Here is a 52,362-nt window from a genome sequence, read left to right on the forward strand (position 1 = left end):
ACTTGTTACGTCGTAAAGACAATTACCAAGTAGATATTTATGAACGTCGTAGCGATCCGCGAATTGTACCTTTCTCCAAATCTAGAACCTACCCCATAACTTTGAGCCAGAGGGGTATGAAAGCTCTACGCAACATAGAAGGATTAGAAGAAGCAGTAAAAGCTATCAGCTTGGAAGTTACGGGAACAATCATTCATCAAAAAAACGGTAAGACAAGCTTAATAACTAGACAAAAACCTTTAATTAGCCTCGATCGCACTCGGTTAGCGATCGCTTTATTAGAAAAGTTAACCCAAAAGTACGACGACAGCAGGCTTAAGGTTCACTTCGACTGTGAATGCACTCAGGTTGATTTCGCTAAAAAACAGGCAAAGCTTCAAAACCCAGAAACCAAAGTAGATTTCACCGTTGATTATAACTTGTTAGTGGGTGCCGATGGAGCGCGTTCTGTGGTTCGAGAAAGTTTTTTATCTACAGAAAATTTTGAGTGCCAGCAGAAGTACGTTCCCTCTGCCTACAAATCGATTTTCCTTCCTTCTGACAACAACTTAGAAAGAAACTTACAACCAGGTAAAATCCACTCTTGGAGGTTGGATGACACCACATCAGTATTATTGCTTTATCAGTTAGATGGAACGATGAGTGGCGTAGTCACCTTTCCTTACAAGCAAAATCAGGTAGCCAGTCTTTCTCATGCCCAAGAGGTACTCAAATTTTTTAATGAAAATTTCCCTGAGGTTGGTTATCTGATGCCAACATCAGAAGCAGAAGCTTTTGTCGCCAGAACTGTATCTAGGGTTTCAACAATTCGCTGTAACCGTTTTCACCAAGGTGCTAGTGCGCTGTTGATAGGAGATGCAGCTCATGCAGTATCGCCTGCTCTCGGACAAGGTTGCAATGCAGCGCTAGAAGATGTTGTTATTTTTGACAAAATTTTAGATGAAAATTCTGACAATTTAGCTCAGGCTGTCGAACAATTTAGCGTGCGTAGATTACCAGATGCTCACGCCTTAGTTGAGATGAGCGATTATGCTTTTCCTTTATCTAAAAGATTATTTATTGAATTTATTTTGCGGCAGAGAATTGCCAAAATTTTACACCGCTTGTTTCCGCAAAAATTTCTGCCTTCATTGTTTGAAGTGATTTCTGAAGACACAAATTCCTATTCTCAGGTTTTAGATTACTACAAAGACTGGATAGCGAAAGTGAAAAAATCAAATGAAAAGCTCACAGTTAGGGCGTAAGCAATTTTTAATTCAATCCAGTTCATTCAACAGCAGTCGTCATTTCTTCCCATATTTTAAAGAGACATATACTTGCCTTGTCCTTGCTACCTCAGTTAAAGTAGCGATCGCTTCCTCTGCAAATGTCACCAAGTTAACCGGTTGACACTGTATTGCCCCAGTTTACAAATAAGCAAACACATACTCTGGCAGTATTAAGTATTCTAGCGCTATAACTACAGCAAAGAGAAAAGCTATTAGCCAGTAGGCACTTTTTCTTTGATTGCGATTAATTTGTGCTATCTAATTTCAGGAGTCAGAAGCCAGTCGATGCAGAGCGGATAAGCGAAATTAGCCAGAATAATTCTAGATTCTTCTTCAAACATCCTCTTATATATACATACTTTGATAAAAGATTAGTTAAAAAATCCAGATATAAAATAATTATTTTCTAAGAATTTATAACTCCAGTTAAATGAAAATGCCAGACTTTTCATGTATATATTATTTATGTGTTTTAAAAGTTAATAAGTTCTGACTTCCTTTGTATTTATCTAAAAAATACTGACTAATGCAACTATCTTGTTCATTAATTAAATCACTACTATAAAAACATAAATTGAATTATTCAAAAAGTCCTAGAGATACAATATAATCTTGTCTACACTTCTTTAGCTGGTTATAAGTTACTAATTCCTAATCAAAAGCTTGAGCTTTGCAAGTATCGCAGCCTCCTAATCTAGATAAGTTTAATTATGTAACTACCAAACAATTCAAAAGGTATATTTATGTATAAACCTATACTTACACTTTAGTGCTTCTGGTAGGATAATCTGTAAGGCTAGACTCTGCCTGCAGTAAGCATAGATAATAGATTGCCATCAAAAACAATAAATATAGGGTTCAGGAGAAATGAATGAAATGCAAATAAAAGTACATTAGGCTTTTATTCTCAGCTATTTACTTATTAGAATTATCTGCAATTTATATAAGATAAATCATTACTTTAGTTTGAGAGAATGAGGCAAGACGAGATATTAACAAGTGGCAGGAAATAAACTTACTTAGAAACAATAAAGTTTTATTTCTAAATAAGTGCAATTCTGGCAATAAAGCTAAACAAAAGAAAATTCTATAATTCATCTAAGATATATGGGACAAGGCTTTTTGCAAATTGGTTTAACGCTTTGTATTTTAATAGCGATCGCTCCGCTTTTCGGCAGATACATAGCGCGCGTTTTCTTGGGCGCAAGAACGTTGCTTGACCCGATCATGAATCCGGTTGAGCGAATTATCTACGTAGTAGCAGGTGTACGTGAGAAACAAGAAATGACAGGTTGGCAGTATGCGCGAGCTGTGCTTTTGAGCAATTTAATTATGGGCGGTGCTGTTTACTTAATTTTTGAGTTTCAGGGAACTCTGCCTCTCAATCCTAATAACTTTAATGCCCTTAGTTGGGATTTAGCATTGCACACGACAATTTCATTTCTCACGAATACCGATCAACAGCACTACGTTCCCGAAACGACTCTGAGTTATTTCAGTCAAACAGCAGCTTTAGGGTTTTTAATGTTCACCTCAGCTGCAACTGGCTTGGCAGTAGGTATTGCTTTTCTTCGTGGTTTAACAGGTAGAGCACTGGGAAATTTTTACGTAGATCTCACCCGTGCCATTACGCGTATCTTGTTACCTATATCTATAGTTGGGGCGATCGCCTTAATTATCTTAGGTGTACCGCAAACATTACTAGGCACCGAAGTTGTCACAACATTAGAAGGATATACTCAGTATATTCCCAGAGGCCCGGTAGCGTCTTTTGAAATCATAAAGCAATTGGGTGAAAACGGTGGTGGCTTTTTTGCTACTAACTCTGCCCACCCCTTTGAAAATCCCAATGGTGCCTCTAATCTGCTCGAAATGCTTGCCATGATTTCAATTCCAGCAGCGTTGATTCACACCTACGGCATTTTTGCCAAAAATACTAAACAAGCATGGCTGTTGTTCTGGATGGTATTTGTAATTTTTGTGGTTTTAGTAGGCATTGCAGCTAACGGAGAATATCAAGGCAATCTTCTGGTTAATAGTGCTTTGGGAATTGAACAGCCAAATTTAGAGGGTAAAGAAGTCCGCTTTGGCTCTGTACTAACTGCATTTTGGGCAGTTATGACTACTAGTACTATGACTGGTGCTGTCAATGGTATGCACGATTCTCTGATGCCAACAGGAGGTTTCTGTGCCTTATTAAATATGTTTTTGCAGATCGTCTGGGGTGGACAAGGAACAGGAATCGCATACCTATTAATTTATGTAATTCTAACTGTATTCTTGACTGGTTTGATGGTAGGACGCACACCAGAGTTTATGGGGCGGAAAATCGAGAAGCGAGAAATTGTTCTCGCCAGTGTTGTGCTATTAATTCATCCAATAGCAGTTTTAATTCCCAGTGCCATCACTCTTTATCTGCCAGAAGCGATCGCTGGCATTACTAATCCTGTCTTTCATGGCGTCTCTCAAGTAGTTTATGAATACACTTCAGCTAGTGCAAACAATGGCTCTGGCTTTGAGGGTTTAGTGGATAATTCCCTCTGGTGGAATTTAAGTACAATCCCAAGCTTACTGCTAGGGCGTTACGTTCCCATTATTGCCATCTTGCTATTAGCTGACAGCATGACTAACAAACAAACAGTTCCTGAAACTCCAGCTACCCTCAAAACCGATACTCTTCTATTTACCAGCATTACAGCTGGAGTAATTCTGATTTTAGGGGTACTAACTTTCTTCCCCGTTTTAGCATTAGGCCCGATCGCCGAAGGTTTTAAAATTGCCACTGGCAGTTAAGGGGATAGGTGATAGGGGACAGGAGACAGGAATAAGGATTCTTTTTATCTCCCCCACTCCCCCACTCTCCCTCTCTCCCCCTCCTCCACTCTCTATTCACCTTTCCCTGTTCCCCATTCCCCCAACCCCGTTCCCTAAATAAATTATGAATCCAGTTGCAACTACCCCCAAACCACCTAAACCCCAACGTTTTCGCCCATACGATCGCCGTCACGCTCGCAAACAAGCAAAGGTAAACACTAAAGGAATTTATCAAAGAGCCATTAAGGATGCCTTTGTCAAGCTCAACCCTAAAGATGCAGTTAAAAACCCGGTTATGTTTTTAGTCTGGGTTGGCACGCTTGTCACCCTTGCAGCCACAATTGATCCCGAATTATTTGGTTCTGTTCCGGGTAATAACCCACGCTTAATTAACGGCTTGATTACGGTGATTTTATTCTTCACTGTTTGGTTTGCCAATTTTGCCGAAGCAGTAGCAGAAGGGCGTGGTAAAGCCCAAGCCGACGCTTTACGCTCAACCAAGTCAGAAACTATTGCTAAAAAACTTTCTCCTGATGGCACCATTACAGAAGTTCCTTCTACTAGCTTGCAACGAGGTGATACTGTCTACGTCGTCGCAGGTGATATTATTCCCGCCGATGGGGAAGTAATTATGGGTGCCGCCAGTGTTGATGAATCGGCAATAACAGGAGAATCAGCACCAGTATTAAAAGAAACTGGCTCAGATGTTGCTAGCTCTGTAACAGGCGGTACGCGGATTATTTCTGACGAGTTGATCGTTCGCATCACCGCCGATCCTGGCAGAGGCTTCATTGATCGGATGATTGCGCTGGTAGAAGGAGCAGATCGCAGCAAAACACCAAATGAAATTGCCTTAACAGTGTTATTGGCAATTCTCAGCTTAGTGTTTTTATTTGTCGTTGTTACCATACCGCCCATTGCCAATTATGTTGGCAGTCCAGTTAGCGTGTCAATTTTGGTAGCTCTATTAGTAGCACTGATCCCCACAACTATTGGCGGCTTATTGAGTGCCATTGGTATCGCTGGTATGGATCGGGTTGCCCAATTTAATGTCATTGCCACCTCAGGGCGAGCAGTAGAAGCTTGTGGTGATGTTAACACTCTGATTCTCGACAAAACCGGTACAATCACCTTGGGTAACCGTTTGGCAGAAGGGTTCATTCCGATCAACGGACACTCAATGGAGCAAGTTGCTTATGTAGCCTTGGCGGCGAGCGTATTTGATGAGACACCAGAGGGAAAATCAATTGTCCGATTGGCAGAAAAATTAGGAGCCAGGATTAATTTTGACGTTGATAGATCGGAAGGAATCGAGTTTTCAGCCAAAACTCGTATGAGCGGAACAAACTTACCCAATGGGCAACAGGTTCGTAAGGGAGCGGTAGATGCGATTAAGGGATTTGTGCGTTCCCGCAACGGTAACACCTCACCAGAATTGGATAGCGCTTACGAAATGGTTTCTCAACAGGGGGGTACACCCTTAGCAGTTTGCTTTGACAACGAAATTTTCGGTGTGATTTATCTCAAGGATATTGTCAAGCCAGGAATACGCGATCGCTTCGAGCAGTTGCGACGGATGGGAGTACGTACCATCATGTTGACTGGTGACAACCGCATCACCGCTTCTGTAATAGCCAAAGAAGCAGGAGTAGACGATTTTATTGCTGAAGCCAACCCAGAAGACAAAATTGCCGTAATTCAAAAAGAACAGAGAGAAGGCAAAATAGTGGCAATGACTGGAGATGGTACTAATGATGCTCCCGCCTTAGCACAAGCTAATGTAGGAGTAGCAATGAATACTGGTACTCAAGCGGCTAAAGAAGCAGCCAACATGGTGGATTTGGACTCAGATCCGACAAAACTAATCGATATAGTTAGTATTGGCAAGCAATTACTGATTACTCGCGGAGCATTAACAACATTTTCGATTGCCAATGATATCGCTAAATACTTTGCGATTATTCCAGTCTTATTTGCTTCTGCTAACCTGCAAGGTTTAAATATTATGAGGCTAACCAGCACTAATTCTGCCGTGCTGTCAGCACTTATTTATAATGCTTTGATTATTCCGGCTTTGATTCCCTTAGCACTTAAGGGTGTAAAGTTTAGACCACTGACATCTAATCAACTGCTACAACGCAATATTTTAATTTATGGCTTAGGTGGTGTAATCGCACCATTTATTGCAATTAAATTAATTGATTTAATTATTACGGTAGTGGGGTTGGCATAAGAAGGCAGAAACGAGAGACTAGAGACTAGAGACTAGGGCAGGCTAACACATAGAGGCTCGTAAGGCAATACGGTTCAGTTAGTGATGTAGATTTCTAGAAGATCCCCCCAACCCCCTTGGAAAGGGGGGCAAAACGCGGTTAATTTTCCCCCTTTTTAAGGGGAGACACTGCGTTGCGGGGGTTCTCCCCCAATCCCCACTCCGTGGGGGCCCCGAGTCCCCCGTTGTAGCAAGTGGCGTGGACTAAGGGGGATCTGACTTTCACTGAACGGTATTGACCTATAAGGATAGAACACAAGCACAAGAGAGGGTAAAAAGTTATGAAACAAATTAATTTATCGCGAAAATTTTTATCAACAGATGTCATTGAGGCAATTTCCTTTATTTGGTTGCAATGGCGCAAGCAAAAATTGCCACTAGCTATTTTTATTGGATTGTGTCTGAATTTAATTATTGCCCCAGTTGTTTATGCTACTGCTGAAGGCACATTAGAACGTCGTTCTGCTTGGGCGATCGGGATTTTAGGATTGGTAACGCTGGCACTGATAATCTACTTATTTTTTGTTGTTTTTCAGCCAGAACGCTTCTAAAGAAATTAATTAAAAGATAAACACCTTTATAGGTAAATCAGGCAATTAAGGACAGTTTTTATGTCTATTATTCGAGAAATAGCCAGAGCTATTCGCATTACTATAATTCTTTGGTTGGTAACCGCAATTATTTATCCTATTGTCATCTTGGGAGTAGGTCAAACTGCCTTCAAATTCCATGCTAATGGCAGCATTATGCAAAATATTCAAGGAGAAGCAATTGGCTCGGCTTTGATTGGGCAACAGTTCCGCTCCGATCGCTATTTCCAAGGACGTCCCAGTACTGTTAGATATAGCCAAGGAAAAATAGGTAAACCATACGGGATATCAGGTGCCAGCAACCTTGCTCCTAGCAGTCCAGATTTGCTAAACCGGATTGTAGAACGAGCTAATGAATTCACAGACGAGAATATTCAACCCTTTGCCGATCTCATTTACACCTCTGGTTCTGGCTTAGATCCTCATATTTCAGTCAGAACAGCCCAGGAGCAGTTAGAGAGGGTTGCTCGTGCACGTGGTATCAATCGAGAAGAAATATTGCCTTTATTAAGACAGTATACTGATGGCAGGTTTTTAGGAGTTTTTGGAGAGCCTGGAGTAAATATTTTGAAATTAAATTATGCTCTTGACCTTCAAGAAATTAACCGTAGAGAAAATCAATAATTGAGGATAACTAGGATAAATTATTTCTGGCGATAATATTAATATAGCAATCCTAAATCATTCATAAAACTCTTTCTTCTTTTTTTCTTTGTGTACTTTGTGTCCTACCCTGCGGTGAGACGTACCTAAGGTAGGCGCTCCGCGTCTAACGTGTCTATGTGGTTTGTTCTTCCAAACATTTTTTATAAAGTCAGATACAACTGCTATAAATAGTTAGTAAATATTCAATAATAAATAGTGGTTAATAAAAATTTCTCAACTTATAGCCACTAATAACAACATTGAATTTTTATGATTACTAAGGGTGAAACGTTGGGCGAAGATAACGTAAATTCAGCAAATTCTACACCATTAGTTGCTGCTAATCTCCCTATTTATCCAGCAAAACGGGGCAAACATAAAATCTTTATCGGTATGGCTCCAGGAGTTGGCAAAACCTACCGGATGCTAGAAGAAGCCCACGCACTCAAAGAAGAAGGTATTGATGTTGTAATTGGGTTGTTGGAAACCCACGGGCGCAAAGAAACAGCAGAAATGGCTGAAGGCTTGGAAATCATACCGCGTCAAAAAATTCCGCGCGGTAATTTGATGCTAATGGAAATGGACACAGACGCAATTTTAGCGCGATCGCCTCAGCTAGTCTTAATCGATGAACTAGCACATACCAATGCCCCTGATTTACCCCACGAAAAACGCTACCAAGATGTAGAAGTCATTTTGGAAAACGGCATTGATGTCTACTCCACTATGAATATTCAGCATTTGGAGAGCCTTAATGACTTAGTAGCAAGAATTACTGGGGTAGTAGTACGAGAACGCATACCTGACCGCATTCTGGATGAAGCAGATGAAGTTGTAGTAGTAGATGTTACGCCAGAAACGCTGCAAGAAAGGTTACTGGAGGGTAAAATTTATGCTCCGCAAAAAATCCAACAAGCACTTAATAACTTTTTCCAGCGTCGCAATTTGATTGCTTTACGAGAACTAGCCTTACGAGAAATAGCAGACAACGTTGAAGAAGACGCAAGAGAACTCAGCGCCAGCCTCCCTAACGGCAACCTTAATGGTCAAGTATGCAACATACACGAACGGGTATTGGTATGTATTTCCACTTATCCAAACTCCTTACAATTATTGCGTCGAGGAGCGAGGTTGGCTAGCTACATGAATGCTCCTCTTTTTGCTTTATTTGTCGCCGATCTGGATCGTTTTCTTACAAAAGAAGAAAGCCTGCACATAGATATGTGTGAGAAGCTCTGTCAAGAATTTGAAGGTACTTTTATTCGTGTTACCAGCAGTAATATCGCCAAAGCGATCGCCGAAGTTGCTCAGAAATACCACATTACCCAGATTATTATCGGCGAAAGTCAACGTTCTCGGTGGCAAATACTCCTCAAAGGCTCTTTAACTCAAAAATTAGTTAGGTTGCTCAAAAACATTGATTTGCATATAATCGCAACCGAGAAAAGAAGAGAGGAGTAAGGGACAAGGGGAGAAGGAGACAAGGAAACACGGGGACAAGGGGACACGGAGAATAATTAATGACCAATGACTAATGACTAATGACTAAACAAGTAATCGGTTTAATGAGCGGTACATCTGTAGATGGCATAGACGCCGCCTTGGTAGATATTTCCGGTACAGATTTTGATTTAAAAGTGGAATTAATAGCTGGGGCAACCTATCCTTACTCCAGGGAACTCAGAGAACGCATCTTAGCTGTTTGTAGTGGAGAAGCCATCTCCATGCAAGAATTAGCAGAGTTAGATGATGCGATCGCTCTAGCCTTTGCCCAAGCTGCACAAAATATTCAAAATAGTCACGAAACAGCGACTTTAATTGGCTCCCACGGTCAAACAGTTTACCATCGACCGCCAAGTAGGGGACAGGGAACAGGGGACAGGGGACAGGGTGAGACTTTTCCTAATCCCCGATTCCTTGGTTACAGCCTTCAACTTGGCCGTGGTGCCGTGATTGCCCATTTAACAGGCATCACAACCGTGAGTAACTTCCGTGTAGCAGATATTGCTGCTGGTGGGCACGGTGCACCCCTCGTACCTCGCGTAGATGCGGCTTTACTTAGTCATCCTCAAGAAGCGCGTTGTATACAAAATATTGGTGGAATTGGTAATGTTACTTATATACCAGCACGTCAAGACAACTGGCTAGAAAAGATTCGTGGTTGGGATACGGGGCCGGGCAATAGCCTATTGGATCTGGCAGTACAATATTTAACAAATAATGCTAAAACTTACGATGAAAACGGTGCTTGGGCAGCAAGTGGTACTCCCTGCCATGCACTGGTAGAACAGTGGCTTGAGCAAGATTATTTTCATCTGCCACCACCCAAATCTACTGGCCGGGAATTATTCGGTGTTACTTATCTGCAACAGTGTATAAAAGATGCTGAAGCATACCAACTAAGCCCTGCTGACTTACTCGCAACTCTTACAGAACTTACAGCAGCTTCGATTGTTCACAGTTACCGCACCTTTCTACCGCAAATGCCACAACAGGTATTTTTATGTGGTGGTGGTAGTCGCAATCTCTATTTAAAACATCGCCTTCAAGAACTTTTAGCACCTGCACCAGTTTTAACAACAGATGAAGCAGGATTGAGCGCGGATTTCAAAGAAGCGATCGCTTTTGCAGTCTTAGCTTACTGGCGAAAATTAGGTACTCCCGGCAACCTACCATCTGTCACCGGAGCACCTCAAGAAGTACTTTTGGGAGAAATTCACGAACCGTAATTAGTCATTCGTCAATAGTCATTGGTTATTGGTAGGGGCGGGTTTTATGGATTAACTTTGGGTTTAAACAGATAATTTATCTTTTAAACCCGCACGGCAGTCGCTACTGCCTCCCGTACAGTGGTTGGTGGTTTGTTTTCCCCTTGTCCCCCTGTCCCCTGTCCCCTATCCCCTATCCCCTGTCCCCCTCCCCAGCTAAGGGCTATACTGTTGGCGATACTCGATCAATAGCAGGGTGACAAGGTGGATCATACATTTTTACTGGAACCAGGACGCTGGACGTTGCAAGGAAGTTGGTTAGAACGTAATGGTATTCCAATCAGCGTTAAGGGTATGACCTTGGTGGCTTGGAATCGAGATAACTGGTTTACAATGGCAACAAAATTAATATTTCCAGGCAGCGATCTTGCAGATATTGCTTTGCAATACAAAGGGCGTATGGATCGGGGAAATAGACAGTATAATTTCCTACTTCAGCATAATCTTTTAGGACAGATTGAAGGAGAGGGTTGGATTGGTATAGATACTATTGTGCAGCGTTACTGGGTACTAAGCGATCGCGAACGTCGTAGTGGTTTTGAGACTTTGCACCGCATCAATGATGATAGCTATTACCTCACTAGCGGCATCATGCTTGGTCACTACCTAAGCAGCACAATGGAAGCCAACATAGAGCGTCAACGCGTCAACTAACTACTTGTACAGGTGGTTTTTGCCGATCATTTCTCTGTCAAACCGACAATTTATCTTCTAATCCCGCACGCCAGTTGCTACAACGGAAGAGCCAGTGCTACTTCACCTCTGCACTGGCTCCCCTACTAATGACAAATGACTAATGGCTAACTACTAACCATTTCCTTTTTGAAAGTTAATTAAACATGGAAAAAATGGGCAAAATAAATCAGAAACAAAGTTAGGAATGGTACAAACTCTCAGTTTAAATTAGCCATTCCCATTTATTAGGGCCAATTTTCCCACTCACACAATTATCACCATCCCCTTTCTTGAGGCTGGTGTAATTCGCTATTTTTGAATATTGAATTGGAGTCGAATTTTCTATGTCAGACCCCAATGTTGGTCGTTTACTCAGCAATCGCTACCAACTTCAAGAGATCATTGGTACAGGAGCAATGGGACGAGTCTATCGTGCCAAGGATATTTTATTGGGAGGTGTACCCGTTGCCGTTAAGTTTCTTGCCTTGTCTGTCCAAAATAACAAAATGCGATTGCAGGAGCGTTTTGAGCGAGAAGCAAAAACCTGTGCATTATTAGGACAAAAAAGCATTCATGTTGTCCGAGTTATGGACTATGGCGTAGACGCAAATAACACTCCGTTCTACGTCATGGAATACTTACAAGGAATTAGTCTCAGTGATGTTATTCGCAAGCAGCATCTAACTTTACCAAGATTCCTAAGTTTTATACGTCAAATTAGCTTAGGATTACAATCTGCTCACGATGGCATTATGGTAGATGGCAAAATCTGTCCGATTATCCATCGCGATATTAAACCGAGCAATATGCTGGTAATTCAAGATGCCAGTTTTGGAGAATTAGTTAAAGTTCTAGATTTTGGTATCGCTAAGTTGTTACAAGCAGATAGCAATTATACAAACTACTATTTGGGTACATTGGCTTATTCTTCACCCGAACAAATGGATGGTAAGGAATTAGACAACCGTTCTGATATTTATAGTTTGGGTGTGATGATGTTTGAAATGCTCACAGGAAAAATGCCCTTAGTAGCACCAACGCACTCCTTTGGAGCATGGTATAAAACGCATCACCAAAAAGCACCGCGTTCTTTTTCGGAAGCTGCCCCGACTTTGCAATTGCCAAATGAAGTACAAAATTTGGTTATGGGTTGTCTCGCTAAAGCTCCAGGCGATCGCCCTCAAAGTGTTGGTGAAATTCTCAAGATTTTAACGTCCCTAGAGCAAAATGATATTGCCCATACTCAAAATTCTGGCGTTAGTGCATCAGCTTCTGGGTCACTTTTTGTACCTCCAACCATCAAATCTGACTTTGAGCAGAAACCTAAGCTCGACTCTACAATCACGCCATCCAATCATGAAATTACTCCACAACTGTGTTGGCCTCAAAATAAACCCATTGCCAATATTGTTTTTCCTCATCCCATCCGCCTGCAAGGAGAATTAATCCCTGCCTTATGGATTATGCTCCCTCAAGAAGAAATTCAAAAGCGTTTAGTCTGTACCCGCTATAATCAATTTCTTTTTATCACTACTCCTCATCCCATGCTGCTATGGATTAGCCTTCTCTACAATCGTAAGTATGGGCCCAAATGGTTACCTTATTACCTCGATCTCAAAACAAATATCGGTCAGGAAATTGCCCGCCTATTAGCTGAAAAGGGTTTCTATCGCCTACTTTTTTTTGCTAGAGAGACACCAAATAACTGTAGCAAAATGCTACTTTCCACTATTGCTTCTGGTCAACGTCAAAGACTACAAGAGTGGGTAACAATCAGCAATACATCAGCGTCCCCTTGTGAACCCCAACTTAGTAAAAGTTTACTTAAGACCGAATACGAAAATTTAAAACCTCAAATTCTAGCGAAGCTGGAAGCGCTTGATACTGATTTACCCTTCGACCTTTCTGCCTAATATGCAAATAACACCATTTTATAGAACACTAGTACTAAGAGTTGATTTATATATTAAGTATTGTTAACAGACTCTATCGAAAGTTACAAAATAAAGTTATAAAAAATATAAATGACTCCTAAACAAAGTATCAAAGGTTGAGTTAACTTCATGCTGTGCAGATGTTTCTCTGTGCAGTTTTGCGGTGTGGCAAAATATGAGCAGGCTTAAGCAAGCTTGATCTCCATAAAATATTTTGTTAACACAAGCGCAAAATGATTTTCAACAGTTAAAGTTGAATCTGAGGCTATATTTGCCAGACTTGCTAATCAGCGAGTTCTTACGATATCAGTCTCGCCTTGCTATATGTGATGTCTTCTAAAAAGTCACTTGTTAGAGTTGACGCCCCGGCATCCCCAGCTCTTTTCCTCGTTGGAACTGAGCAAGAGAAGGAGGTCGCCGACTGCGACACAAGGCTTCTATGCTGCCCAAGAAGAGCCAGCATCTAATCCCCACTGGTGCTTGAGAAGTTCTTTGTAGGTCGCTTCCCGTACAACCATTTGTTCATAAAGTTTGACCAAGAAGTCTTTTGCTTGCTCATGGCTCATGTTTTGTACTTGAGTAGCGAAAGAACGAATGCTGAATTGCTGTTCCAAAGTGAGTTCGATTGGCTTATCCATGATTAACTCCTAAAAAATTAAGTAAAGGTGATCTAAGTCACTTAAGCCCCAAAAGACTGATTATTGGGGGTAGTACTTTGTCATATATTTGTTCCTCCTATTTTAAGAAAGATAACAAAGGTTTGACAAATTTGCCCATAATCTTTTGGAGTGTTTTTTGCTGGGTGACGTTCTGTTTTTTCAGCCTACTGATATAAACCTCAAGTCTACCGTTGTTAATTTCGGTGAAATTAAGGGTTTTTTAAACCCTTGAGGCTGAGTTCCTTTCTCCCTGTAAGAGCTACGTTAGTTTCCTGCTTGAGCGAAGGAAGTCAGGAATTGTTTGTGCTATTGTTATCTGCGGTTTGGTTTTACAGATATCAACAGACTTGCTGTGATGGGAAAAAGAGGAGTGTAAGCGTGAATTATATTGCCATACTCTATTAGTTGCAAGATGTCAACCTGTCAATTAATGTAAAGTCAACCTCCGTAGATGGCTTACTGCGGAGGTTAAATGTATTTTTATCAAGTTGTTAACGGGAAAAATGCTCAACCTGAACAAAACGATGAGTATATTTACCGCAAAAAATAAATTAAAACTAATTTGAGATTAATCAACAGCGACAATGACGACAGTAATGTTATCGTGCCCACCATGCTGTTTTGCGGCTTCAATTAGGGAAATAGCGGCTTTATCTATCAAGGGGCTTTCTTGGAGGTAGCAAGCAATATTTTCATCGACAAGTTCTTCTGTTAAACCATCACTACACAACAGCAAGCGATCGCCCACTTTGACATCTAATTGCTGCACTTCAACCTGATTTAGATCTTCACGTCCCAAACAACGAGATAAGACATGACGAAAAGGATGAATCCGTGCTTCATCTGGGGAGATATCACCCATTTTAAGAGCGCGTGCTACCCAGGTGTGGTCTTCGGTAATCTGTTCTAATTGAGACTCTCGGAGCCGATACAATCTAGAATCACCAACGTGAGCGCACCAAGGCGGCTCTCCGGGGCGAAAAACTAGCACTACAGCCGTTGTCCCCATATCAGCACGTTCGGGGTGATTGTGTTGATCTTGCAAAATCGCTTCATTTGCCCTTAATAGGGCTTCTTCTAAAAGCTGGGAAGAAGATTTAGAGCTATTCCAATTCTCAAGTAAATACTTGTGAATTTCTTGAGTAGCGATATGGCTTGCCTGCTCACCCCCTGCATGACCGCCCATACCATCAGCGACAATAAAAAAGCGTCCTTGTGGATCGGTATAGTAAGCATCTTGATTATTAGAACGAATAAGTCCCGAATCACTAAGACCGGTAAAATGAAGTTTCATATACTCTTGCATCAATTAATACATACGGTCATAACGGTCGAGGCGCATTACCAGTCTAATCAGCAGCCAGGATATAAATGCTGCGATTAAAGCGATAAATATTGCCAGCCATAGATAATGGTTAACGAATAAAATCGTTGCTGAAACAGTAAAAGCACTGACTAACAAGGCGTAAGTTGTCCCTAACTGAATATTACTCTGTCTGCGTAACAGTCGCTCTGTTTCTATAGACCGAAAGCGAACACGTACATCTCCGCGCTCTAGTTTTTCTAACGTATCTTCCAGTCTACGTGGTAGTCCCAGCGCTGTACTACTTACTTGAACAGCTTGCTTGCCTAATTCGTTAAAAAAGCTGTTCGTATCAGAACCATTCATATTAGTCATAAGCTGCATTGCATACGGTTTAGCAACTTCCATAAAGTTAAATTCAGGATCTAAGCCTTTGCCCACGCCTTCTAGAGTTGAGAAGGCTCGCATGACGAAAGTAAACGTCGCTGGAAATCTAAAAGGCTGATTATAAGCTATCTCGTACAAATCGTCACTAATGGCAGCTACGGACTGATTTTCAAAAGGCTTATCCATGAAATGATCCAGCATATACTGGACAGAACGTCGCACTGGCCCCATATCTTCTGCTGGTGCTAATGCGCCCAAATCAACTAAGGATTTGACAACGCGATCGCCATCTTTAGAAGCGATGCCAAACAGCGTTTCCATCAGCCCTTCGCGGATATTAGATTTAATCCGCCCCATCATGCCGAAATCGTAGAATATTAAAGCGCCTTCAGGATCGACAGCAATATTGCCAGGATGGGGATCGGCGTGGAAAAAGCCATCATTTAGTAGCTGAAGTAAGTAGGCTTGAGCACCTTGACGGGCAATTTGTTTGCGATCCAAGCCTGCGGCTTCTATAGCTTCGTACTGGCTAATTTTAATACCAGGAACATATTCCAGCGTTAGTACTCGCGAGGAGGTGTAGCGCCAATAAACACGCGGCACTTTCACCCATTCAAAAGCGCGAAAATTGCGACGAAAAGTATCAGCATTGCGCCCTTCGTTGAGATAATCTATTTCTTCCCAAAGAATGCGGCAACACTCTTCATAGATGCCAATCCAATCTCGCCCTCGTCCCCATTCGGGATGATTTTGAAAATACCGGGCAATACCCCTGAGAATTTTTAAATCTATTTCAAATAGCTTTTTTAGCCCAGGGCGTTGCACCTTAACAACAACAGCTTCCCCCGAATGCAGCCCTGCTTTATGTACTTGCCCCAAACTAGCAGCAGCTAAGGGAATCACCTCAAAACTCTGGAAGAGTTCGGGGATTTTTTTGCCCAGTTCTTGTGCAACGATCGCTTCTACCTGCTCGTAGCTAAAAGCAGGTACTTTGTCTTGTAGTTTGGCAAGTTCTTCGACATATTCACCGGGGAATATATCGGCACGGGTAGAAAAAAGTTGCCCAACTTTAATGAAAGTTGGCCCCAAATCTAGTAGAGTATTGCGAATCCAGACTGCTTGTGCTTTGCGTCTAGCAGTTTGTTTTGCTTCGGTAACTCCACCTGGGTAACTCCAAGATTTTTTGTAAAGCCAAAGCTTGAACAATAAGGTCAATACAAATGACCAAATGTCCACAAAACGCCGTCTACTGGAATAGTTTTCGCGATTCCAACGGTATGCTTTATCTGTATAACCTTGTTCCATAAATTTTGCGTACCGCTGGTTTTTAACCGAGTCAGTGGAAATGAAAGACACTCTTAACCTTAACTGGTTGTTGATTGTTGTTAGCTGTTGGTTATTTACCACTCACCACTGTACGGGCGGGTTTTAACAGCAATTTTTCTAAACTTTACAAAATATCTTCTACATAAACCCGCACGCCAGTTGCTTGATGCCGGGAAACCCTTACTTTAGTTTATCCACTACCTACGGAAGCCGTACCTACCCTACCCTGCGGGAACCCCTTTCGGGGAACGGGAACAGCTACCCTGCGGGAAGGGCTACTCTGCGAGAAGCCGCTTTGCGTCTACGCCCAACGCTGCACGGAAGCCGCTAGCTACGCAACGCCTAACGGCGAACGCGTCTACCGCGTCTACGTGTCTACGCCAGTCACCTGCGCTCGTGTTACCCTCCCGCAGTGCTGGCTCACCACCGCACTGGCTCCCCTACTAACTACTAAACTATGGGTTTATTTTTATCAGCCTTTGCTGCTGCGATATCGTTGTAATTCTGTGCGCAGGAGAGCAATTTCTGCTCGCAGTTCATCAATCATTGCTTGCAAATCAACAGGTTCGGAGCCGGGTTGCCCAACTACTGTAGTGTTAACACCACTAGCAGTAGCATCAGCTGCTCGATTTGCTCGCTCCATAACTTCTTCTGTAAACTGGCGCATTTCTTCTCTCAGTTCAGCATCAAATTTGCCTAGTTCACTCAAAGCATCAGTAAAGGCATTTTCTAAACGTTCAGAAAGAACTTCAGCTACTGCTCTACCTACGAAAAATGCTTGTACAAGGGGGTTACTCATAAATTTTTGTTACGCCTATCCGCAAAAAAATTATAACTTGCTCCTCTGCTTTGCTGCTTCTGCTTTAGTGTTGGTAATAGAAATATACAGACTTGCAATTTGGTGATTTCATTGCATGGTCGCTGTATAACCATATATTCATCCTTGTTAATAGCTAACTACCGACAGTACTAGCTTTGAGGAACTCTATAAAAACTAGAGTTATGACTTGAAGCACTAGAAGCACTATTGGATCAACTTAAACAACATTTGTGTTGTTAAACTACTGTATATTAATATTAAGCAACACTCGTGTTGTTAAACTTCTCTACACAGAGAACCAGAAAGCGCTGGTAAGTTATCTATTTAGTAAACGTGTTTCCATGAAAAGTTCTTTGGGGGAAATCAGACAAAGGGATATGTTCCTAAAGTCTATTACGCTCGATCAGTTACAGGCGTTTGAAGCGGCAGCAAGGCACAGTAGCTTTACCCGTGCGGCAGAAGAGTTGTTCGTAACTCAGCCAACAGTGTCTATGCAAGTTAAGCATTTAACACAAGCTATTGGTATGCCCTTGTTTGAACAAGTAGGTAAGCGCGTCTTCCTGACAGAAGCAGGTAAAGAAGTTTTGAGTACCTGTCAAGAAATCTTTAAGTGCCTGGAACGGCTAGAAACAACTATAGATGACTTGAAGGGAATGAAACAGGGGCGACTGCGGTTAGCGGCAGTGACTACAACAAAGTATTTTATTCCTAAGCTACTAAAACCATTTTGCGAACTTTATCCTGGTGTTAGTGTTTCTCTGGAAATCACCAATCATGAAGCACTGTTGGCAAGGCTGAATGACAACCTTGACGATTTATATATTCTCAGTTGTCCACCAGAAAGAGACGATATAGAGGCAACAACATTTTTAGATAATCCACTAGTTGCGATCGCTCCTGCAAATCACCCTTTAGCAAAGCAGCGTAACTTACCTCTAGAGTGTCTAGCAGAGGAACCATTGATTGTGCGGGAAGAGGGTTCAGGAACCCGTAAGGTGATACAAAAGTTTTTTGAGCGGCATGGAATCTCACCCCGAATCAACCTAGAACTCGGCAGTAATGAAGCTATTCACCAAGCTGTAATTGACGGATTAGGTCTTTCAGTGATATCGTTACACACCTTAAAGTTTACAGAAGTCAAAAATCAACTGGCAATTTTGGATATAGAGGGATTGCCAATTCGCTGTCAATGGCAGGTAATATATCCCAAGAAAAAGCAGCTTTCGATTACTGCTACTACTTTCTTAGAATATTTACTCGCGACAAGTCAGCAATTTTCTGTAGACAAATAGAACCAATACCATTGGGGAGAACTCAGAATATCCCCAAGGATAAATAATAGGGAATAGGGAACAGGATATCTTGTACATAATTCATACTGAGTTCTAAGTTAGGAATCGTTGAGTAATTCCTGATAGTATTGTTCGGATTCCTTTGGTAAATATCTAGTCATTTGTATGGCTTGCTGACTCAACTTAAATGCTTTGGTAATATTAATTCGACTTAAAAAATCTAAATCATGAGAAATCACCCAAAGCGCACCTTGATATTCATTGATTCCTTCTACCACTTGCTCAACAGTTTCAATATCTAGGTTATTGGTTGGCTCATCAAGAATTAACAAGTCAATTTCCGAGATGCTAATTATAGCTAATGCCAATCTTGCCAACTCACCTCCACTTAACACTGATGCAGATTTATTGACATCATCATATTTAAATAAGAAGTGTCCTAACTGCTGACGCAAAAGCTGGTAGTTAAGATTTGAGTTGGCAGCTTGCATATTTTCCAGAATTGTTTTTTCTCGATTTATTAGTGCATAGGTTTGATCCAAGTACACGGCTTTCATGGTTGGAGATAGTAAAACCTCTCCTGACTCAAAAAATGCTTCTTCTGAAGAGTCTAGAATTGCCTTGGCTAGACTAGATTTGCCGGAACCATTTGCACCTGCGATCGCCATCTTCAATGCTTAAATTAACTCCTTGAAATAAAGTTCTGCTTGCCTTGATTTCGTAGGCTAAATTCTCAGCTAATAATATTGATTTTTTCGGCATTATCAAACCTCTATCACGTTCAATAGTGCCCACCTGTTTAGTTTGCCAAATGGTGGGTTAACTTGTATAGCCAAGCTGTTAGATAATTGCGCTCTTAACCTGGAAATAAATTTCTGAACTGCAAAGCTAAAACCTAAAACCAATTAAAACTTGTTGAAAGTTGATCCAGTCTTGGAGCAACACAACTTTAGCGTGTTTAAGGCATACTTTCGTTCAGGGCAGAATATACAAAAAAATGCCAAGCCGTATTCTTTTAAGAGCGACTTTATGTAGAGATGATTTGAGAGAAATTCTTTTTTCTTTAAAACATAGCTTCCTGACAACGAACTTGCCGTAGTTATCGTGCTTATTCTTCTTTGACACTTACTGCGTTTGCACAACGCTTTCTTGCTACTACTTCATTGTGGCTATGTCGCTTGAAATGAATTGAGATTTGATACTGTCTACAGTCTAGCAGAGAAACATCCCGCAAATGGATAAAAAATTTAGCGATCGCCGATTTTCACAAAGCTTCAATTATAGTTGAAACTGCATCCTATAGAGTTATTCTTCTTCCCCTACCTCAACTTTCACGCCTTCATAAATATCACTGAAGGGAATTTGAAAATCTATTGATTTGAGTGATAACAACGCATCTGCTGACTCTGCTGACTCATACTCTGTGAATATCCATTGAGATTCAGAATTTTTAACAAACTGCTCAACCAGATATTCGTTTTGGTCAATCATAATATATTCTTTTAATGTCGGTATAGAGCGATAAAATCTAAATTTATTTGTTCTATCATAATTTTCTGTTGATTTAGATAGTACTTCTCCAATCATTAAGGGATTTGTCACCGTGGTAGTGCCAGTAACCTCATATATCGGTTCTCCCTGAATAACCATTACATCTGGATAGGTATAGATGCGATAACGCAGTATCCATAACCTTACATCACCCATGTAAATCTTGTAATTTTTACCCCTCATTGTAAATTTAAAAGTGGTACAAAAATTCAAGGCGATTTCGTTGTGATTAGTTGTACCTCCAGTCATGGGTACAATCTCTCCATCTCGATATTCATTTTTAAATTCAGATTTCTCCTCTAGCTGTAAATATTCTTCTGGAGTGTAGTATGTTTTTGGTGTTTGTGTTTGCATAGAAATTTCATCTTTTTAATTATCAATTACTTGGGATAATGCTGTGCCAAAAAAATCTCAGCTTCTGCCCTATTTTTAATCTCTTCATCCAAGGTAGCTGCTAGTAAATCATCCAGCATTTGGCGATATTGCGGCCCCGGTTTGTAACCTAATTTCTTCAAGTCATTGCCATTAAGAATTGGCTGAACGTTAGCCCAAATAGTTAAGTAATGCCATATCTGCTGCCTGATGACTCGTGAACTGTGTAGGGCTATTAAAATCAACATCGGTAAGTCATACTGTCGTAGTAACTGCACCACTTGGCTGGGGCGCTGGCAGATAGGCAAAGATTCTCTCACCTCAGCTTGTGTCTGAGCTAAATTCTGCAAACGTTCGATGCTGTCTTCTTGCATTTGCAGATTTTTTGCCACTTTGGCACGATATTCTGGAGCTAAATGAGCAACGATCGCTTCTAAGCGCATTTGCCAGTGAACAATTAAAGTCTGCTGGGGATCGAATCTTCGCAAACAGCGTTCTAACAACCGTAATAACCGCAACAAATCTTCATCTAGCTTCAAGGTGGGATGAATGCACTGTAATGCTCCCAAGTCTCCCAGAAGTTGTAACGCCCTTTTCCAATAAGGCGCTTCTAAAATATGCTTTAATTCTGCTTTCAGTCGTGTTTGCAGTGCAGGTGCGCGATTATTTTCTCTGGCAGTGCGATCGTAAACACCACTGTTAATGGCATAGCGAATATATTCTTCAGTTTGCGGTTCAATTTTAAATCCAAAGCGTACAGCAAAGCGTACACCACGATAAATGCGGGTGGGATCTTCAATAAAGCTATTGGCGTGTAAAACGCGAATTTGCTTTGCTTGTAAATCTAATAAACCACCAAAGAAATCAAGTAATTTACCAGCGTGAGGAGGTGTGAGTCGCAGTGCCAAGGCATTGATCGTAAAATCCCGTCGATACAAATCTTGACGAATCGAACTGGCTTCGACTTCGGGATTGGCAGCTGGGTAAGGATAAAATTCGGTTCTGGCAGTGGCAATATCTACCCACAGAGAATCTAATTCTGGATCTTTGTGCCACAGTAAGGCAGCTGTTTGAAAAGCACCGTGAATTTCTAACCGCGCTGCTGGGTAAATTTGTTGAAGTGCCTTTGCCAACTCCACCCCCGCACCAACATCCGCAGCTTTGTGGAAGCCATCGACTACTAAATCGATATCTTGAATCATTAAGGTGCCAGAAGCTTCTTTAGCTAGTAGTAAGTCGCGTACTGCTCCGCCTACCAAATACAAATGCCAACCCCGTTGTTTAGCTTGTACAGATGCTTTGGTAAGTAATTCCCAAAGTTTAGGATCGAGGCGATCGCGCAACTCTGCCAAGTTAGGAACCTCAACATCTTCTCCTTCTCTCCCTCTCTCCCTCTCTCCCTCTCTCCTCTTGTCTCCCTCTCTCTCCTGATGCAGTTCCCGCAACACATCAGTGCGGGTAACAATTCCTACCAATTGCCCATCATCTAACACAGGTAAGCGCCCGATATCATAAGTCACCATCAACGACTCAATTTCTGGGAGTGTGGTATCTGGAGTAATGGTTTTGGGATTGATTGTCATGTAGCCTTTGACAGGCGCGTGACTAAAACCGTGGTGCAAGGCAATGTCAATATCTCGACGAGAAATAATACCTAATAACTTTCCTTGGGCATCCACTACAGATAACCCTGAGTGCCCGTAGCGCAACAAAATTCGCTGTGCTTCCTCAATAGTTGTATCTGGGCGAATGGTACGAACTGGGGAAGACATTAAATCTCGTGCCGTTGGTGGATGGGGAACTTGAGCTTTTAAACCTTCTAGCAGTTGATTTAAAACTTCCTCGTAGTTCGCTCCCCTTAAATTTAAAGATGTGGCTTGAGAATGCCCCCCACCACCGAGTGGTTGAAATATTTTGTTGAGATTGACATCGGGAATTTGCGATCGCCCAATGATAGTTAAACGCGAATCACCATCTCCTAAAGGATATTCATCAGCTAGCAATAAGGCATTAATTTCCGTTAGCTCCATCAACTCGGAAGCCAGACTTGATAGCCCCGGCACAAAAGCACTGGTTTGCAACCTTACCCAAGCTAATGTATATCCTCTTATACATAGATATTGTAAATTGTCAAGAGCTTCAGACAATAACTGCTGCAATTGGGGAGATAAGCCTGGTTCAACATACTCTGCTACTACCGATAAACTTGCTCCTTGCTGCATCAACCAAGCCAAAGCCAGAGCATCTCGTGGTGTGGCATTGTCATAAGTGAGGGAACCAGTATCAACGTGGATACCTAAAGCCATCGCCGTTGCTTCTGCTGGAGAAAGAGAAGTGTGTTGTTTTTGCAATTCCTCAACAATCAGAGTTGTAATCGCTCCTACGGGCGAAATATGGACTTGTGTAGCGGGGATATCGCCATTTTGTTCGAGGTGATGATCGTAAACTACGATTTTCTTTAGGTGGGGTAAATCTATCCATTCAGCAGCTTTACCCAGGCGATCGCGGTGTTGCGTATCTACTACAGTCAAAGAACGAATTTTTTTTGGATTTACCGAACGTCGTTCAATCAGCGCATACTCATCTCGATGCAATGCCAAAAAATCCCGTACAGGTGGGTGAGCACCGCCAGTTAGCACTATCTTACTACCAGGTAGCAAGCGTGTTAATCCTATTGCCGCTCCCAGTGCGTCAAAATCAGCTGTCGTGTGGCACAAAATTAAATCCATAGTCATTAGTCATTAGTCATTAGTCATTAGTATTCAGATATAGGACACATGACTAATGACTAAAGTGTTGCAAATTCTGCTAGCTTAACAATAAGGAAAAACTATCTGTTTTGCCCTCTAAATATTCTACCTTTAGTATTTTCGCTGTCTTGGGAGAAGGGAAAATGAGTATCATATTCCAATTTGCTTTGCTCGCTTTAGTCCTGTTGTCTTTTGTGATGGTAATTGGTGTTCCCGTTGCCTATGCCACCCCACAAAACTGGAATGACTCTAAAAGATTATTGTGGCTCGGTTCTGGAGCTTGGATTGCCCTAGTACTTGTAGTCGCGGCATTAAGCTTTTTCGTAGTTTAGACAAAAACTGCTATCTAGAGCAGGTTAATAACATAGAAGAACAGGGGCAAAGGAGCCAAGAAAGGACAGGGGGACACAAAGACAAGGGGAAGCGGGGATAAATAAATTCAAAGACTGAAAATATTTTGAATGCTTTGTCTCCCCATCTCCCTATCTTCCCATCTTCTAAATCTCCGCTGCTCCTGTTGTCTTTAGAAAAGAAATGTATATATTTGCAAGAGTATAGTTGATTTAGAGGCGGTCATGGCAGTTTTCGAGGGAACTTTTACGCAGACAGAGCCTTTGCGGTTTGCGCTGGTGATTGGTCGATTCAATGACTTAGTTACCACCAAGTTGTTAGAGGGTTGTCAAGATTGCTTGAAACGCCACGGCGTCGATGTCGATCCTCACGGCTCTCAAGTCGATTACATTTGGGTGCCAGGGAGTTTTGAAGTTCCAGTGGTAGCTCGTCAACTTGCACTTTCTGGTCGCTACGATGCCATAATTTGCCTGGGTGCTGTAATTAGGGGACAAACGCCTCATTTTGATTATGTTTCATCTGAGGTAGCAAAAGGTATTGCTGCTGCTTCCTTTCAAACTGGTGTACCCGTGATTTTTGGCATTTTAACCACCGACAGTATGCAGCAAGCTCTAGAACGAGCCGGTATTAAAAGTAATCATGGTTGGGATTACGCCATGAATGCTCTGGAAATGGGTAGCCTGATGCGGAAATTGCGCTCTAACCTTAATCAGCCCTATTCTGGTGATTCGCAATCGTTACCACCTTCACTCAAAAGTGCCAGCGTAGGCGATTTCTCGACGGCTGGAGAAGAACTAGCTTAAGGGGCTAGGGACTAGGGACTAGGGACTAGGGACTAGGAAGAAGCAGAGGGGCTGAGGGGTAAGAACGTCAATTACAATTCTCGTGTCCCCTATCACCTGTTCCCTGTTCCCTGTCCCCTGTTCCCTGTCACCTGTTCCCTGTCCCCTGTCCCCTGTCCCCTATCCCCCTTCTCCTCAAAATTTATTACTACCCCTTGACAACCAGCGATTATTCTGACATATTTGTATATATGTGGCGTTTGCGGGTATAGCTCAGTGGTAGAGCGTCACCTTGCCAAGGTGAATGTCGCGCGTTCGAATCGCGTTACCCGCTTTTAAAATTAAAACTATAATATAGTTAAATTTACTTGTATAGAAGCTTGGTTGTTGGATTTAGAACATCTGAGTTTGCTTTTTATAAGGTCGATCTGCTCCAATTTTTTAATTCTCAGGCTAAAGTTAAAAATCTAAAAGTCTTTCTTTTTTGAAGAAAAAGGGCAATTTTGCAAAGTGTCGAAAGAAGAGAAAAATTCTTTAGATGCCGTAAACAAGATTTATGTAGGATTGGCTACATGAACAGATTCTCAGGTGCAGATTCTATTCGATGCTGAATTGAGCCAAAATATATCTGTGGTGAACAGACACACAAACTGACTGAAATTGCTATAAAAAGAGTGCATAGGAGAGTAACTAGCCCCAAAAACCTTAACAAGGGGATAGTATTTTCCCTGCTTTTTATAAACACGCTCAAGTTATAAGACCGCTTGTGCAATCCCAAAAACCAGAAAAACTTGATTTCAATAGCGAATACCCCTGTCCCTGTCGTCGCCGGGGACGGTTAGTTCCGATTACCCTGACAGAAGCATTTGGATGCGATCGCTGTCAGCAAATCTTTGTAGTAGAAGATAATGGTTATGTGCTGGAGCAGCTTTCTACGACCTATCCTTACAAACGCGCTTGGCGCTGGAATGGTTCTAGCTGGCAGGTTGTTCATCCTCGTTTAGGAGAAAGCTATCTACCAGTAGCGCTTGGTATTATTTTCGTGTTAGTGATTATATGGTTGCCACTAGCACTGCGATTGGCAAGTGGATCGAGCATCATAGCTTGGGCAATGGTAGCGGTGCTGCTGGCGATTCTACCCGCACTAATGGTCTGGCTTACCTACAGACGTTAACTCAATGATAGTGGATGTTTTAGATGATAACCTCGAACCTATTGCCAGCGCTAGACGTGCATATGGCGCTTCCTTCAAGCTGGGAATTACCAAAGGAGCAGATCGCAGTCGTGCTGTATTGGCAATGGCAGAGGCATTAAGGCAGTCTTTTGACGATATTCTGGAAGCCAATACCTTGGATTTAGAAGCCAGCAGGGAAATGGCTGTACCGGATTTAATTTTGGATTGGCTGAAGCTAACGCCAAAACGACTAGAAGCGGCTGTAGAAACTTTGCAAAGGTTAGGGGAGTTATCAGATCCGCTGCGACGGGTACGGAGTGCTGATTACCAACTCGAAGACTCTCAAACTTATACACAGTTAATGCCTTTGGGAGTGATTGCCTTTATTTATGAAGCCTTTCCAGAATTAGCTGCGATCGCGGCTGGTTTGTGTATCAAAACTGGCAACTCTTTGATTCTCAAAGGCAGCACCGAAGCTAGTCACTCTAACGAGGCGATCGCCAATGCTCTACAAAATGGGATTATTGATGCAGGGCTGCCCTCTGGCTGTATAGAACTAATCAAAGCAGAACATGGTGCTTCCATCCGCGATTTAGTTACCCAAGATCAGTACCTGAATTTAGTTATTCCCTACGGACGTTCTAGCTTAATTCAGCAGGTTGTGCGACAGTCTACAGCGCCAGTTTTAAAGTCAGCGATGGGTAACTGTTATCTTTATTGGTCGTTGAGTGGCAGTTTGGAAATGGTACGCTGGATGATCGTTGATAGCCACTGTAGCGAACCAGATCCTGTCAACGCAATTGAAAAAGTACTAATTCATCGCCAAGCGATGCCATCATCCTTAATTACCTTGTGGAATAGCTTGCAGGAAAAAGGCTTTGAAATCAAAGCAGATGCAGAACTAGTAGAAGCTTTTCCGCAACTGCAGTTAGCCAAGGATGGAGAATGGGGAAGCGCTTATTTAAACAACACAGTAGCTTTCAAACTTGTAGATAGCTTAGAAGCAGCGATCGCCTGGATTAACCATTACAGTAGCGGTCATGCCGACTGTATTGTCACAGAATCTTACCAGGAAAGCCGACAATTTGCCTTGGGAGTTAACAGCGCCTCAAGCTACATTAATGCTTCCCCGCGCTTTAATCGCAACCCAGCGCGGGGAGATGGGGTATTTCTAGGTATGTCTAACCAAAGAGGTCATCGGCGCGGTTTAATTAGCTTAGAAAGTCTAACTACTGTTAAGCACATTGTACAAGGCAATGGCAGGTTTTAATTATTTCAACAGTTAGCGGCAAGGAGTCCCCTAGCAAATGTTCTGATTGGTAGGCTCTGGAATGCCGCTCCCCGTATTGGGTACTCGGTACTGGGGATTGGGGATTGGGTACTGGTGATTGGGTATTGGGGATTAGGTACTAGGATTTCTTAATTCCTAATCCCTAGTCCCTAGTCCCTAGTCCCTAATCCCTAGTCCCTAGTCCCTAATCCCTAGTCCCTAGTCCCTAGTCACTTTCTGGGGCTGGTGTAGTAAACTTTTCTGCCGGTATCCGGTACAAAATGACAACTTGTACAAGAACGCCATAAAGAACGCAAAATTGGTTCTTCAGATTTACGGAAGTAATCACCTAAAACAGGTTTAATTGCCTCAGTTGCCTGCTGCAAATTGTAGTGAGGGATATTCAGGAAAATATGGTGGGCAACATGAGTACCAATATTGTGATGGATGTGATTGATAAAACCGTAATCCCGATCAACAGTTGAAAGAGCACCTTTGAGAAAATACCAATCGTTGCCGCGATACCAAGGAATATCAGGCTCAGTATGGTGCAAAAATGTGACTAAATCAAGCCAAATTATAAATACGATATATGGCCCAACATAGTATTTCAGCAACCACATCCAACCCCATTCATAGGTGAGAAACCCTAGCAAAGCGATCATCAAAGTCCAGAGTGTAGTGCTGGTAATAACATCCCATTTTTCTGAAGGTTTAAAAAGTGGGCTGCTAGGTAAAAAGTGCGATCCTGACTTGTTAGGAGAACGCTTGAACAAATACACTGGATAAGCTAACAAAAACAAATAATAACGCCCGATTTTTTGCACCAAAGGCATCGTCTTGTACTGCGATTCCGTCACGGGATACCAGCTTTCATCATCATCGATGTTACCAGTATTTTTGTGATGGGTTCTGTGGCTAATTCGCCAGCCGTGATAAGGAACGAGCAGTGGCGTGTGGGATAAATGTCCAATCAAATCATTGAGCCATTTATGTTTAGAAAAAGATTGATGTCCGCAGTCATGCCCTACCACGAACAAAGCCCAAAACATCGTTCCTTGCATTACCCAAAAAATCGGCATGAAAAACCAAGAATCCAAGTAATGAGCGATCGCATACAGCAGGCTTATGCACAAAACGTCGCGAAAAAAATAATATAAAGATTTTCCCGTATGAGGACGAAAGCATTCCGCTGGAATTGCAGTTTTCAAATCACCAAGAGAAAACGGTAACGTGGTTGCTTCATAGGCTGATTCACAGCTAGAAGAATTGTTTAACTGAGTAACTTTGGATTGCACTGTCTTTTGTTGTTGGATATAAATCGGACGTAATTTTTAGAGGTATTGTCGTTTTAAATCTGCAATACCCAAGAGACTAAAAACTGGCAATTCTCCACCCATTTAAATAGTGAATTGCCAGCATCGGTTAGATTAACACAACTATCAACGCTTGCTTGGCTTTAAACGCAGAGCTTATGCTTTAGATCAAGCCGAGCGAGAAGCCGTTGATCGCGCTGCATAATAATCCTTAAAAGATTGATACCCAACATTAGTTGTGTATAGATGACACTTGTCTGTAATCTTTGTGATTAAAGACCAAGAAAATCGACATTCAGGATATAGATAGTTCCCCCAATTTTCTTTCAGGCTGCGATGAGCTAGCCGCAAATTATAAGAAGGAATGGCTGTAGAAATATGATGGGGAACGTGGACATTGATATCATGGCAAAGAAATTCTACCCAGCGTGGATAATCGCAGTGAACTGTGCCAGACAATTGTGCTAAAGCAGGGTTCCACTTTGTTGATTCCACAAAAGGAATCTCTGGAGCAGTATGGTGAACCAAAGTAAAAGTACTCATCCAGAAATGGAAAACCAGCCAAGGAATAAACCAAAATTTGATAAATCCCCAGATACCAATAGTTGCAAATATTAAGGGGAAAACTACTGCTGCAAACAGCACGACTACAGCTACAGAAAGCTTAACGCTGGATTGGTCTTTAGCGCGGAATTTAGTCCAATCAAAGTGCAAAGCGAACCAATGTAAAATTGAGCCTATCCACCATAGGCGCTTACCCATGAGCAGCTGAAAACCCCACTGATAGAGTTTTCCCCAACTTTCATATTCTTTTGGTCTAATTGGATGCCAAGCGTTGTCTTCTTCTAACTCATTGGTGTGAGCATGATGATAATTATGCTGAATTCGCCAACTATGGAAAGGATAAATTAAGGGCATCATTATTAAATGCCCTACCAAATCGTTTACCCAACGGCGTTTAGCAAACGAACGATGACCGCAATCATGGCCGATCACAAAAAAACCTGTCAAGGCAGTGCCAGTAAAAATCCAGGCTATGGGCAAGAGAAACCAAGGAGCGATCGCGAGACTCCAATAGCCTAAGCCAACCATTAACACATTAGTCAGAACTCCTATCCAAGCTTTGCGACGATTCTGAGCAAAGCATTCCTTGGGCAGGCTTTTGATAATATCTTTGAGCTTGAAGTTGGAAGTCCCAAGATCGTTAGCTGGCTTTAGGGTGTTTATTGTTGTTGTTGTCATGAATAACTCAAAACAAAAAACTTCACACTCAAGTCACTAAAAAAAGTGGCTTGTCGCAAAGTTCCGTAACATTAGCGATTTGGATTATATCAACCTAACGCCTCTCAATGCACGTACATCCTGCCCTGTTTCTAAAATTAAGATTAAAAACCCCCGCTTTTGCTTGGGCTATCACCCAAAAGCGAGGGCAGCTAAAAATCGCACACAGCGCTACTTCATCACTAACGGTTGATGACTAAAGCCATCTAACTACTTTTTCTCTGCCAGCTTGACATTGGTAGCCAGACCAAGTACTTGTAGCAATTGAATAGTCATCCAGGTGAGGTCAATTTCCCACCATTCCAAACCGTGGCGAGCCGAGTATTGATAAGCGTGGTGATTATTGTGCCAACCCTCACCAAACACTAGCAGGGCTACCCACCAACAGTTAGTTGAATTATCACCAGATTCGTGGCTGCGATAGCCAAATTTGTGGGTGGCACTATTCACCAACCAAGTGCAGTGCCAAACGAAAACAATGCGGGCAAAAATTCCCCAAACAACAAACGACCAACCACCCAAAAGCAACAGTACTACACCCAGAGCAATCTGGATGAAAATCATATTGTTGTCTAAAAACTGATAAACTGGGTCGTCGGCAATGTCTTTAGTAAAGCGAGGGATTTCTGCTTCATCGTCTCTTTTGTAAATCAACCAACCCATGTGGCTCCACCAAAAGCCCTTATTGGAATCGTGGGGATCTTTTTCTTGATCTGAGTACAGATGGTGCATACGGTGTGTACCAATCCACTCAATCGGCCCACCTTGACAAGCAAGTGTGCCACAAAATACAAAGAAATATTCCAACCACTTAGGAGCTTGAAAACTGCGGTGGGTGACAAGGCGATGAAACCCCAGGGTAATACCTAAGCCGCCGGTAATCCAGTAAAGAAGTAGCGCCACACCTACTGCTTTCCAATTCCAATTACTAGGCAGTAGGACAAGCAAAGCTCCGAGATGCACACCAACGAAGAATAGGGTGTTAACCCAGTGAATTTGAGGTTTGGTTGAGGTAGCAATTGTCATGCAGTAACCTGAATAAAATTTTGTTCAGCCTGAGAAAGCGTGATTTCTAAATCCGCATTATTATTATTTTTGCGAATGGGGGACTAATGAACAGCTTGGAACAGCTGCGGCAAGCAGAACAAGCACTGATACAGATTTTTTCTGGAATTGACGCTCAGGTCAAGCAAAATCTTCAACGAGTGTTACATTCTTTTCGCCATCATAGAGTTGGCGCGCACCATTTTGCAGGTGTCACAGGGTACGGACACGATGATTTGGGGCGAGAAACCTTAGATCGAGTCTTTGCCGAAGTCATGGGAGCTGAAGCTGCGATAGTACGAGTGCAATTCGTTTCCGGAACTCACGCGATCGCAACTGCCTTATTCGGTGTCCTTCGTCCTGGTGACGAAATGTTAGCGGTGGCAGGCGCACCCTACGACACATTAGAAGAAGTTATAGGTTTACGAGGTCATGGTCAAGGCTCCCTGATCGATTTTGGCATTAGCTACCGCCAATTGGATCTTACTCCAGAAGGAACAGTAGATTGGCAAGCTTTAAGCCGTGCGATAGGCGATCGCACTCGTTTAGTGTTAATTCAGCGCTCTTGTGGCTATTCTTGGCGTTCTAGCTTATCTATTGCCGAAATCGAAAAAATTATTCACATAGTCAAACAGCAAAACCCCAACACCATTTGCTTTGTTGACAACTGCTACGGTGAATTCATCGATACCCGTGAACCCACCCACGTCGGTGCCGATCTGATGGCGGGTTCTTTGATTAAAAACCCAGGTGGAACCATCGCCACTGCTGGTGGTTACGTTGCCGGTCGTGCTGACTTGGTAGAAGCTGCTGCTTGCCGTCTCACCGCTCCTGGTATAGGTAGTTACGGCGGTGCTACATTTGACCAAAATCGCTTGCTCTTCCAAGGCTTATTTCTCGCACCCCAAATGGTAGGAGAAGCCATGAAAGGCACTCATTTAACAGGTTACGTTTTTGACAAACTTGGTTACCCAGTCAATCCCGCACCCCTTGCTCCTCGCCGCGATGTGATCCAGGCAATTAAACTCGGTTCCAAAGAAAAGCTCATTGCTTTTTGTCGGGCGATACAACAGCATTCTCCGATTGGTTCCTACCTAGATCCCGAACCAGCAGAAATGCCGGGTTATGAGAGCAAAGTAGTCATGGCTGGTGGGACATTTATTGAGGGTAGCACCCTAGAATTTTCAGCCGATGGCCCTTTGCGGGAACCGTATATCGTTTACTGCCAAGGAGGAACCCATTGGACTCATGTAGCGATCGCCCTGGAAGCGGCAATTGCAACTGTAGGAAGAGCCTGAGTTATTCCTTGGTAATATACACTACTTTTTAAATAGTAATATCACGCAGAGGAGCCAGTGCGTTGCGGGGGTTCTTACTCCGGTAACTTATACTGCCCAACAATGCGCTTTGCAAACTCTGGTACGTGCTCTTCTAACTTCTGTGGATGATTCCGCTTCACATACAGGTAATTGCGCGTGAAGTGAGAATCAATCGAGAAACGAGCATATTCCAAACCTTTGGGGCCGATTTTTTCAATTACTACCCCCATGAGCTTTGCTGCCCACATCGGCAGAGTCACACCTTTGTCGTAAGCTGGTATACTTTGTTGCACGGCAGCTTTGCGATCGCCTTTGGACATTACTGGCTGAGTTTCGATCAGATCTCTTACCAATTCCAGCATTTCTTTGCCGCGTTCATTTCTCACCAAAATCCACTGCCAGCCAAAAGGCGCGCCCATATAACCCACAACCAAATCAGCCAAAGAATTTACGTAATCAAAACAACTCATGCACGAAGGGGCAAACACATCCTTAAGCTGGTTCGTCTTCAAGCCAAAGAAAGGTACAGTCTCTGTTGATCCATCCTCATGCTTAAAGTGAACCCGAAAATCTTGCATAAACTCGTAATACACAACTGTATCGGGAGATTTGCTTGTGGTTTCTAGGAATTTTTGTAGCCCAGCCCGATTCACATTATCTACACAGGGCGTACCCAAAACGTAGAGCTTTTCTAAACCCAGTTTTTTTTCCACGGCACGCAACGCCTGAATTTGGCAACCAACACCAATTACCAACAGCCGCTTCATTCCCGACTTTTCCACCTGTTCCAACACTGAAAGATTCGGGGAAAGCGTTGGTTTATTTACCCGTGCTGCCAGTATTTCTTCTGGAGTGCGAGCAATAATAGGCATTGGTTGAAAGCGATCTTCCTTAGTATTTTGGACGCAGACAACACCCTCTACCATGCCGCGATTCAACATTTCAATCGCGATCGTACTAACAATACCCGTCCACTGAGCACCGGGAATTGGTTCAGTTTTCCGCGCCGCCATCATCTCTTGATGAACACCAAAATAAAGTTCATCAGGGTTATCCAAATTGCGAGAGCGAGTATGAGTTTGTTCTTCAAGTTCGTCTATCTGTTGATTAATAAAAGCGCAAGCTTCCTTGACATAGTGAATATAATATGTATCGCATAGACCGCATTCACTACATAGTTCCTTAGCAGGGCGACGGCTACTCGGTTTGAGGGCTTTGGCTTTTTTGTGTTTGCTAAAATCAACTGAAGTCATATAAATAAATTGATGGTTTTATCAAAACAGAGCTTTTATTACCATACCTTTACAGGATATGAACTTCACGATTGAAATTGAACAAGAACAGGATGGACGCTTTTTAGCAGAAGTGATAAATTTTCCTGGTGTACTAGCTTATGGACAGACGCGGGAAGAAGCTATTGCTAGAGTCAAAGCACTAGCGTTACGGGTATTAGCGGATAAACTAGAGCATGGAGAAATCAGGACTTAGCTCTATAAAATTACATATTTTTACAAAATAGCAATCTCAAAATGAGCAAGGAATTCAACGTAATTATAGAACGTGATTCTGAGGGCTACTTTGTTGCTTCTGTGCCTAGTCTCCCTGGATGCCATACTCAAGCAAAGTCCTTAGACGAACTTATGGAACGCATCAGAGAAGCTATCGAGTTATGTTTAGAAGTAGAGGAACAGATTAGATAGGTGACAATCAAGTCAAGGTAGAAGCCATTCAAGCTTCTCCCTCTTCATTCTTTGCGCTCTTTGTGTTCTTTGTGGTTCGTTTTTCAAAATCTTTTCAGCAAAACCAGAAAATAGTACTAATGCACTCCTCACCCACATCAACCAACTAGGCAAATTTCCCTTTCCCAAACACGATCGCTCTGAATTATTTGTATATTGTGCGATCGCCTTTTAAAGAATTATTGCTTTTAAGTAATTACTGACAAGTGTATAGTTATCAAATTATCACAGTACATACTTCAATAAATTACAAATCGCTATCCATCCTAATTTTGCATAGTTACCATTCTTTTATGTCATTTACTAATTATTTTAATGTTTAAAACATTACTTGATTATTTTAAGATTTTGGATAGCATCGCTCGTCAACGTTGCTAAGAGTCACCTTCATTCAGTGAATATGCAAAAACGAGCAGTATAAAATACTTTTTCATCAAAAGGAACAAAAGATAATTTTTTAAGTCTAATGTTGCGTAATGTGAAAATTCGTTATAATTTTTTATTATGAGGTTCAGTTCATTTCATCTACAGCCTCAATCATCTATCTAAGATTTAAGTAAATTTACTTAAATGAGCTTGGAATTAATATAAAAACTTCAATCGTAACGAGATATGTTTTTGTATTGTCAAGCAAACTCATTGACTCTTAAGGATAGAAACTCATCATATCTAGATAGATTTGCTCTGACTAAAATCAGCAATTATCTAACTTAATACGGTGGAAAAATACTAATTTTAATTCACCTGTAGAAAGACGAAATACAAGCAATTAAATGTCAATAAGACTGCTGAAATAAATGCTTATTTCAGTTAATTTTGCGCTAATTATTCCCATAATTATCATTCGTAAAGATGAGATTGTTATGATGATAAAAGTGGGAGAAATAAATCGATATGCGTCTACCAAAAAATCTAAATCTAAATTTGTAGGGAGCGGTTCTGGCAATGCAACTAGAAGACTTGGTAACAATTAAATCTCTAGAAAACGAAGCATGGGAAGCACTAGAAAAAACAATTATGTACTATCAAGGGCGTCCTGTGGGAACGGTAGCCGCCCTGGATGGAACAGTAGACGCGCTCAATTACGATCAATGCTTTATTAGAGATTTTGTTTCTTCCGGCATACTATTTCTGATTAAAGGCAGAACAGATATTGTTCGTAACTTTCTAGAAGAAACTTTAAAGTTACAGCCTAAAGAGAATCAGTTAGATGCCTACAAACCAGGTCGAGGCATGATACCAGCGAGCTTCAAAGCAGTTTCTCTGAATGGTGAAGAATATTTAGAAGCTGACTTTGGCGAACACGCGATCGCGAGAGTAACACCAGTAGATTCTTGTTTGTGGTGGATGATTTTATTAAAAGCTTATGTTGCCGCCACCAAAGATTATTCATTAGCATATCAACCTGATTTTCAATATGGTATCAAGTTAATTATGGAGCTATGCTTGGCGACACGTTTTGATATGTATCCCACTTTGCTAGTTCCAGATGGTGCCTGTATGATTGACCGCCGTTTAGGTATTTATGGGCATCCTTTAGAAATTCAATCTCTATTTTATGCGGCATTACGTGCAGCTCGTGACCTTTTAATTTGTAATGGTAATCAAGATATTGTTAATGCTATTGATAATCGTCTACCAGTTCTGCGCGCTCACATTCGCAAACATTATTGGATAGATTTAGCTCGCCTCAATGCTATTTATCGGTATAAAGGTGAAGAATATGGTAAGGGAGCAGTAAACCAGTTCAACATCTACGTAGATTCGCTTCCCTACTATGAATTAGATAGGTGGCTGCCAAAAACAGGTGGTTATTTAGCAGGAAATGTCGGGCCATCACAGCTAGATACTCGCTTTTTTGCACTAGGAAACTTAATGGCAATTATTTCCGATCTTGCAAGCGAAGAGCAATCACAAGCTATTATGAATTTGATTGAAAAACGCTGGCAAGACCTAGTCGGAGATATGCCAATGAAAATCGTTTTCCCGGCATTGGAGAACGAAGAATACAGAATGATTACTGGCTGCGATCCCAAAAATATACCTTGGTCGTATCATAATGGTGGTAATTGGCCTGTCTTGATGTGGATGTTGGCGGCTGCTGCTGTAAAAACTAATAGAATCTGTTTGGCAGAAAAGGCTATTGAAATTGCCCAAGCACGCCTCAGAGATGACGAATGGCCAGAGTATTACGACGGAAAGAAGGGACGACTAATTGGTAAACAAGCTAGAAAATATCAAACCTGGACAATTGCTGGATTATTACTGGCGAAAGAACTGATAAACAACCCTTCAATGTTACCGTTAGTTAGTTTTGAGCCATTTACAGCAGAACAGGTTTCTAGAGCTTGCGAATTTGAAATTGACAGCTTTGATAGCTAGAACCTGAATTAGACAATTACTTTAATTGTGTTGTCATAAAATAAACCATTGTAGTGGTTTATTACTCAATAAAATTTTACAAGCCCGGTTTTTCAAAAAAACTGGGTTCTTCTGCACATTCCAATCGCTTTAAACTAACAACTTGCAGCATTCTCAATTAGCATCCTAGCCCGCCAAGAAATTTATTTCTTGGCTAATAGTTCAAGTCCACTCAAGTGGACTAAAATATTTTTTTCTCAATCTTCTTCATGAAGCAGAGCCTCAACCAATGCTTTCCCAGGCTGGAGCTTGGGAAAGAGAAAAAGGTTTGAGAATTCATTCTGAGTTAGTATTAAGCTAAAAATTAAAATGCATAAAAAGCGTGTTTGATAAACAATTTAGTAATTTTTCTTATGGAAACTCAATTTTCATGGACTAAACAGTGGTATCCAATTAGTCCATTAAGCTATCTAGATTCTTATTCTCCAAATCCTGTCACACTTTTGGGCAAAAAACTGGTGATTTGGAAAGATAAAAATCAAAAGTGGATAGTAATGGATGATTTTTGTCCTCACAAACTAGCACAGCTATCTCTGGGAATTATTAATGAAGATGGCAACTTAATATGCAGACATCACGGATGGTGTTTTAACGGAGAAGGGAAATGCATCAAAATTCCAATGTTAACTGGTAGCGCAGAAGAAACTGCTTGCCATAGTTTAAAGTCTCATATTACTATCTATCCCACACAAATTGCTCAAGAACTTCTTTGGATATGGGCAGATGATAGTACAACTGCCTTCGAGGATTGTACTTTAAAGCATCCGGCTATTATCCCAGAATGTGAATTGAACATATCTTCTGGGGCATGGCACATGACAGAAGTTCCCGTTGGTTACACAGTATCTGTTGAAAGCACCTTTGATCCATCTCATGCTCAATTTCTGCACGAGGGAATTGGCTACTTTTCTCCTAAAACAACAGTGCCAATCCAACATTTTGCAGTTGTGGGAGAAATGTCTGCCGAAGAAGGTTTTACCCTCAAGCACTCAGGCTACAATCTCCTCAACAAAGATATGGACGCCACACGGAAGTTTACTCCGCCTTGTGCTAACACGACAATATATCGTTATCCGAATGGGAAAATTACTCTATTTCAGTTGTACTTTGTTCCCACACGACCGGGTTACTGTAGATATATTGGTAAGTTTATTTCTGATGGCGCTGCGGCTCCAAAAAACTTTTTGTTGGAGATTCTGCCACAATATCTCCGCATCGGGTTACAACATTTATCCACATACAAGCTGAGTGACCAAGATTTAACAGTGATGCACTCTCAAGAGAGTATTGAGTCATCATTACACAAAAAATGGCAAAAGGCATACTTTATGCCTTCCCCTGCTGATATCGGTATTGTTACTTTCAGAAAATGGCTAGATGAATTTGCTGGAGGTAGCCCTGGTTGGGCAGTTTCTCTAGAAAGCAGTGCAAAAAACTTGAATAATGAACAGCTATACGACAGATGGCACAGACATACAAAGCTTTGTCCCCATTGCCGTAATTCTGTGCTGTTTATCGAAAAAGTGCGAACATATTGTCAGATTGGGACTGGATTTTTGGCATTGTTAACATTGGTTTTACTCTTACTAGGTATTCCTTTAAAGCTCGTGTTGACAACCACAATCCTTGGAGTTTTAAGTTTGTTGTGCTCATATATTTTGGAAGATTTCAAGCAACTTTTCTTGAGCAGTATCCCAAAAAGAGGCTTACCTTGGGTGAAACCCTATCAGAGCAATTAAAAATGCGATCGCTATCTACCTCCAAAAAGCCCAATTGCTCACAAGCAACTATTTCTAGAGATATCTAACCCCATAACCCACCCTACAAAAATTGGCAACGCTCCAGAGGAACCGCCCAAAGGGCAATCATACGAAAGCATCTTAAATTGGTAAAATTTAGGGTGAGAAAGAGGAGAACATTCAGACATGGTAGTCGCCCAAAATAATTTAAATATTGCCGCTCTAGAAGCAGAATATAATCAGAAAACACCACGGGAAATTCTCAAATTTGCCCTAGAAACCTTTAACAATATCTCGATTTCCTTTAGTGGTGCTGAGGATGTTGTCCTCATTGACATGGCATCAAAGATTACCAATAACTTCCGCGTTTTTACCCTCGATACCGGACGCTTGCACCCAGAAACATATCAGTTTTTGGATAAGGTAAGAGAACATTATGGTATTAAATTAGAAGTAATGTTCCCGGATGCAGCAGAAGTACAAGCCCTAGTAGAAGAAAAAGGGTTGTTTAGTTTTTATCAAGATGGTCACAAAGAATGCTGCGGTATACGGAAAGTAAAGCCCCTGCGCCGCAAACTCAATACCCTTGATGCTTGGATCACAGGGCAACGCAAAGACCAAAGCCCCAGTACCCGCAACTACATCCCTGTAATTGAAGTTGACACCGCCTTCTCTACCGAAGACCATCAATTAATTAAGTTCAATCCTTTAGCAAATTGGTCTTCCGCGCAAGTGTGGGAATACATACGTGCTTTAGATGTGCCATACAACAAATTGCACGAACGCGGTTTTATCAGCATTGGTTGCGAACCCTGCACAAGGCCTGTATTACCCAATCAGCACGAGCGCGAAGGGCGCTGGTGGTGGGAAGAATCCACTATGAAAGAGTGCGGTTTGCACGCGGGTAACTTACAAAAATAGGACGTTGCTGAAAATAGTGTATTAACTATAGGTTGGGTTGAAGGAATTAGACTCAACCTATAAAATTTATTCCCGTTCGGCGATACTCGAAATCAAAGCGATCGCTCTAACGTTTGACTAGCGCACTACTATCCACAAAATAAACTGCCATCTAACGGCGTTCCTCAATAATAGTCTCAGAGACAGGCTTACCTTGTACCTGAATTAGACACTGTCCTATCTGTCGAGGATGAGAACGTTCTTTAAGCTGTTTGACTAAGGCAGATTATTAAGACATAGCTTACAACTCAATAACAAAACTATCTCGCAGATGAAAATCAGCTTCCGCACCTTGATGAGTTAACGCCCAATAACTCACCTCACCGTCTTTATTTTTAATAACAGTAGTAATTGCAACTTCTAGGGCTTGCTCTGCCGAGACGATTTTATCTAAATCAACATTTAGCGCCAGCGCCAAACCATCAGAGTGACTGTGGATGCTAAACGGAAGCGTCGTGAAAGCCGTTTCCTCTTGCATACCTTGACGGTATCCATCGAAGCGATAGACGTTCCAATGCCCGGCAGGAGAGAGGTTGAATTCCCAATACTGTTCAGAATCCTTGACGCCCAGGAAGAACTCAAAGCAGGTGTCTTCCCACAGTTCGTGCTTTCGCGTTGGTGTATCTGATGGTGCGACTATTCTTACTTCTTCTACGTCTCCAAGTAATGCGTAGGTAATAGTGAGTTGATTCGCATTTCTGGCGATATTGCCTGCAATTTTTAAATTCAGCAGCGACTCTGTAGAAGAAAAGGATTGCAGAGAAAATGTCTGTTCGTTCATTTCATATCCTGGATAATTTTGCGAATCGCTGTTTCTTGGGATTCGATACTTTCACTCAGTTTAAATTGGACAAGTGCCCTCGCCAGGTTGTGTTCTGGGTGCTTGATTTTAAAGTAGACATTTCCTGCTAAATAGTCAGCAAAAAATCTTAGCCCTAATTCAAAGGCGATGAGACGAATTGCATCGTACATATATAAATAGTCGTTCTCAGTAAGAAACGCCTTTGCTACCGAGAGATAACCTTCGAGAATTTCCTTACATAATTCGGTATCAAAATAAACATTTCCCCACTTCTCTGTTTCTTCTCCCACTGGATTGCAGCCCGATCGCAGACAGTCACCAATATCGTAATGTACCAATCCTGGCTTAACGGTGTCGAGATCTATGACGCTAACGGCTTGATGGGTAGCAGTATCAAACATGACGTTATTAATTTTCGGATCGCCGTGCATTAAGCGCAGTGGCAGCTTGCCTTGAGCTTTTGCATCTTCAAGGATATGTGCCCAGACTTTGCGATCGCTAACAAACTGCAAGCAATAATTTACTTCCGGAGTTTGACGGGGGCTAGTTTTGGCCAGAACATCCTCGTAGTGCTGGAGGTAAAGTGGCGTAATGTGGAAGCCTTCGAGGGTGTCGGCAAGTTTTTCTGGGGGCAAGTCGCTGATTAAATTGTGGAACATACCCAGGGCATAGCCGATTTCTTTGGCATATGAGCGATCGCTCATCGTATCTAAAGACTGCGAGCCTTCAATAAAGCTGATTGCCCGCCAGAAAGATCCTTCAGCATCTTTCCAGTGATCTTGAGCATCCTTTGTTAATAGCACACGTGGCACTTCCCAACGACGACTAAGGGGAGTGCATTGTAGCCGTTTGCGAACATGCTCAGTGTAGATACGCATATTCTGCATAATCAGTTGGGGCTGGCGAAATACCTGCGTATTGATGCGTTGCAGGACAAAATGCTGTTCCTTGGAAGAATCCAGAGATACCAAGAAGGTGTCATTGATATTGCCACTGCCAAAAGCTTGAACGTTTGTAACCTTACCTTGAAGCGTAAATTGTTCGGCTATAGCAGTAAGATTTTCTGTACCCTGTGTTTTGAGATGTTCTGTCGTATTCATGTTCGGAATGCACTACTCCCCACGTTATTGCACAAACGCAATTGGAGACATGGTAGCGCAAGTATTGCATTTGGTTTGTATAAAAAAAGTGAAAGTGCAAATATCTTAACGTGTATTTATCACCTAGTTTGTTTATTTAGTTTTTTTGTATATTTTTTCTCTTTCCCAGACTCCAGCCTGGGAAAGCATCGATTGAGGCTCCGCCTCATAATTGGAGGCGGAGCCTCCCAGTTTCCATTACCATGCAGAGCATGGTAATGAGAAAAAATGAGGGATGAAATTATTCTAAACCACCGCCGCAGTTGTTTTTACCTCGAAAATTTTCTCAATCACATCTTCTACTACCTTATCTGGTGTAGAGGCACCAGAAGTTAATCCGATGACAATTTTTCCATCTGGTAACCAGTTTTCTGTGATTTCTAAATTACCATTTAATAATCTGTGTTCGATGCGATTTCCAGACAAAATTCTCGCTACACTATCAATGTGATAGGAGGGAATTCTACGCTCTACAGCAATTTGTTGTAACTGTGTAGTATTGGAGGAATTAAATCCACCAATTACTATCATTAAATCTAACTGCTTTTCCACTAACTCTAACATCGCATCTTGCCGTTCTTGTGTAGCGTCGCAGATAGTGTTGAAGCTTTGAAAGTGTTCATTTAAATTTGCTGGGCCGTATTTTTGCATCATGGTACGCTCAAACAATTTACCAATCTGCTCGGTTTCACTTTTAAGCATTGTAGTTTGGTTAGCAATCCCGACTCTTTCTAAATCGCGATCAGGATCGAATCCTGATGAACAAGCTTTACTAAATTTAACTAAAAATTCCTCTCGATTTCCTCCATTCAAAATGTAATTAGTAACGTATTCTGCTTCTTGCAAGTTTAAAACAATTAGATATTTACCTGCAAAAGAACTTGTGGCAATTGTTTCTTCGTGCTTGTATTTACCATGAATAATGGAAGTGTATTCATGCTTTTTATGTTTTTCAACGGTATTCCAAACTTTTGATACCCAAGGACAAGTCGTATCGACAATTTTGCAGCTTTTATCGTGAAGGAGCTGCATTTCTTCAACACTAGCCCCAAAAGCGGGCAAGATCACCACATCACCAGATTCAACTACAGAAAAGTCTTTTTTACCTGCTGTAACGGGAATAAATCCTACTTCCATCTCCAGCATCCGCTGATTAACAGAGGGGTTGTGAATAATCTCATTAGTAATCCAGATGCGTTCTGTGGGGAACTGTTTGCGAGTTTCATATGCCATTGCCACAGCACGCTCTACACCCCAGCAAAAGCCAAATGCTTCCGCTAGCAAAATAGTGATATTTCCACGGGTGAGTGTGTAATTATTTTCTCGTAGCTGCTGAATTAACTGGCTTTGATATTCGGACTGTAATTGGGTAGCGACTTCTGCTTGGTGACCAAACCCTTTACGATGGTAGTGTTCTGAATGCTGAAGTGAACGTTTAAAAGCTTTGGTATCCATTGATTTTTTGTCACAATTTCGTTATTTTCATTTTCTCGTGCCATGACGCAATTGTGGTGGGGAGAAGGGAACTAAAAATCTCCACCATAGGTAAATTAGTATAAGCCAACTTCCCTACGCAATCAGAATTCCAGGCACAGGAGTAGTCTGGAGAAATTAAAAAAGTAAAACAAAAATTTTTTAAGTAGACATCGCTAGTTTTGCAATTTCATCTGGCTGTACAGCTGTAAGGCAGCTCTCCAGACTAGATAACCTTGAGGACTCAGGTGTAAGCCGTCGGTGGTGAGTTCAAGCCGAAGGTTACCTTGTTTGTTAGCAAATAAGGGATATAAGTCCAAATATTTGATGCCTTCTTGTTTGCCTATCGCCCGGAGTTGTTGATTCAGCTCCTGGATGCGGCTATTGGGAATAGCTAGTAGTTTTTCTCGTCCTTCCCAAGTGGCTTCTTCTGCTCCATGCGGCAATATCGACTGAATGACAATGTGCGTGTTGGGATGTACCTTACGTAAATAACGCACGATCTGCCGCTGATTCTCCAAAATTATCTCATCGCTGATGCCTCGAATCAGGTCATTGATACCAATCATTACAAAAATTGTTTTCGGTTGTGTCCGATCCAATAACTCTAATCTTTTTAATAATCCAGCACTGGTTTCTCCAGAAATTCCTTGATTTAACCAATTACTGTCTTCTGGTAATAACTCAGCTGGAAACCACAAACTCAAAGAATCTCCAGCCATTATGGCTAAAGGTTCAGGGCGATTTTGGGCAGCTACTTGGGCTTCTTTTTTGAGAATGTCTACCCACTGCTGATAATTAAGTTTATGACGAGGGCCTAACTGCGATGTCGGCTGTGCTAAATTTTCAGACTGTAGGTGATTTGGTGATATTGTCCCAAAAAAAGCAGTCACTGCCTGCTGTCGCCAAATTAGCAGGATAGCCGCTAGCAACAGGATACCGTTAGTTACTAGCAATAAAATTGCAAAGGTAGGAAAGGTTTTTGCAGGAGTAGACACGAGTAGCGATATTCATCAAAACTTTAGTATAAAATTTTATACCGTACTTGTTGATAAATCCCACTATTTGCTGCTAATACTAATGCGATCGCCAAATTCTTCGTTGTAACCTTCTTCACCATGTTCGTTGATATCCATACCTTGTACTTCTGCTTGCTCTTGAACGCGCAAACCAACTGTGGCATCAATAATTTTAAGAATGATGAAGGTGCCAACACCAGCAACTACATAGGCAACCGCAATAGCCGCCAACTCTACTAGCAATTCATTCCAATTGCCTTTTAATAAACCATCTTTTCCTGCTGCGTTGACTGTAGTGGTAGCAAATATTGCTGTTAAAATCGCACCAACTGTACCGCCAACTCCGTGTACCGGATAGGTATCTAATGCATCATCAATTTGAATCTTGTGCTTGAAGCTAACTGCATAGAAGCAGATGAATGCAGTAATGCTGCCAATTAAAATCGCTGCTAGTGGTGTTACAAATCCGGCAGCTGGAGTAATACCCACCAAACCAGCCACTGCACCTGTAGCTGCACCTACAGCAGTTGGCTTACCGCGCAATACTTTTTCCAGAATTAACCAGGTTAATGCAGCAGCAGCAGCACTAGTATTTGTAGTGACAAAGGCGATGGTTGCTAAACCTCCAGAAGCAAGGGCACTACCAGCGTTAAAGCCAAACCAGCCAAACCACAACAAACCAGCACCTAACAGAATAAAGGGAACATTGTGAGGAGGGCTAAGGCGATTGGGATAGGTTTTACGAGGCCCTAAAACGATCGCTGCAACTAAAGCAGAAACTCCAGAACTAATATGAACTACTGTACCACCAGCAAAATCAAGTGCACCTAAACCACCATATAAGCCTAAAAATCCACCTTTTGCCCACACCATGTGAGCAAGAGGAGTGTAAATAAAAGTAGACCAAAGTAGTACAAATAAACTGTAAGCGGTAAAGCTGATCCGTTCGGCGATCGCTCCAGAAATTAAAGCTGGGGTGATAATGGCAAACATGGCTTGGAAAATCATGAATGCTTGATGTGGAATCGTTGGTGCATAGGAAACTACATCAACAGGATTTGATCCTTTAAGATAATCTGTTAATTCTGTGCCAACACCATTCAACCCAAGCCACTGCAATCCACCGATGAAGGGGTTTCCGGGTGCAAATGCAAGGCTATAACCCCACAGAATCCACGTCACTCCCACAATCGCCATGACTACAAAGCTCATCATTAAAGTGTTGAGTACGTTACGAGAACGCACAAATCCACCATAAAAGAAGGCGAGTGCGGGAGTCATCAACAAAACTAAAGCAGATGAAATCAATATGAATGCTGTATCTGCAGCAGTTTGAGCATTAGAAATTGCTGCATTGACATCAACGGGTGCAGCTAGGGCATCGCCTCTCAAAATTCCACCCAGAATTAGTAGGGTAGCTGCCCCAATGAACACAACTTTTTTCAACACTTCCTTTGATTCCTCTGTGCCATCGTTATTAATTTATATAGCTATATAGCTTTATTTGAGTTACTTGACATATCTTTTTCTGTATTCAAAGCTACTCAAATTTAGTAAGCTTTGAAACATTTATAAAAATATACTGCTTAAGGAGTTGTTAAAGGTTAAATTATTATCTTCTTATGCAATTACCGCATTAATAATTTGTAGTAATAGCATTTGATTTTTGAAGAATTAAACTTTCATCTTTATATGTATTTATAGTATAAATAAAAACAATAATTATGTTAGCAAAAAAGGCAGATTTGCTTAGAATCCAGTTATTTATTATAGCTTTATACACAATTAACAATTTGGTATTTACACTTAATCTGTTTTTAATTTATGTATATACTAAGTTAAGTGTTTAAGGTGAGTGAAAAGTTCGCTGTCTAATTCAGACTTGCCTAGTACCTAATTCCTAATCTCCAATCTCTTTTACACTACTTTTTGGTTTTGGAACCACTGTGTTGTGGATCTCGTTTCATAAAAAATACCCCCTGCATGAACAGCAAAGTTCCAGGGGGTCAATATTTATTCAGTCTTAACAACAGAACCAATCAAAAATTAAAGACTAGTAGGTAAATCTCCTGATTGTGACATACCTTTAGGGCTACCTGGTTCAGCAAATCCACCGCTACCAGCCTCTTTAAGAAATCCGCTGTAGGCTTCCATGCCGTGTTCGCCGATATCCAAGCCTTCTATCTCTTCTTGTCTAGATACTCTGATACCTAAAGTTGCCTTAAGTACGAGCCAGAAAATTGTACTTAAAAGAACAGTCATACCGCCCACGGAAATTACACCTATGAACTGAGTAATGAACTGTCCTAAGCCACCACCGACAAATAAACCTTTTGCCGGGCCTAATCCATCGCCGTACCAGGAGTATACACCAGGGCCAACAGCGAACAGACCAACTGCTAAAGTTCCCCAAATACCACAAACTAAGTGTACGGATGTAGCTCCAACGGGGTCATCAATTTTAATTTTGTCAAAGAAAGTGACAGAGAAAACTACTATGACTCCGGCAATTAAACCAATAATGAAGGCACTACCAATGGTGATATAAGCACAAGGAGCTGTAACAGCAACCAAGCCAGCCAAAATACCATTGATAATCATTGAAAGATCTGGCTTGCCCAAATACAGCCAAGCTGTAACTGTAGCAGCAATTCCACCAACAGCACCTGCCATGTTAGTAGTTAAGGCAATGTGGGTAATAGCATTGGGATCTGCTGCCATTACAGAACCAGGGTTGAAACCAAACCAGCCTAACCACAAAATCAAACAGCCTAAAGTGGCAATGCTCATGTTGTGTCCGGGAATCGCTACTATTTGCCCATCTTGATATTTACCAAGACGGGGGCCAAGAAATGCTGCTCCCATTAAAGCAGCCCAACCACCAACGGAGTGAACTACTGTAGAACCGGCAAAATCCCAAAAACCCATGTCTGCTAGCCAGCCACCACCCCAAATCCAGTGCCCGGTGATAGCGTAAGAAATACCAACAAGTAAAAGGCTGAAAATCAGGAAGTCAACGAACTTAATACGTTCGGCAACAGCACCAGAAACAATTGTTGCCGCAGTTCCTGCGAATACCAACTGGAACAAAAACTTGGCTGCTAAGGGAACTCCTGCCCAACTCAGAGCACTGAAAACACCTTTATAAGCATCTCCTGTAGCAGGGCTGTTATCAGCTCCTTGCAAGAAAAATCCACTTAAGCCGATAAAGTCATTACCATCGCCAAACATCAAGCCAAAACCGATCGCCCAAAAGGCAATAGTGGCAAGAGCAAATACAATCAAGTTTTTGGCTAAAACGTTAACGGCATTTTTCTGGCGGCAAAAGCCAGTTTCTAACATACCAAAACCGGCATTCATAAAGAACACCAAAAAAGCCGCGATCGCTACCCACAAAGTGTCAAGGGCAACTTTTAGCTCTGCTGTAGTAGGGCCTGCAGCTGCCGGGGCAGGTGCTTGGGCAACCGCTGCATAACCCCAACCCAGCACAATTAGACAAGCTAAGGGAATACAAGCTTGCCAGCTGGGAGACAACAGTTTCAGAACTCTCAAAATTTGATGGACTATCGAGTTTGAGTTTCTAGAATAGGCATTCCAACTTGATGACTGTCGCCTATTTTTTGCTTTCCATTTTTTGTGCTTTAACATCGTGCTCCAAACCGCTCTTAAGTGAATCAAAGTGCAAGAAGTAGATAGAGAACTCTCCAGAAGCTAAACCAGTGGTTATTGATATATATGGGGTTATCTAGGCTAGCTTTTGATTAAAATTCACTGATTCTCACTTCCACTCAGCCATTGATTGAAATCCCGATCATCAAATCACCAAGTTTTTAGTCAAAATACTGGTGCTACTTCTGTTCAGGTTATGGATAGCCTTAAGAAATTATTATTATTTTTTATTATGTAATTTATTAAACAGTCAAGTATTCTTCATGGACTTTTCAATTAACTTTAGACTCGTTAGCGTTTTTAGATTCAATTGTCAATCAGAAATCATAATAAAAAACAGCTTCATAAGTTCAAAGATTTTTGAAAGTTAGTTATTTATTATTCTGTATCTTAAAATACATATTTTGATTACAGTGACCATAGCTGTGATATGTGAATGAAGAAACAGTGTCTGTACTAATTCATTGGTAAAGGTTTCAGAATTTTAAATAAAAAGTTCAAAATAGTCTCAATTTGTAGTAAAAATACTTAATAGTTTATCTTTTGGTTGATTCGATATCAGACTAGCTGTTGGTGATGCAGAAGATGAAGTTATGATAAAGAATTCATGAAGTAAAGTACCTGTAAATGAGGTCACTAATTCTGGTAAATAATCAAATAATTCAAAATCCAGAGTATTTTGACTTCTCACGACTTCACTAAAACTAAGTAGAAGATATTTTCTATGAACTTTGTAGATTACAAATTAAGAAAAGGGGTTTTTCCCCCTACACCCTACACCCCTCTTTCAAAAAGGCAGTTCTGATGATATGAGTTTCATCGCCAAGAGTGAAAGTAGAATTTTTACTGTTCCTTGTTCCCTGTTGTCGAGTTTTAAGACAGAAGGGTACCTAACTTAATAAAAAAAATTGATAGGTATGGCTTTTGAATTTCTATGAAATCGTGTTGCATTTACATCTGATTTAAATATTGCTCATAACCTATTTGTTCAAGTTTTCCTTGCTTTGCCATAACTGACTCACATAGGTTTTGGCGATATTGTTGCACTTTTTCTAGTAGCTCTGAACGCTCAGTTGCTAGAATTTGTATTGCTAAAAGCCCGGCATTAGTGGCATTACCGATCGCTACTGTTGCCACTGGAATACCTGCGGGCATTTGTACAATAGAATACAAAGAATCAACTCCTTGTAAATGTCGGCTGGGAACAGGAACACCAATGACAGGAAGTGGTGTTAAAGATGCAACCATACCAGGCAAGTGAGCAGCACCACCCGCACCAGCAATAATTACTTTTATGCCCCGTTGGTGAGCAGACTTAGCATATTCCACCATGCGTTCTGGGGTACGGTGAGCACTGACGATCGCAACTTCAGCAGCAATACCGAAATCTTCACAAACAGCGATCGCTGCTTGCATGGTAGGTAAGTCAGAATCGCTACCCATAATAATGCCGACAAGAGGTTGAGTCATAGGGATAGGGGATAGGGGACAGGGGATAGGGGACAGGGGATAGGGGAGTGAGGGAATAAACTACTAACCACTAACCACTAACAAATGACAAAATTCTTGATTTTTTTCTTAAACTGAAAGTACTCTCCTAGCGTGTAGTTCCTATTTCTTTAGTTAAAGATAATCATCTCATTGATTGAAGTTGATTTTATCGGTTCACTATCACTAGTTAGCATCTAAAATCAGGTCAGTTTTTGCTATTTTTTTGCCAGCGCAATGACTGAAGCAACACACAGCATCGTCTCTCATCCCATAGATATTGTTAACGCCCAACTGCCAGGTTACCAGGAATTGCAGATGCTTTTGATTAATCGTCAAGGCATCGTTAAGCATATTTTGCCAACGCATACAACCTTTAAAAGAGTTCCATCACCAGATTTGCAAGTTATTGATGTTGCTGGAGACATAATTTCCTTGGGTGGAATCGATTTGCAGATTAATGGTGCTTTAGGGTTAGCATTTACTGAATTAGAAGCAGAAAATGCTTATATCTTGCCAAAAATTTGTAAATTTCTCTGGGAATTAGGAGTAGACGCTTTTTTACCCACCTTGGTGACAACTTCGGTAGAAAATATTCAGCGATCGCTTGCCGTGATTGCTGAGTTTATGGCAGCAGATGACGAGAGAGAAAATATCCCCGCGTCCTTTTGTTTAACTTCATCAATTAAACACGCCAAAATACTGGGAGTCCATTTAGAAGGGCCTTTTTTAAATGTTCAAAAGCGCGGCGCACACCCGGCTGAGTATCTATTACCCCTAACAATTGCGGAACTGAAGCGGGTTTTAGGAAATTATGCTCATGTTGTTAAAGTCATAACTCTAGCACCAGAATTAGATGTAACAGGAGAAGTAATACCTTATTTACGTTCCTTGGGTATTACCGTGAGTTTAGGACATTCCCAAGCAACAGCTGCCCAAGCCCAACGTGCCTTTACAGAAGGCGCTACGATGGTGACTCATGCATTCAACGCTATGCCACCATTACACCACCGCGAACCGGGATTATTAGGGGCAGCAATTACCCATCCAGAAGTAATGTGTGGTTTTATTGCCGACGGAGAACACATTTCTCCCACCATGCTAGATATATTGCTACGAACTAGCGCCTATGAAAAAAAACTTTTCCTTGTTAGCGATGCTTTAGCACCCTTAGGACTACCCGATGGGTTTTATCCTTGGGACAATCGGCAAATTGAAGTGAAAAACGGTACTGCACGATTACCTGATGGTACTTTATCAGGCACAACTTTATCTTTGTTGGTGGGAGTAGAAAATTTAGTGAAATGGGGAATATGTGACGTAAAGGAAGCGATCGCACTTGCTACAGATGCACCCAGAAAGGCGATCGGTGTGCCGACAACTATATTAGGTGCTTCTGCTGCCCACTTATTGCGCTGGCACTTTGATCAAGCTACCCAAGAACTTACTTGGCAGCGATTAGTGTAATAAGTAGGGAATAGGGAACAGGGTTGGGGGAACAGGAATAAGGATTATCCCTATTTGTCCTTCTCTCCCACTCCTCCACTCTCTCCTACTCCCCCCTGTACCCTGTATCCTGTCCCCTATCCCCTGTTGCCAGGCAGACGTGGTACTTTTAAGCTTTGGGAACCTTTAAATATTTCAGTTTCATGAACGCAGCCGACGATAAAACCATTGTTAAAGAATATTTCAATTCCACGGGTTTTGACCGCTGGAGACGCATTTATGGTAATGGTGAAGTTAACAAAGTTCAGCTAGATATCCGCAATGGGCATCAGCAAACCGTGGATACAGTACTCAGCTGGTTAAAAGCAGATAACAATTTAGCTGAACTATCCATATGTGATGCTGGTTGCGGTGTGGGTAGTCTGAGTATTCCTCTAGCCGCAGGAGGAGCAAAGGTTTATGCCAGCGATATTTCTGAAAAAATGGTGGAGGAAGCCAAGGAAAGAGCTTCTCAAACCTTGGAAAATCCAGGTAATCTCACTTTAGCCGTGCAAGATTTGGAAACATTAAGTGGTGACTATCACACAGTTATTTGCCTGGATGTTTTGATCCACTATCCACAAGACAAGGCAGATGAGATGATTTCTCATCTTTGTTCTTTGGCACAATCGCGGGTAATTCTCAGTTTTGCTCCTAAAACCTTTGGTTTGAGCATATTGAAGAAAATAGGTAGCTTTTTCCCAGGAGCAAGTAAGGCGACTCGCGCCTATTTGCACCGCGAAACTGATGTAGTCAAAATCCTCGAAAAGAATGGTTTTTCAGTGCAACGACAGGCAATGACACGTACTCGTTTTTACTTCTCTCGTCTATTGGAAGCTACTCGGAAATAAAAATAAAATTGCGCCCAGAAATCAACTGGGCATAAATAAAAATAACAATGTTGGCTAGGTGTAAGTGAAAAGGGATTTAGAGGTGTAATATCAATAACTTTCATTATGCCTTTACCCCTTCCAAACCTAAGGAGACATTGAAAACTATTATCTGAATAAAGTTTTAAATCTAATCCCGATTCAAAAAATGTTTGCAACACATTCTTTTTTCAAATTGGTATAAGCGATCGCAATCAGCACAATCAGTATTCTGTAATAAAAGTATCAAAAAATCAAGAAAGGTTAAGCGATCGCCTCTGATATAACTTTTTATGTTCCATTAGAGAAAATAGCGGTAGAATTTTCTTATTATGTTTCTTGTTAAAGAAGCAAACATTACTAGCAAAAAGCAAGTGCTATTCCAATGCCTAGACACTGGAGTTTAATGTTACATGGCATTAATCTCAAAGGCATTGCTTACTACTTTAATTTTCTCTGGGGTGTGTTTAATTAATTTTGATTTATAAAAATTGAATTGTTGTTATTTGTAGAGATGGGGACAGTCATCACCCTGGGGGATAATGCTTGTCTGTCTTCTACAACAGGATATTAGTTGCTATAACCGAAAAAAGCCTTAATACCTCAAAAATCACAATTTAGTTACGGTATTTTTCCAGTGACTGGAAGCTTCATGTAAGTGAAGTTAGAATCGCTAGCAAAGCAATAATCTGAAGAGGAATTATGAAGACTGGTGAAAAATTAGCTGCGGGCTGGCTGCTGACACTCGGATTCATGTTTTTAAGCCTATCTGCATCAGCAATATTGCAAAAAAACTTTATTCAGAAAGCAAATTTTTGCATTCAAGGCGAGTGTGAAATGCTCCCAACAGAGAATAGTGATAAAAACCATAATACTGCTGTAGGAGGTTTAATATTTGGTATTCCCAGCGCTATACTGGGCGGATGGCTAGCATTAGGGTTATACCGCCAAGGTCAACAGGATAAAAAAGCGATTAATCAGAAAGTGAACGACCATCTGCAATCTCTTTTTTATCGCACGGTGCAAGAAAATAATGGGCGCGTTACTCTTTTAGGCTTTGCAATGCAATCTCAACTGCCAGCAGCTGTTGCCAAACAGTATTTAGATGAGCAAGCAAAACTATTCAATGCTAATTTTAAGATAAGTGAAGAGGGAGGAGTTTCTTATTATTTTGACGTTTAAATAACAATTTGGTGAAATTATAGTGTAGCTACATGACTCAACTTTTTTTGAGTTTAGCAGCAATTTTAGGCGGTTTATCTGTTGCGGCAGGCGCTTTTGCCTCTCATGCTTTGCGAGAAAGAATTAGCGAGCGATCGCTCTTAATTTTTGAAACAGGCGCTCGTTATCAGATGTATCATGCCCTTGCATTATTGGTCATAGCACTGTTGCTAAGTCGTGTCGATTCTCCCCCACCGAGCTTGGTAGCAAGTGGATGGCTATTTATTATTGGTATTGCAATTTTTTCTGGAAGCTTGTATGCCCTAAGCTTAACTGATGTTAAGTATTTGGGAGCTATTACACCAATAGGAGGAGCAGCTTTTCTTGCTGGTTGGTGTGCTTTAGCTTTTGCCGCTTGGAGTTTGAAGTAAGTAG

Annotated in this window: 44 protein-coding genes and 1 tRNA gene; 26 read left to right on the forward strand and 19 right to left on the reverse strand. The window is 41.5% G+C overall.

Annotation, left to right across the window (positions count from 1 at the left end):
* Nucleotides 1-2: 2 nt before the first annotated feature.
* From UYC_RS0115305 to UYC_RS0115345, 10 genes are all read left to right on the forward strand, one after another.
* Nucleotides 3-1,244: an FAD-dependent oxidoreductase gene (locus tag UYC_RS0115305; protein WP_051039344.1), complete on the forward strand. Its 1,242-nt coding sequence runs from the start codon at nucleotides 3-5 to the stop codon at nucleotides 1,242-1,244.
* A complete protein-coding gene (locus UYC_RS37845; protein WP_157171247.1) occupies nucleotides 1,219-1,389 on the forward strand; it encodes a hypothetical protein in 171 nt (56 codons plus the stop codon). Before UYC_RS0115305 ends, UYC_RS37845 begins: the two co-directional genes overlap by 26 nt.
* Before the next feature lie 986 nt (nucleotides 1,390-2,375).
* Nucleotides 2,376-4,061, forward strand: a complete 1,686-nt coding sequence (gene kdpA, locus UYC_RS0115310; RefSeq protein WP_016872731.1) for a potassium-transporting ATPase subunit KdpA — start codon at nucleotides 2,376-2,378, stop codon at nucleotides 4,059-4,061.
* 145 nt (nucleotides 4,062-4,206) lie between these two features.
* Nucleotides 4,207-6,315, forward strand: coding sequence for a potassium-transporting ATPase subunit KdpB (kdpB, locus tag UYC_RS0115315; protein ID WP_016872730.1), 2,109 nt, complete (start codon nucleotides 4,207-4,209; stop codon nucleotides 6,313-6,315).
* A 320-nt stretch (nucleotides 6,316-6,635) separates the two neighbouring features.
* Entirely contained in the window at nucleotides 6,636-6,905 is a 270-nt protein-coding gene (gene kdpF / locus UYC_RS0115320; RefSeq protein ID WP_016872729.1) for a K(+)-transporting ATPase subunit F, read from the forward strand.
* Between the two features lie 60 nt (nucleotides 6,906-6,965).
* Nucleotides 6,966-7,568, forward strand: coding sequence for a K(+)-transporting ATPase subunit C (gene kdpC, locus UYC_RS0115325; protein WP_016872728.1), 603 nt, complete (start codon nucleotides 6,966-6,968; stop codon nucleotides 7,566-7,568).
* Nucleotides 7,569-7,859: 291 nt separating this feature from the next.
* On the forward strand, nucleotides 7,860-9,050 hold the full coding sequence (locus UYC_RS0115330) for a universal stress protein (RefSeq protein ID WP_016872727.1): 1,191 nt from the start codon (nucleotides 7,860-7,862) through the stop codon (nucleotides 9,048-9,050).
* Nucleotides 9,051-9,130: 80 nt separating this feature from the next.
* A complete protein-coding gene (locus tag UYC_RS0115335) occupies nucleotides 9,131-10,318 on the forward strand; it encodes an anhydro-N-acetylmuramic acid kinase (protein WP_016872726.1) in 1,188 nt (395 codons plus the stop codon).
* 243 nt (nucleotides 10,319-10,561) lie between these two features.
* Nucleotides 10,562-11,011, forward strand: coding sequence for a hypothetical protein (locus UYC_RS0115340; RefSeq protein ID WP_016872725.1), 450 nt, complete (start codon nucleotides 10,562-10,564; stop codon nucleotides 11,009-11,011).
* Between the two features lie 365 nt (nucleotides 11,012-11,376).
* Nucleotides 11,377-12,945 (forward strand): serine/threonine-protein kinase, encoded by a 1,569-nt coding sequence (locus tag UYC_RS0115345; RefSeq protein WP_016872724.1) that lies wholly within the window; start codon nucleotides 11,377-11,379, stop codon nucleotides 12,943-12,945.
* Between the two features lie 458 nt (nucleotides 12,946-13,403).
* On the opposite strand, the gene UYC_RS0115350 is transcribed toward UYC_RS0115345, so the two are convergent.
* The 4 genes from UYC_RS0115350 to UYC_RS0115365 form a co-directional block, all read right to left on the reverse strand.
* A complete protein-coding gene (locus UYC_RS0115350; RefSeq protein WP_016872723.1) occupies nucleotides 13,404-13,604 on the reverse strand; it encodes an NblA/ycf18 family protein in 201 nt (66 codons plus the stop codon).
* A 589-nt stretch (nucleotides 13,605-14,193) separates the two neighbouring features.
* Nucleotides 14,194-14,919, reverse strand: coding sequence for a Stp1/IreP family PP2C-type Ser/Thr phosphatase (locus UYC_RS0115355; RefSeq protein WP_016872722.1), 726 nt, complete (start codon nucleotides 14,917-14,919; stop codon nucleotides 14,194-14,196).
* A 15-nt stretch (nucleotides 14,920-14,934) separates the two neighbouring features.
* Entirely contained in the window at nucleotides 14,935-16,620 is a 1,686-nt protein-coding gene (locus UYC_RS0115360) for an ABC1 kinase family protein (protein ID WP_016872721.1), read from the reverse strand.
* A gap of 493 nt (nucleotides 16,621-17,113) precedes the next feature.
* Nucleotides 17,114-17,440 (reverse strand): DUF6825 family protein, encoded by a 327-nt coding sequence (locus UYC_RS0115365; protein WP_016872720.1) that lies wholly within the window; start codon nucleotides 17,438-17,440, stop codon nucleotides 17,114-17,116.
* Between the two features lie 362 nt (nucleotides 17,441-17,802).
* Here UYC_RS0115365 and UYC_RS0115370 point away from each other — a divergent pair, with 362 nt between their 5' ends.
* Nucleotides 17,803-18,753, forward strand: coding sequence for a LysR family transcriptional regulator (locus tag UYC_RS0115370; protein WP_016872719.1), 951 nt, complete (start codon nucleotides 17,803-17,805; stop codon nucleotides 18,751-18,753).
* 98 nt (nucleotides 18,754-18,851) lie between these two features.
* Here the strand turns inward: UYC_RS0115370 and UYC_RS0115375 are convergent, their stop codons facing one another.
* The 4 genes from UYC_RS0115375 to UYC_RS0115385 form a co-directional block, all read right to left on the reverse strand.
* Nucleotides 18,852-19,421 carry an ATP-binding cassette domain-containing protein gene (locus UYC_RS0115375; protein WP_016872718.1) on the reverse strand — a complete coding sequence of 190 codons (570 nt, stop codon included), beginning with the start codon at nucleotides 19,419-19,421 and terminating at the stop codon, nucleotides 18,852-18,854.
* Nucleotides 19,384-19,515 carry a hypothetical protein gene (locus UYC_RS39935; RefSeq protein ID WP_268743975.1) on the reverse strand — a complete coding sequence of 44 codons (132 nt, stop codon included), beginning with the start codon at nucleotides 19,513-19,515 and terminating at the stop codon, nucleotides 19,384-19,386. The genes UYC_RS0115375 and UYC_RS39935 overlap by 38 nt, the downstream gene beginning before the upstream one ends.
* 543 nt (nucleotides 19,516-20,058) lie before the next feature.
* A complete protein-coding gene (locus tag UYC_RS0115380) occupies nucleotides 20,059-20,658 on the reverse strand; it encodes a Uma2 family endonuclease (RefSeq protein WP_016872717.1) in 600 nt (199 codons plus the stop codon).
* A 26-nt stretch (nucleotides 20,659-20,684) separates the two neighbouring features.
* Nucleotides 20,685-23,405 (reverse strand): CBS domain-containing protein, encoded by a 2,721-nt coding sequence (locus tag UYC_RS0115385; RefSeq protein WP_016872716.1) that lies wholly within the window; start codon nucleotides 23,403-23,405, stop codon nucleotides 20,685-20,687.
* A 164-nt stretch (nucleotides 23,406-23,569) separates the two neighbouring features.
* Here UYC_RS0115385 and psbZ point away from each other — a divergent pair, with 164 nt between their 5' ends.
* The 5 genes from psbZ (at nucleotide 23,570) to UYC_RS0115410 (ending at nucleotide 27,003) form a co-directional block, all read left to right on the forward strand.
* The gene (psbZ, locus tag UYC_RS0115390; RefSeq protein ID WP_016872715.1) at nucleotides 23,570-23,758 is read left to right on the forward strand and encodes a photosystem II reaction center protein PsbZ; all 189 of its coding nucleotides are present in this window, start codon (nucleotides 23,570-23,572) and stop codon (nucleotides 23,756-23,758) included.
* A gap of 243 nt (nucleotides 23,759-24,001) precedes the next feature.
* The gene (gene ribH / locus UYC_RS0115395) at nucleotides 24,002-24,580 is read left to right on the forward strand and encodes a 6,7-dimethyl-8-ribityllumazine synthase (RefSeq protein ID WP_016872714.1); all 579 of its coding nucleotides are present in this window, start codon (nucleotides 24,002-24,004) and stop codon (nucleotides 24,578-24,580) included.
* A 241-nt stretch (nucleotides 24,581-24,821) separates the two neighbouring features.
* Nucleotides 24,822-24,893 (forward strand) — tRNA-Gly (locus UYC_RS0115400).
* Between the two features lie 432 nt (nucleotides 24,894-25,325).
* On the forward strand, nucleotides 25,326-25,733 hold the full coding sequence (locus UYC_RS0115405) for a hypothetical protein (RefSeq protein ID WP_016872713.1): 408 nt from the start codon (nucleotides 25,326-25,328) through the stop codon (nucleotides 25,731-25,733).
* A 4-nt stretch (nucleotides 25,734-25,737) separates the two neighbouring features.
* Entirely contained in the window at nucleotides 25,738-27,003 is a 1,266-nt protein-coding gene (locus UYC_RS0115410) for a glutamate-5-semialdehyde dehydrogenase (protein WP_016872712.1), read from the forward strand.
* A gap of 230 nt (nucleotides 27,004-27,233) precedes the next feature.
* Here the strand turns inward: UYC_RS0115410 and UYC_RS0115415 are convergent, their stop codons facing one another.
* The 3 genes from UYC_RS0115415 to UYC_RS0115425 form a co-directional block, all read right to left on the reverse strand.
* Nucleotides 27,234-28,301: a fatty acid desaturase gene (locus tag UYC_RS0115415; RefSeq protein WP_016872711.1), complete on the reverse strand. Its 1,068-nt coding sequence runs from the start codon at nucleotides 28,299-28,301 to the stop codon at nucleotides 27,234-27,236.
* A gap of 186 nt (nucleotides 28,302-28,487) precedes the next feature.
* Nucleotides 28,488-29,561 (reverse strand): fatty acid desaturase, encoded by a 1,074-nt coding sequence (locus tag UYC_RS0115420; RefSeq protein WP_016872710.1) that lies wholly within the window; start codon nucleotides 29,559-29,561, stop codon nucleotides 28,488-28,490.
* A gap of 249 nt (nucleotides 29,562-29,810) precedes the next feature.
* Complete coding sequence (locus UYC_RS0115425; RefSeq protein ID WP_016872709.1) at nucleotides 29,811-30,626, reverse strand: acyl-CoA desaturase; 816 nt, start codon at nucleotides 30,624-30,626, stop codon at nucleotides 29,811-29,813.
* A gap of 86 nt (nucleotides 30,627-30,712) precedes the next feature.
* Here UYC_RS0115425 and UYC_RS0115430 point away from each other — a divergent pair, with 86 nt between their 5' ends.
* Complete coding sequence (locus UYC_RS0115430) at nucleotides 30,713-31,942, forward strand: methionine gamma-lyase family protein (protein WP_016872708.1); 1,230 nt, start codon at nucleotides 30,713-30,715, stop codon at nucleotides 31,940-31,942.
* Between the two features lie 74 nt (nucleotides 31,943-32,016).
* On the opposite strand, the gene UYC_RS0115435 is transcribed toward UYC_RS0115430, so the two are convergent.
* Nucleotides 32,017-33,216 carry a Coenzyme F420 hydrogenase/dehydrogenase, beta subunit C-terminal domain gene (locus tag UYC_RS0115435; protein WP_016872707.1) on the reverse strand — a complete coding sequence of 400 codons (1,200 nt, stop codon included), beginning with the start codon at nucleotides 33,214-33,216 and terminating at the stop codon, nucleotides 32,017-32,019.
* Between the two features lie 58 nt (nucleotides 33,217-33,274).
* Here UYC_RS0115435 and UYC_RS36575 point away from each other — a divergent pair, with 58 nt between their 5' ends.
* The 5 genes from UYC_RS36575 to UYC_RS0115470 all read left to right on the forward strand — a co-directional run bounded on the left by UYC_RS36575 (nucleotide 33,275) and on the right by UYC_RS0115470 (nucleotide 38,783).
* Nucleotides 33,275-33,451, forward strand: coding sequence for a type II toxin-antitoxin system HicB family antitoxin (locus tag UYC_RS36575; RefSeq protein WP_016872706.1), 177 nt, complete (start codon nucleotides 33,275-33,277; stop codon nucleotides 33,449-33,451).
* Between the two features lie 41 nt (nucleotides 33,452-33,492).
* A complete protein-coding gene (locus tag UYC_RS36580; protein ID WP_016872705.1) occupies nucleotides 33,493-33,663 on the forward strand; it encodes a type II toxin-antitoxin system HicB family antitoxin in 171 nt (56 codons plus the stop codon).
* A 984-nt stretch (nucleotides 33,664-34,647) separates the two neighbouring features.
* Entirely contained in the window at nucleotides 34,648-36,084 is a 1,437-nt protein-coding gene (locus UYC_RS0115460; protein ID WP_016872702.1) for a glycoside hydrolase 100 family protein, read from the forward strand.
* A 392-nt stretch (nucleotides 36,085-36,476) separates the two neighbouring features.
* Entirely contained in the window at nucleotides 36,477-37,862 is a 1,386-nt protein-coding gene (locus UYC_RS0115465) for an aromatic ring-hydroxylating dioxygenase subunit alpha (protein ID WP_016872701.1), read from the forward strand.
* A gap of 186 nt (nucleotides 37,863-38,048) precedes the next feature.
* The gene (locus UYC_RS0115470) at nucleotides 38,049-38,783 is read left to right on the forward strand and encodes a phosphoadenylyl-sulfate reductase (RefSeq protein WP_016872700.1); all 735 of its coding nucleotides are present in this window, start codon (nucleotides 38,049-38,051) and stop codon (nucleotides 38,781-38,783) included.
* A 280-nt stretch (nucleotides 38,784-39,063) separates the two neighbouring features.
* On the opposite strand, the gene UYC_RS0115475 is transcribed toward UYC_RS0115470, so the two are convergent.
* The 7 genes from UYC_RS0115475 to purE all read right to left on the reverse strand — a co-directional run bounded on the left by UYC_RS0115475 (nucleotide 39,064) and on the right by purE (nucleotide 48,394).
* The gene (locus tag UYC_RS0115475; protein WP_016872699.1) at nucleotides 39,064-39,603 is read right to left on the reverse strand and encodes a DOMON-like domain-containing protein; all 540 of its coding nucleotides are present in this window, start codon (nucleotides 39,601-39,603) and stop codon (nucleotides 39,064-39,066) included.
* On the reverse strand, nucleotides 39,600-40,724 hold the full coding sequence (locus UYC_RS0115480) for a phosphotransferase enzyme family protein (RefSeq protein WP_016872698.1): 1,125 nt from the start codon (nucleotides 40,722-40,724) through the stop codon (nucleotides 39,600-39,602). Before UYC_RS0115480 ends, UYC_RS0115475 begins: the two co-directional genes overlap by 4 nt.
* Nucleotides 40,725-41,009: 285 nt before the next feature.
* On the reverse strand, nucleotides 41,010-42,218 hold the full coding sequence (locus UYC_RS0115485; RefSeq protein WP_016872697.1) for a 4-hydroxy-3-methylbut-2-enyl diphosphate reductase: 1,209 nt from the start codon (nucleotides 42,216-42,218) through the stop codon (nucleotides 41,010-41,012).
* 194 nt (nucleotides 42,219-42,412) lie between these two features.
* Nucleotides 42,413-43,234: an SGNH/GDSL hydrolase family protein gene (locus UYC_RS0115490; protein ID WP_016872696.1), complete on the reverse strand. Its 822-nt coding sequence runs from the start codon at nucleotides 43,232-43,234 to the stop codon at nucleotides 42,413-42,415.
* 63 nt (nucleotides 43,235-43,297) lie between these two features.
* On the reverse strand, nucleotides 43,298-44,704 hold the full coding sequence (locus UYC_RS0115495) for an ammonium transporter (protein ID WP_016872695.1): 1,407 nt from the start codon (nucleotides 44,702-44,704) through the stop codon (nucleotides 43,298-43,300).
* Nucleotides 44,705-45,301: 597 nt separating this feature from the next.
* On the reverse strand, nucleotides 45,302-46,903 hold the full coding sequence (locus UYC_RS0115500; RefSeq protein ID WP_016872694.1) for an ammonium transporter: 1,602 nt from the start codon (nucleotides 46,901-46,903) through the stop codon (nucleotides 45,302-45,304).
* A gap of 972 nt (nucleotides 46,904-47,875) precedes the next feature.
* Nucleotides 47,876-48,394 (reverse strand): 5-(carboxyamino)imidazole ribonucleotide mutase, encoded by a 519-nt coding sequence (gene purE, locus UYC_RS0115505; RefSeq protein ID WP_016872693.1) that lies wholly within the window; start codon nucleotides 48,392-48,394, stop codon nucleotides 47,876-47,878.
* Between the two features lie 255 nt (nucleotides 48,395-48,649).
* Between purE and nagA the strand changes: the two genes are divergently transcribed.
* The 4 genes from nagA (at nucleotide 48,650) to UYC_RS0115525 (ending at nucleotide 52,358) form a co-directional block, all read left to right on the forward strand.
* Nucleotides 48,650-49,879, forward strand: a complete 1,230-nt coding sequence (nagA, locus tag UYC_RS0115510; RefSeq protein WP_016872692.1) for an N-acetylglucosamine-6-phosphate deacetylase — start codon at nucleotides 48,650-48,652, stop codon at nucleotides 49,877-49,879.
* 182 nt (nucleotides 49,880-50,061) lie between these two features.
* A complete protein-coding gene (gene bchM, locus UYC_RS0115515; protein ID WP_016872691.1) occupies nucleotides 50,062-50,748 on the forward strand; it encodes a magnesium protoporphyrin IX methyltransferase in 687 nt (228 codons plus the stop codon).
* A gap of 720 nt (nucleotides 50,749-51,468) precedes the next feature.
* A complete protein-coding gene (locus UYC_RS0115520) occupies nucleotides 51,469-51,948 on the forward strand; it encodes a hypothetical protein (protein WP_016872690.1) in 480 nt (159 codons plus the stop codon).
* Nucleotides 51,949-51,980: 32 nt separating this feature from the next.
* Nucleotides 51,981-52,358 (forward strand): DUF423 domain-containing protein, encoded by a 378-nt coding sequence (locus UYC_RS0115525; RefSeq protein WP_016872689.1) that lies wholly within the window; start codon nucleotides 51,981-51,983, stop codon nucleotides 52,356-52,358.
* The last annotated feature ends 4 nt before the right edge of the window (nucleotides 52,359-52,362 follow it).

The sequence above is a fragment of the Chlorogloeopsis fritschii PCC 6912 genome, from assembly GCF_000317285.1.
GTDB lineage: Bacteria > Cyanobacteriota > Cyanobacteriia > Cyanobacteriales > Nostocaceae > Chlorogloeopsis > Chlorogloeopsis fritschii.

Excerpts from the sequence above, each read along its gene's own strand:
- UYC_RS36575 (WP_016872706.1), top strand. The coding sequence starts at position 33,275 with ATGAACTTCACGATTGAAATTGAACAAGAACAGGATGGACGCTTTTTA.
- psbZ (WP_016872715.1), top strand. The coding sequence starts at position 23,570 with ATGAGTATCATATTCCAATTTGCTTTGCTCGCTTTAGTCCTGTTGTCT.
- UYC_RS0115350 (WP_016872723.1), bottom strand. The coding sequence starts at position 13,604 with ATGGATAAGCCAATCGAACTCACTTTGGAACAGCAATTCAGCATTCGT.
- UYC_RS36580 (WP_016872705.1), top strand. The coding sequence starts at position 33,493 with ATGAGCAAGGAATTCAACGTAATTATAGAACGTGATTCTGAGGGCTAC.
- UYC_RS0115385 (WP_016872716.1), bottom strand. The coding sequence starts at position 23,405 with ATGGATTTAATTTTGTGCCACACGACAGCTGATTTTGACGCACTGGGA.
- kdpF (WP_016872729.1), top strand. The coding sequence starts at position 6,636 with ATGAAACAAATTAATTTATCGCGAAAATTTTTATCAACAGATGTCATT.
- UYC_RS0115460 (WP_016872702.1), top strand. The coding sequence starts at position 34,648 with ATGCAACTAGAAGACTTGGTAACAATTAAATCTCTAGAAAACGAAGCA.
- UYC_RS0115410 (WP_016872712.1), top strand. The coding sequence starts at position 25,738 with ATGATAGTGGATGTTTTAGATGATAACCTCGAACCTATTGCCAGCGCT.
- UYC_RS0115335 (WP_016872726.1), top strand. The coding sequence starts at position 9,131 with ATGACTAAACAAGTAATCGGTTTAATGAGCGGTACATCTGTAGATGGC.
- UYC_RS0115330 (WP_016872727.1), top strand. The coding sequence starts at position 7,860 with ATGATTACTAAGGGTGAAACGTTGGGCGAAGATAACGTAAATTCAGCA.
- UYC_RS0115485 (WP_016872697.1), bottom strand. The coding sequence starts at position 42,218 with ATGGATACCAAAGCTTTTAAACGTTCACTTCAGCATTCAGAACACTAC.
- kdpA (WP_016872731.1), top strand. The coding sequence starts at position 2,376 with ATGGGACAAGGCTTTTTGCAAATTGGTTTAACGCTTTGTATTTTAATA.
- purE (WP_016872693.1), bottom strand. The coding sequence starts at position 48,394 with ATGACTCAACCTCTTGTCGGCATTATTATGGGTAGCGATTCTGACTTA.
- kdpB (WP_016872730.1), top strand. The coding sequence starts at position 4,207 with ATGAATCCAGTTGCAACTACCCCCAAACCACCTAAACCCCAACGTTTT.
- UYC_RS0115345 (WP_016872724.1), top strand. The coding sequence starts at position 11,377 with ATGTCAGACCCCAATGTTGGTCGTTTACTCAGCAATCGCTACCAACTT.
- UYC_RS0115425 (WP_016872709.1), bottom strand. The coding sequence starts at position 30,626 with ATGACAATTGCTACCTCAACCAAACCTCAAATTCACTGGGTTAACACC.
- UYC_RS0115360 (WP_016872721.1), bottom strand. The coding sequence starts at position 16,620 with ATGGAACAAGGTTATACAGATAAAGCATACCGTTGGAATCGCGAAAAC.
- UYC_RS39935 (WP_268743975.1), bottom strand. The coding sequence starts at position 19,515 with ATGCCGAAAAAATCAATATTATTAGCTGAGAATTTAGCCTACGAAATC.
- nagA (WP_016872692.1), top strand. The coding sequence starts at position 48,650 with ATGACTGAAGCAACACACAGCATCGTCTCTCATCCCATAGATATTGTT.
- UYC_RS0115420 (WP_016872710.1), bottom strand. The coding sequence starts at position 29,561 with ATGACAACAACAACAATAAACACCCTAAAGCCAGCTAACGATCTTGGG.
- bchM (WP_016872691.1), top strand. The coding sequence starts at position 50,062 with ATGAACGCAGCCGACGATAAAACCATTGTTAAAGAATATTTCAATTCC.
- UYC_RS0115375 (WP_016872718.1), bottom strand. The coding sequence starts at position 19,421 with ATGGCGATCGCAGGTGCAAATGGTTCCGGCAAATCTAGTCTAGCCAAG.
- UYC_RS0115435 (WP_016872707.1), bottom strand. The coding sequence starts at position 33,216 with ATGACTTCAGTTGATTTTAGCAAACACAAAAAAGCCAAAGCCCTCAAA.
- ribH (WP_016872714.1), top strand. The coding sequence starts at position 24,002 with ATGGCAGTTTTCGAGGGAACTTTTACGCAGACAGAGCCTTTGCGGTTT.
- UYC_RS0115430 (WP_016872708.1), top strand. The coding sequence starts at position 30,713 with ATGAACAGCTTGGAACAGCTGCGGCAAGCAGAACAAGCACTGATACAG.
- UYC_RS0115380 (WP_016872717.1), bottom strand. The coding sequence starts at position 20,658 with ATGCAAACACAAACACCAAAAACATACTACACTCCAGAAGAATATTTA.
- UYC_RS0115465 (WP_016872701.1), top strand. The coding sequence starts at position 36,477 with ATGGAAACTCAATTTTCATGGACTAAACAGTGGTATCCAATTAGTCCA.
- UYC_RS0115520 (WP_016872690.1), top strand. The coding sequence starts at position 51,469 with ATGAAGACTGGTGAAAAATTAGCTGCGGGCTGGCTGCTGACACTCGGA.
- UYC_RS0115355 (WP_016872722.1), bottom strand. The coding sequence starts at position 14,919 with ATGAAACTTCATTTTACCGGTCTTAGTGATTCGGGACTTATTCGTTCT.
- UYC_RS0115470 (WP_016872700.1), top strand. The coding sequence starts at position 38,049 with ATGGTAGTCGCCCAAAATAATTTAAATATTGCCGCTCTAGAAGCAGAA.
- UYC_RS0115475 (WP_016872699.1), bottom strand. The coding sequence starts at position 39,603 with ATGAACGAACAGACATTTTCTCTGCAATCCTTTTCTTCTACAGAGTCG.
- UYC_RS0115525 (WP_016872689.1), top strand. The coding sequence starts at position 51,981 with ATGACTCAACTTTTTTTGAGTTTAGCAGCAATTTTAGGCGGTTTATCT.
- UYC_RS0115500 (WP_016872694.1), bottom strand. The coding sequence starts at position 46,903 with ATGTTAAAGCACAAAAAATGGAAAGCAAAAAATAGGCGACAGTCATCA.
- UYC_RS0115370 (WP_016872719.1), top strand. The coding sequence starts at position 17,803 with ATGAAAAGTTCTTTGGGGGAAATCAGACAAAGGGATATGTTCCTAAAG.
- UYC_RS0115365 (WP_016872720.1), bottom strand. The coding sequence starts at position 17,440 with ATGAGTAACCCCCTTGTACAAGCATTTTTCGTAGGTAGAGCAGTAGCT.
- UYC_RS0115480 (WP_016872698.1), bottom strand. The coding sequence starts at position 40,724 with ATGAATACGACAGAACATCTCAAAACACAGGGTACAGAAAATCTTACT.
- kdpC (WP_016872728.1), top strand. The coding sequence starts at position 6,966 with ATGTCTATTATTCGAGAAATAGCCAGAGCTATTCGCATTACTATAATT.
- UYC_RS37845 (WP_157171247.1), top strand. The coding sequence starts at position 1,219 with ATGAAAAGCTCACAGTTAGGGCGTAAGCAATTTTTAATTCAATCCAGT.